This window comes from Streptococcus sp. 27098_8_75 (genome assembly GCF_041432475.1).
GTDB lineage: Bacteria > Bacillota > Bacilli > Lactobacillales > Streptococcaceae > Streptococcus > Streptococcus gordonii.
Genome location: NZ_JAPVZR010000001.1, coordinates 345,456 through 403,126, shown reverse-complemented (window position 1 = coordinate 403,126; position 57,671 = coordinate 345,456). Strand labels below are relative to the sequence as shown.

Here is a 57,671-nt window from a genome sequence, read left to right as displayed (position 1 = left end):
GGGTCAAGTGGAGATACACAACATGAGATACAGCTCATTTCACCATATCCGTCTTTAGCCATTGTTGTCACACCTTCGTATTGGATAGAAGAGTGTTTGTGGCTCATGTGCATACAGTAGCGACGGAAGTTGTAAGGTAATTTGTCAGTCCAAAGAACTGTCAAGTTTGGTTCAGGTGAGTTACCGATGTTGTCAAGTGTATTCAAGAAACGGTAGTCCATCTTAGTAACACGGTGACGACCATCGTTACCCATACCTGCCATAGAAGTAGTGATGAAGGTTGGGTCACCAGAATAGAGTTGGTCGTAAGCTTTTGTACGAGCAAATTTAACAGTACGAAGTTTTAAAACGAAGTCATCGATAAATTCTTGGATTTCGCTTTCAGTGTAAGTGCCACGAGCAAGGTCACGTTCTGCAAAGACGTCAAGAACGATTGGTACACGTCCAAGAGAAGTTGCGGCACCGTTGATAACACGGCAAACTGCCATGAAGGCGATGTTTGTCCATTGGATAGCTTCTTTAGTATCGAAAGCAGGACGGCGAACATCAACTCCGTAAAGATCACCTAATTTAACAACTTCACCAAGTGCTTGGTATTGCAAGTTGATTTCTTCGCGAAGACGAATTGTTTCTTCGTCGATTTCTGTCAAAGCATTCCAGTCGTTTACTTTTTCAGCCATCAAGTAGTCAGCTCCATAAAGAGCAAGACGAGCATAAACTCCGATGATACGTCCACGAGAGTATGCATCTGGAAGACCAGTAACTGTGTGAGCGTGGCGAGCACGACGAATGTTTGAAGTGTAAGCACGGAAGATACCATCGTTAACTGTTGTCACGTACTTAGTAAAGATTTCGTGAACAGCTGGATCTGGTTCATAACCATTTTCCTTCAAAGTTGTTTCAGCCATACGGATACCACCTTTTGGCATGAAGTTTAATTTGAAGAGTTCGTCGTTTTGGATACCATAGATTAGTTCGTTATCTTTGTCGATGTAGCCAGCTGGGATACCTGCAATAGAAGCTGGACGAGTGTCCATTGGGAAACGAGTTGCTTCATAGTGAGCCTTTGTCTCTTCAACAATCTTTTTAATATGAAGAGAACGTTCAGTTGGACCTGCTAAGAAGCTTTCATCACCATCGTAAGGAGTGTAGTTAGCCTGAACAAAGCGTGAAATACTTGCTTTTTCTTTCCAATCTTCACCTTTGAAGCCTTCCCAAGCCTTGTCAAAAATATCTTGTGCTTCGACAACAGTTTTAACAACCATGTTAAATTCCTCTTTTTCTTTCTAGTAACAAGCATCTGTTACATTTGTATAGTTAAAGTATAACACAGAGTAATCGTTTACACAAAGTGTTTTCGGGATATGTAAGCCTTTTCTTTTATAATACAGTTATCTAAAATTCTAAAAAGTGTACTATATAGATGGATGAGAGAAATTTCTCAGCAAATAGTTGGGCAAAAATGAGAAAAAGGTTATACTAGAATTGGAAAACAAGAATAAGAGGCGACTAGAATGTTGATTTTTCCATTAATTAATGACACATCAAGAAAAATCATTCATATTGACATGGATGCCTTTTTTGCTGCTGTCGAAGTCAGGGATAATCCTAAGCTAAAGGGACATCCGGTCATCATCGGTAGCGATCCTCGTTTGACAGGTGGTCGTGGCGTCGTCTCTACTTGTAACTATGAAGCACGAAAGTTTGGCGTCCATTCTGCTATGAGCTCCAAGGAAGCATACGAACGATGTCCACAAGGGATTTTTATTTCGGGAAATTACGAAAAATATCAGACGGTCGGTTTGCAGATCCGAGAGATTTTCAAACGTTATACGGACTTGATTGAGCCAATGAGCATCGACGAGGCTTATCTGGATGTAACGGAAAACAAGCTTGGGATTAAATCTGCAGTCAAAATAGCCAAGCTGATTCAGCACGATATCTGGAATGAGCTGCAACTGACGGCTTCGGCAGGTGTTTCTTATAATAAGTTTCTGGCCAAGATTGCCAGTGACTATGAGAAGCCTCATGGCCTGACTGTCATTCTACCCGAAGAGGCTGAGGCCTTTCTGGCGCCTATGGACATTGCCAAGTTTCATGGAGTTGGTAAGAAGAGCGTTGAAAAACTGCATGAAATGGGCGTTTATACTGGTGCAGATCTGCTTAAGATACCAGAAATGACCCTGATTGATAAGTTTGGTCGCTTTGGTTTTGACCTCTACCGGAAAGCGCGTGGCATCAGCAATAGCCCGGTCAAGTCCAATCGCATTCGTAAGTCAATCGGGAAGGAGCGGACCTATGCCAAACTACTCTATAGTGAGGAGGACATCAAGAAGGAGCTGACCTTGCTGGCTCAGAAGGTAGAAAATAGCCTGACTAAGCATGATAAGAAAGGACGAACCATCGTTCTGAAAATCCGCTATGCCGATTTCTCCACCTTGACTAAAAGGAAAAGTTTGAATCTAGCCACTCAAGACAAGGAGCAAATCGAGCGAACGGCTCATGAGATTTACGATAGCTTGGAAGAGCAACCACGAGGTATTCGTCTGCTAGGTTTGACAGTAACGGGGTTTGAATAAAGATAAAGGCTTGGTTCATTACCAGGCTTTTTTATATATTGTTTTTAGTATGAGAGAGTTGCTTGTGTCGAGTTTCTAAGTTGGCTGATGATTTTCATTGAGCAAAAATAATCTTTTTTGAAAAAATACTGGACAAAGTTTTCTGTATCTGTTATACTGAGTTTATAAAATAAAAACCGTCCGGTCGGTTTTTAAAAAGAAAGGAGCAGAAATGAAGAAATCTGTAGTAGAAAAAACAAGCGAGCACATTCTCAAGTTGAATCAGGAGCTGGATCGGCAGCGGGAAGGTCAGAAAGAGTTTTTGCAGCAGCAGGCAGAAAAACGTAAGGTGTGGCTAGAAAAGATAACACAGGATGAGAATCTCATACGCTATTCTAAGTGGGGAGTCAAAGCTGGATATGCTGTCCTTGCTGGTGGCTTGCTGACTTCTGTCTTTAGCCCTTGGCGAGGACTGGGTATTATGGCAGTAGGCAGTCTGAGCCTTGCCTCCAATCTCTGGCAAATTCGGCGATTGCAAAATAAAGAAAGGAGCAAGTAGCAGAGCAATGGTTTGTCTTAAGCATCAGAGTCAGGACAACTTAGAAACTAAAAGCAGCAGGCAGTAGCTAGACGGTGCTGACATAGCTTTTAGCATTATTTAGTCTATCTTTGCTTTTTATTTTAGGCAAGGACTAAAAGACTACGTTTTCTATTTGGCGCAGGTCTTTATTTTTTATAATAAAACAAACCGAATGGTCGGATTTTAAAAATCTGCGTTTCAAAACAGGCAATCATCTGAAAAACTGAAAGTAAAGGATGCCTTTGTCCAGTTTTCGGATGACTTTTCACTATTCTACATTTGATAAGGAGTTATCGTATGAACAAACAAACACATGTAGAGCCAGAACCCAAGCATATTTGGCCTTTCTTAGCTTGGACCTTTGGTATTAGCTGGGGATCCTGGCTGATTCTGTATATTTTAGCCGCCCTGAAGCTGACCAGCGGGGCTGAGCCTTTGGGCTTTGCTTTCCTTCTCATCGGTGGCTTCGGACCGTCCTTGGGAACTTTTATCAGCCTCAAAATTTCTCATCCTAAGAAGATGCTGGACTTTATCTTTTCTCATGCTAAGGGTTGGTGGATTTATATGCTGGCCTTCTGTCTGGTTCGGGTTTTGACCCTTTTTATCGCCAATCCAGCCCTGCCACCTCTGAATGCCGTTCTGATGTTTCCTCTGGGCTGGACCTTTGTCACCTTTGCTGGGGGAGGGAATGAAGAACTGGGCTGGCGGGGCCTCCTGCAGCCGGCTCTGGAGAAAAAATTCTCCTTCCCTCTGGCAACTGTCATCACGGCTCTGGTCTGGGTGGCCTGGCATCTGCCCCTCTGGCTGATTCCGGGAACGAGTCAAAGTCAGGTTTCTTTGCCCTTCTATCTCTCCTTTGGTATCTTGCTCAGTTTCTGTCTGGCGGTTCTCTACAAGCAGACGGCCTCTGTCTTTGCCTGCATGGTCTTTCACGGCTGCATTAACTTTGCTCAGGCGACGATTGTCGGCAGTGCTACAAATGGCGGAAGGTATCTCAGCTTCCAGGCTGCTAATCTGGTCATGACCGCACTGCTGGTCGGCTGGTGGTATTGGAAGGGCAACCGGAAAGGGGCTGAGAAAGATGCAAGCTAAAAATCTTGGCAATCGCTCTTCTGCCAAAGAAAAAGGAGTTATCGTATGAACACACAAACACATGTTGGGCCAGAACCCAAGCATATTTGGCCTTACTTAGCTTGGACCTTTTGTATTAGCTGGGGATCCTGGCTGGCTTCGGCTTTCCTGAGGATTCCTATTATTTCCCAGGTCCTAACCATCGCTGGTGTTTTTGGCCCGGCCATTGGAGCCAAACTGGTCTTAGGAAAATCGTTCAAGGAGCTCTTGGCTTCTATCGGATCGGCCCGAAAAAGGACTTGGGTCCTTCTCTTGATTTTGACAATTCTTTATACCCTTTCCATAGTCTTTTGGAGCCCGCTCCTGCCTGGTTTTAGCCCCCTCAGGATTGCTCTGCTTTTTCTCATGACGACTCTTCTGACAGGAGGCAATGAAGAGATTGGCTGGCAGGGCTTCCTGCAGCCAAGTCTGGAGAAGATCCTGCCCTTCCCTTTGGCAACTGTAACAACTGGGTTAATCTGGGCTGTCTGGCATCTGCCCCTCTTCTTTACCCCCGGTAGCAGTCAGGTAGGGACTTCTTTTCTAGTCTTTACTGCCGCCTGCCTGCTCGCCCGTTTCTGGCTGGCGGCTCTTTACAAGGTCAGTCAGTCCATCCTTTACTGTGTTCTTTTCCACGGGGCCATCAATACCATTGGTGAAGGCATCTTTGTAGGCAAGGGAACGGAAAATCCGCTCTTTTTCCTAGGTTATATCTTGATGGCGGCTTACAGTATCTATCTTTGGTATCAAAGGGATCAGCAAGACAAGGCTTAAAGATATTTTTATGATTTTGTATTTCCCTGGCTTTTTTGATAGAATAAAGCTATATTAGAAACAAAGGGGAACAGAATGGCGCAGCGAAAAGACAAATCCCAGGCCATGAGAGAAAAAATTTTAAATACAGCAACCCAGCTCTTTATCCAAAAGGGGTCCGAAAAGACCAGTATGCAGGATATTGCTCAGACGGCAGGCATCTCCAAGGGGGCTATCTATCATCATTTCAAGTCAAAAGATGAGATTGTCCTGGCGGTGATGAGGAGCCGGCAGGAGCTGATGGAAGAAGAGATGAAGCAGTGGCTCAAGGCTACGGAAAATCTGACCGGCAGGGAGCAGCTGCAAACCATCCTCAAGTCCAATCTGGAAAGTCAGACAGCCCGGGCCATAGACGGCATTGTGGATGAGTACGAGCAGGATGCAGGTTTTATTTTGACCATGATGCGGGACAATCTGCGGATAGGCGCCCCTCTGGTCAGCGATATTATCAAAAAAGGCATGGCAGATGGGTCTATCCAGACTCAGTATCCGGACCAGGCTGCGGAAGTCTTTCTGCTGTTGGTGAACTTCTGGATGAATGAGACCGTTTTGGAAAGCGATCCTGAAAAAATGCCAGAACGCTTCCACTTTCTGCAGTTTATGATGACCTCGGTCGGCATGGATATCTTTAATGATGAGCTCATGCAGCTCTTTAGCCAGAAAAATAAGCATTAAAAAAGGCGATAGGACAGAACTAAAAAATTTAATTCTGTCCTAGCCTTTTTATTTATGTGCTGAATATACTGTGGATATCTTCCTCGGTCAGGCCGATTAGGGGGTCGATTTTCAGAGAAAAGTTTTGAAAAGCAGGCTGAGCGTCTCCGCTTTATGCTGGAATCCATTGGCATTGATATTCTTAGTGATGAGCTGATGGAGCAGACTTTGACATACTTAAAACGAAGCTAAGCGATGATTGGTACACCGAATTTTCCAAATACAATTGTAGAAAGTTAATATAAAGATGACAGCAAACGGTCCTCTTTATAATTCAATATTTGGAAATTTTTCACTTATATAATGGTCCACCTGAGTTAAGGCTAGCTCTGTCTTAGAAGCGCTAGCTCGTTTCATAGGTAGTTTATCTTCCTTGCCATTGGTGTGTACAATACAAAGTTGATTTTTTCTAATGATTGGAATAAATAAAAAGCTGGTTGTGAACTTGGAATGATAGATTTTCTTTGCATCCTCTAAATTGCTGATTTTAAATGTCGAGTGATAGCTTACCAGATGATTCTTATACAAAAAGATTCGGATATCTGCTTCATTTTGGCCACCCAAGATTTGGATTTGTTCCAGTGAACCATGGAGTTCAGGGTAAAGATTGTAAAACTCTTTTAATTCTTTTTGACTGAATAGATAGCTCTTCACCCCTTTCAGAAAGAAGGGCATCCCAAGGAAGAAGAATAGAAAGAAGACAATTTGACCTCTATACCGTATGGAATCAGTATCTTCTAAGGTAATGTAGTAATCAAGTTGAGCAGATTTTTCATCATCAGAAAGTTTGGAAGCCATCATTTCCGAGTAATTCTTGATATTAGAAGAATTGTTGACGTTTGCTATCAGCCATTTGGGATTCTCTTTTAAGTCTTGAGTATTCCTGAGGTCATCGATTAAATCATAAAAATCTGAATCATCAGCGTGTAGTCCAATCTTGCTTTCCTTGCCACTTTCATCCTTATAGGTTACGGTATAAAAGAAGGTTGAGTAATCTTTTCCTTTTAATTCTGCTTCAGGTCCAGAAACATCCGTAATTTGTATGGCATAGTCTCCTGTATTAGTGACTTTTGAGGGTAGGGTTTCTCCTTTATCTCTTAAAGATTTTGTAGTGACATTCCTATAAGATAGAAGGGATATCAGTCCAAGGATAAGGAAGACAGAACCAAAGAATAGTCTGGTAAGCAGTCTGGGATATGGGTTGTATTTCATTATAACTCCTTTAAAAGTAAGATTTCCTAACTATAAATAGTAACTAGCGGTGCAAACTATTTTTTAAAAATATCTTTAATATCCTCTTCTCTAATTCCAATCATGGGATCAATACTGAGGTAGTTATCAAGAGTAAGGATAAAACCATCTTCAAGAATTGGATCGTCTGTGTCAGAATTAGTGGTGACAACTTCAGCAGGCTCTTCTCTTTCTAAAAGATCAGAAAAACGAGGAATAAGATAAGTTTTGCGGGCAGTACCGGTGTTTTTGACGGCATAGTCAAAGGCTACTTTTTCCCCAAGTAAGATCAACTTGCTCTTGGCCCGGGTAATGGCTGTGTAGACCAGATTGCGCTGGAGCATGCGGTGGCTGCTGCGGGTGATAGGCAGGATGACCACGGGAAACTCGCTGCCCTGAGACTTGTGAATACTCATGGCATAGGCCAGGCGGATCTTGTACCACTCGCTACGTTGATAGACGATTTCATTTCCATCGAAGTTGATGGTAAGTTCATCTTGCTTAGAGTCGGTGTATTTGCCAGGCAAGAGGTCGGTGATATAGCCCAGATCGCCGTTAAAGACATTGCTTTCAGCATCGTTGACCAGATGAATGACCTTGTCCCCTTGCCGGTATTGGCAGTCTGGCGCTTCAAAGACCAGTTGGTCTTTTTCTGATGGATTTATTAAATCTTGCATGAGTTGGTTGATCTGGTCGATTCCTGCGGGTCCTCGGTACATAGGAGCCAGGACTTGGACGTCCTGGGCAGGGATACCACTGCGAATGGCGGCGGCTACGATTTTCTTAATCATATCAGGGATATACTCGCCAGACGCTTCGAAATAGGATCGATCCGCCTTTTTTTCAGTAAAATCAGCCGGCAGAAGTCCTTGCTGGATTTGACTGGCCAGGGTAACGATTGTTGAATCTTCTCCTTGCCGGTAGATTTTTGTTAGTTTGGTTTGGGGTAGGAGAGGTATTTTTAAAAGATCGGCCAGAACCTGACCGGGACTGACAGACGGAAGCTGGTCAGCATCCCCCACAATGAGGATCTTACTGTTGGAAGAAATATTGCTGAGCAGTTGATTGGCCAGCCAAGTATCGACCATAGAGAACTCGTCTACAATGATGAAATCAGCATCCAAATAGTCATCTAAATGACTGGTATCATCATCTCCAGTCATCCCCAGATGCCGGTGAATAGTAGCACTGGGCAGTCCAGTCAATTCATTCATTCGTCTGGCAGCTCGTCCAGTCGGAGCAGCAAGCAGAATAGGTAATTCCTGTTTCTTAGCTAAATCTAGCTTGTGAAGAGTGGCATAAGTAGCAATAATGCCGTTGATAACAGTTGTTTTACCAGTTCCTGGCCCACCCGTCAAAATAAACACCTTATGATTAATGGCATCGCAGATGGCCTTCTTTTGAATATGGTCATAGCAGATTCCTAAATCTTGCTCGACTTGTTCGATGATACTTTCGAGTTTTGGAGTATCAAAAGTTTCTTGTTTGCCTTTTTCTAAAATCCGAATCAGATTGCTACGGATACCTTCCTCGGCGAAATAAAGACTGTTTTCAAATATTTTTGTCTCAACGTTTTGGATCTTATCTTCTTCGATAAGGTGGGCCAATTCATCCGCTACCAAGGAAGGATCAAGTTCAACCTGACGGGCATTCTCCAGCAAATCAATGGTGTGGGATAGCAAGTCACGTGCTTCTATATAAGTATCACCTGTCTCCATAGATTGGCTGAAAAGGGTATGAACAAGCCCAGCCCGGAAACGCTCTGGAGCATCGCTTTCAATACCAAGTTGCTGGGCCAACTGGTCAGCTATTTTGAAACCAATACCTTGAATGTCTTCAACCAGTTGATAAGGATATTTTTGGACAATTTCCAGCGTTTCTTCTTTATAGGTATCTTGAATCTGCAAGGCTAATTTATTAGGAATGCCATATTCAGCGAGTTTAGAGAGCAACATCTCTGTGCCGTAATTTTGTCTAAGTTTGCTGACGAAGGCTTCCCGATTGACTGCAGAAAGGCCGTTAATAGTTACGAGTCGGCTAGGATCAGCCAAGATCTGGTCAATCGTATTATCGCCATAGAGGTCTATTATCTTTTGGGCGGTCTTAACACCGATTCCTTTAAAATGATCGCTAGCAAAATACTTGACCAGGCCCTTACTAGTTGGCTTTGCTCTTTCGTAGCGAGTTACTTTTAGCTGTTCCCCGTATTTGGGATGTTGAACAAGAGTTCCCCAAAAAGTATAGTCTTGTCCTTCCATGATATCGGCCATGGTTCCGGTCACGATAATCTCAAAATCATCAAATTCTGCATCTGTGTCTTCGATATCCAGCAACAAAATTCGAAAGAAATTGTTGGGATTTTCAAAAATTATGCGTTCGACGGTTCCTGAAAAATAGAATTCCATATCTCTCATCCTAGAAAAAAAGGCAGACAAGCCAATGAAACCTGCTGTCCTGCCCTTTTTATTTCTTGATTCTTATTTGCTTAACAAATGGTACTTAGAAGATACCAATCTTATTGAGTGGCCAGAAGCGTAATTTCGCTTCTCCTTCAATTTGACTGGCCTTGAAGTTTCCAACTTCCCGGCTATCTCGTGATACGAGTCGGTCGTCTCCTAGAAGGAAATAGTGTCCCTTAGGAACTTCGACAGTGAATGTTGAGTTACCTAGAGAGTCCTGAGTGAAAGAGTTGGCTTGTTCAGCGATTTGCTGGAACATCTTCCGGTAAGAATAAGTCGACTGCAATTTGTCCTTTTTAAATTTAGAAATATATTCTTTTAAGTAAGGCTCATCAGTTTTCTTACCATTGATATAGAGTTGGTCGTTTTCATATTTGATGGTATCACCAGGCATACCAATCACTCGTTTGACAATTCGTTTCTCGTTCCCATTTTCATCTGTTTCCTTAGCAACAACGATATCAAAACGGTCGATGGGTAGATAGCGGACTTCGAGTAGATACTCTCCATCGGCAAGGGTCGGGTCCATTGAGTGGCCACTTACCAAAAATGGGGACCAGAGGAAGAGGCGGGTGAGGAGCAAAATAGCCATGAAGAGGATGAAAAATCCCCATTCTTTCATAAATTTTCTAAAACCAGACATAACTTACCTTTCTAGTAATTGTTTTGCTTTTTGAGTATTTTTAAAATGTAGCTTGGCGCTTGTTTCAAGACCGGCCATACCATAAGCCTTCAAAATCTGACTGGCCACTTGATCACTTTTAGCTCCTGCTCCGCTTGGTAATTGGTAGCCTAATTCCTGGCTCAGAATCTCTAGATTCTCCAAGAAAAGGTCGCGGGCTATAATGGAACTGACAGCCACAGCTAAGTATTTTCCTTCAGCTTTTTCTTCTAAATGAATCGCCTGACTAACCTGATTTCGCTCTTGCTTGACATGACGCTGGTAATTGGTGCTGCTAGTGAAGGCATCAATTACGATTTGATCAGGTTTTATTCCTTTTTCTAACAAGAGATAGATGGCTTGGTTGTGAAGGGCAACCTTGACTGAGACAGCATTGTAACCTGAAGCAATGACTTGGTTGTACTTCTTGGGTGACAAGAGCAGGGCTTGGTGGTTAATTTTTTCTTTTAGGATAGGGGCTAACTGGCGAATTTTTTGATCCGTCAGGGTTTTAGAATCTCCAACTCCTAATTTTCTGAGAAAATCTTCCTGTTCTTTAGTGACAAATGAAGCCACAACAGCTAAACCACCAAAATAGGAACCATTACCGACCTCATCCGTTCCTATCATAGCTTGGTAGGTGATTTTCTGAGGAGGTTGAGTGAGATTTGCTGTCTCTTTGAAAAAAAGAGCATATTTACCTGCCTCTTCTCCCTGAAGAAGTAATTTACCAGAAGTATAGACGCTGGCTGTTGCTTGCTCCAAACGGAAAAAATAACGGATATAAGGATTTTTACTAGAGCTGAGATATTTTTTATATTGCTTAAGAAATGCTTGAATCTCCTGCTCACTCGGTGTTAAGGTGAATTGTCCCATGCCTTCTATTTTAACATAAAAAAGAGTAAAGTTGAAAAAAAGATTGACGGACTTTTTATCTTCAAGTATATTTTAGAAAAGCAGGATAGAGGGGTGGCCCTGACCTGACAAAAGGCTTGATATTTGGTATAATATAACGAGGTGATTTTATGGCAAATTTGAATCGATATAAGTTTACATTTGGAAAGAAGACCATGACTTTGACAACAGGGTTTGATAATCTGTTTATGGAGGAAGTCGAAAAGGTCGCGACAGAAAAATACCAAGCAATCAAGGAAAGAATGCCCCAAGCGGATGATGAAACCTTGGCTATTTTGCTTGCCATTAACAGTCTGTCGACTCAGTTAAATCGTGAAATTGAATTTGATGACAAGGAAAGAGAATTAGAAAGTTTGCGTCGAAAAGCCCTAACTGAAATAAAAGAAAAATCTTTGCAAACAGAGGGGCCTTTATGATTATTTCACTACTAATTTTACTAATTCTAGCGTGGAGCTTCTATATTGGCTACTCTAGAGGGATTGTTCTTCAGGCTTATTATTTGCTATCAGCTATTGTAGCCTTTTTTATCGCTAGTCAATCTTACCAAGGTTTAGCACGCTTTTTAAGTTTGTGGGTCCCCTATTCGAGTGCGACAGAAGGAGCAACAACGTATTATTTTCCTAACAATCAGCTCTTTCATTTAGATAAAGTCTTCTACGCTGGCCTAGCTTTTTTCATCATTTACACCTTTGTTTATGCGATTGGTCGCTTCATCGGGATTTTTATCCATTTAGTACCTAAAGGGAATACGGATTCTCGTTGGTATAATGTTGCAAGCGGTGTAATTGCTGTTCTCATTTCCTTATTTGCCATTGAAATGTTCCTAACGATTTTCGCTACTGTACCACTAGCTTTTATTCAAGATCGCTTAAATCACAGTGGTTTAGCAAGCTTTATTATTAACCATACCCCAATCACATCTAGTCTCCTGAAGTATTTTTGGGTTACCAAGATGATTGGATAAAAGGACTCAGTTGGCCTACTAGCTGGGTTCTTTTTCACTAGAAAAAGATATTATCATGAATACAAAAATATTAGAAACCTTAGAATTTAATAAAATAAAAGACTTGTTCCAAGGCTTTTTGCAAACGGAGCAGGGAAAGTTGGAATTACAAGTTTTACAGCCGACCACAAAAAAAGAGGCAATTGAGAGAGCCTTTTTAGAAGTTGCAGATATGGAGCAGATTTTAGTAGAAGATCCGCATTTTCATTTGGCAGCAACCAAGGATATCACTGCTATTAGCAAGCGTTTGGAGCTTGATGGTGATCTGAATATCGAGGAATTGCTTGTTTTAAAAAAGGTTTTGCGCGTTTCGCATGACTTGGTTACTTTTTATAATGATTTAGAAAATGTTCGACTTCAAGAATTGAACCGTGTTTTTGAAAATCTAGTCGATTTCCCTGCTATTCAAGGGAGTCTGTTAGCTGTCAACGACGGGGGCTTTATTGAAAGTTTTGCCAGTGAGGATCTGGGGCGAATCCGTCGTAAGATCCAAGAGAATGAAAGCAAGGTACGAGATCTTTTGCAAGAAATTCTCAAAAACAAGGGAGACATGCTGGCAGATCAAGTGATAGCCAGCCGGAATGGCCGCAATGTGCTGCCGGTTAAAAACACCTATCGAAATCGGATTCCAGGAGTGGTGCATGACATTTCTGCCAGTGGAACGACCATTTATATCGAGCCTAGGGCAGTGGTTAACCTCAATGAGGAAATTTCCAACTACAAGGCGGACGAGCGCTACGAACTCTTGCGAATTTTGCAAGAACTATCTGCTATGATTCGCCCTCATGCAACTGAAATTGCCAACAATGCTTGGATTATCGGTCATCTTGACTTGGTGATGGCCAAATTGGCCTTTATGAGAGAACGAGGAGCAGTAGTGCCAGCCTTATCCGAGACACAAGCCATTCAGTTGCTACAGGTTCGTCATCCCCTGATTGAAAATGCAGTAGCTAATGACCTGCATTTCGGACAAGACTTGACAGAGATTGTCATTACTGGGCCAAATACCGGTGGTAAGACCATCATGTTGAAGACCTTGGGGCTAGCTCAGATCATGGCTCAGTCAGGTCTGCCGATTTTGGCGGACAAGGGGAGTCGCGTTGGGATTTTCAGTCAGATTTTTGCAGACATTGGGGATGAGCAGTCCATTGAGCAGAGCCTGTCGACTTTCTCCAGCCACATGACCAATATCGTCTCTATTTTAGAGCAGGTTGATAGCGAGAGTCTGGTTCTGCTGGATGAGCTGGGAGCTGGGACTGATCCTCAGGAGGGAGCGGCTCTGGCTATTGCTATCTTGGAAGATTTGCGGCTAAGACAGATTAAAACCATGGCGACGACCCACTATCCTGAGCTCAAAGCCTATGGGATTGAGACGGACTGGGTGGAAAATGCCAGCATGGAATTTGATACTGATAGTTTGCGACCGACCTATCGCTTTATGCAGGGAGTGCCTGGTCGTTCCAATGCCTTTGAAATCGCTCGCCGCTTAGGCTTGTCTGAACTTATCGTTAGCCATGCCCAAGAGCAGACCAACACAGACAGCGATGTCAATCGGATTATTGAGCGCCTGGAAGAGCAGACGCTGGAAAGTCGCAAGCGCTTGGATAATATCCGCGAGGTGGAGCAGGAAAATCTCAAATTTAACCGAGCCCTCAAAAAACTTTACAATGAGTTTAACCGAGAAAAAGAAACCGAACTCAATAAGGCACGCTTGGAAGCTCAGGAAATCGTTGATTTGGCTCTATCAGAGAGTGAGAGCATTCTCCAAAATCTCCATGCTAAGTCCAGTCTCAAACCTCATGAGATTATCGAAGCCAAGTCTCAACTCAAAAAGTTGGCACCAGAAACGGTTGATTTATCAAAGAATAAGGTGCTCAAGCAGGCTAAGAAACATCGGGCGCCCAAGGTGGGAGACGATATCCTAGTCACTAGCTATGGTCAGCGGGGAACCTTGGTCAAGCAGCTCAAGGACGGCCGCTGGGAAGCTCAGGTAGGTCTCATCAAGATGACTCTAGAGGAACAGGAATTTAATCTTCTCAAGGCTGAAAAAGAGCAACAACCTAAGCGCAAGCAGGTCAATGTGGTCAAGCGAGCTAATACTGCTGGACCAAGAGCTAGACTGGATTTACGAGGTAAGCGTTACGAAGAAGCTATGAAAGAGCTAGATGAATTTATCGATCAGGCCCTTCTTAATAATATGGCTCAGGTAGATATTATCCATGGTATCGGGACCGGGGTCATCCGTGAAGGAGTGACTAAATACCTCCGCCGCAACAAGCATGTCAAGTCCTTCGGCTATGCTCCGCAAAATGCTGGCGGTAGCGGTGCAACGATTGTGATCTTTAAGTAAGAGGCCAGAAATGAAAATACAAATCTATGACTCGATTTATGAGAAAAGTTGGGTTTATACAAAAGCTTTGAGTTATCTCTTTTCGCCTTTCTTTGATGATATGAGCCGCAGCAAGGACGAGTTTACTGAAGAACCTTACCAAGATTCGGTTGAGCTCATAGCAGTAGAAGATGATCAGGTTGTTGGGCTTCTGGATATTGGGATTTACACTGAGGAAGCAAGTCATTCTTATCCATATTATCCAGGGAAAAAGATAGCTTACTTTGCTAATCTGGCTGTCCATCCTGATTTTCAGAATCAAGGGATAGCTAGCCAACTCTTTCATAGTGCTTGGGAGCAGCTGCATGAAAAGAAAGTTGAGGCCTTGATCATCTTTACCAGAGACGGAGGACAAGCAAATCACCTCTATCAGAAGTGGGGCGGCAAGCTGATTTGTCAAGATTATTTAGTGGTAGGGCGCCCCAAAGATCAAATAGCATTTTCTTTTAGCGTTGATGCTAAGCAACAGACAATCTGCCTGACAGACAAGTCAGGAAATTCTTTAGGCTATTATCAAAGAGAAGGGCATTATATTGTCTCAAGGAAAGAAGATTTAGAGCATTTTGAGATTGATGAGCTTTACAAAGAGCATACCTATGTCTTGAAAATCGAATAGGGCATTGGAAGTTTCAGCGTAGAGATAACAGCAGGTTCTTTTATGAGGGCCTGCTTTTTGCTATAATGTAAGTAGCATAAAGAGTACCGGAGGGAAAATAATGAGAATAAAGCATGCATCAGATTCCTGCACGACTATTTTGGTGGGAAAGAAGGCCAGTTACGACGGTTCAACCATTGTGGCTCGTACAGAGGATTCACAAAATGGGGTCTTTACAGCTAAGAAATTTGTCGTAGTGGAGCCACAAGACCAGCCCCGCCATTATCAGTCAGTTTTGACATCCTTTGAGATGGATTTGCCGGACAATCCAGTCCGCTATACGGCAGTGCCAGATGCAGTTCCCAAAGATGGGATTTGGGGAGCAGCTGGAATTAACAGCTACAATGTTGCTGTCAGCGCGACGGAAACAATTACGACCAACAGCCGCGTGCTGGGGGCTGATCCTTTGGTAGAGTCAGGTATCAGCGAGGAAGATATCCTTACGCTGGTTCTTCCTTATATCAAAACGGCTCGTGAAGGGGTTCTACGCTTAGGGAAAATCCTAGAGGAATACGGCACTTATGAGTCCAATGGAATTGCAATCTCAGATGTCAACGAAATCTGGTGGCTGGAAACCATTGGCGGTCACCATTGGATGGCGCGGCGCGTGCCAGATGATGCCTATGTGACCAGTCCAAATCAGCTGGGCAGCGATTATTTTGAATTTGACAATCCAGAACACTTCCTCTGTCATCCAAATCTTAAAAACTTTATCGAGGAAAACCACCTCAATCTGAATTACTCAGATGAAGGCTTCAATCCGCGCTATGCTTTTGGCAGCCAGAAGGATAAGGACCGCCATTACAATACACCGCGAGCTTGGGATATCCAGCGTTTTCTCAATCCAGAGGTGGAGCAAGAACCAAGGAGTTTCTTCATTCCATGGTGCCGCAAGCCATACCGCAAGATCACGATCGAAGATGTCAAGTATGTCCTGAGCAGTCACTATCAGGATTCGCCTTATGATCCTTATGGAGCAGAAGGGGACCACCACAGCAGACGGGCCTTTCGGACTATCGGGATCAATCGGACCAGTCAGACAGCCATCTTGCAGCTACGCCCTAATCAACCGCAGGAAACGACAGGGATCCAGTGGCTGTCCTACGGCTCCATGCCTTACAATACAGCCGTTCCTTTCTTTACTCAGGTCTCAACTACACCAGACTACTTTGCCAATACGACAGACAAGGTTTCAACGGATTCTTTCTACTGGGCTAATCGCTTGATTGCAGGACTGGCTGATGCTCATTTTAGTAGTCATGTCGGAGACTTGGATGATTATCAGGAAACGACCATGGCTTGGGGACATGAAATGATTGGTCGGGTAGACCAAGCTCTGGCCAAGGGTGAGGTCGTTGACTTTGAATCTGAAAATCAAGCTATGAGCGACAAGGTGCAAGAAGCTACAGACCAGCTCTTGGAGAAAGTCCTCTTGGATGCCAGCAATCTCATGGTCAACCACTTCTCATTGAGTGACTGAGTTCTTATCCGTAGCAAATATTTTTCTTTCTCTTGTTTTTGGTGTAAAATGTTAACAAAAGTAAGCTATTAAAGGAGAAAATTTATGGTAGCAGCAGTTACAGATGCAACATTCGCAGAAGAAACAAAAGACGGATTGGTTCTGATTGACTTTTGGGCAACTTGGTGTGGTCCATGCCGTATGCAGGCGCCTATTCTAGAGCAGTTGGCAGGAGAAGTCCATGAGGACGAACTGAAAATCCTCAAAATGGATGTGGATGAAAATCCAAATACTGCCCGTGAATTTGGCATTATGTCCATTCCGACCCTTCTGTTTAAGAAAGATGGTCAAGTCGTTAAACAAGTCGCAGGTGTTCACACCAAAGACCAACTCAAGGCTATTATCGCGGAATTGAGTTAATATCATAGCTAAAAAAATCGTTACATAGCGTAACGATTTTTTCATTTAGCTGATGACAGTAAAGGTCATACAATTTTGGGAAGAGCAAGTATACTCTCATAGTTTGAAAAATAGCGAAGAAGTGTTTGCTCAGGCGTTTCCCTATTACTTATCATAGGTGCTTATTGTGAAATGTGTAAAATTTCAAATGTTGGTAGTTGTGTGTCGGGTTTATTGGTATAAAAAGTAAAGATACATTTTTTCCATTTATCAGGATTAAAAATAACAACTTTGCCGCTTTCGTTGGTTTGCATTTGCTCGTAAATGGTAAAGGATTTTAAACTTTCAGATACTTCTATATCAATGACTTCTAATGTAGCATATTTACTTGAGTCAAAATGATCAGATATTTCGACTGATGAAGTCACTCCGATTTCAATATTTTGCCAGCCAAACGAATTTAAAATATGATCAAAGTAACCATCAAATATGAATTTTGTCATTCCGTTGGTATTTTTCCAAATATATAGCGGACAGTAACTATTAAATAATTGGCCTTCAGACTTTTCAGAGATTAAATAAACTTTGAAAAACAAATCGTCGAATCCATCCATTAAATGACCTGTATTTCGGACACGTTGTCTAATGATATCCATATCATAATCTGATGGTAATTTTATAGTATATTGCATTGCTTGCATAGCAGTACCCCTTTTCTAATGAACTATTGACAGTATAAATGATTTATATCATGTTGAATAATACTTAAAAATGATATAATTATCATAAAAAGTGATAGGGTGTTTTAAATGAATTTTAATGATATGAGCATTTTTGTGACAATCTATGAGACAAGGTCAATAAACAAAAGTTCAAAGATCTTACAATATGCGCAATCTAATCTCAGCGCTAGATTGAAGGTGCTTGAAACTGAATTAGATACGAAATTATTTTACAGAAAATATAATGGTTTAATTCCGACAGAAAGTGGAGACTTATTTTATCAATTTTGTAAGGAAACTTCTAACAATTTAGAGAAATTAAAAAAGAAATGTGAAACCTCAAAAATATCCATCTTAATTTCAGAATTGTTATTCAATCACGATATTAATAATTCACAAACAATTGATTTGGATAAAAGTGAGATTAATATCCAAAAAACTTCGGATATACCAATCATTGCTCATCAGGAAGAATTTGATAAAATTTTTTGCTTTCAAAAAATTGAAAATTTAAAGCATTATGATGAGACTATCGGACATATTGAGTCAGTTTATGCTTGTTCGAGTAGCATAAAGGCTACTGAGGAAATGCCTATATTTGTTAATAAAGATGAAAATTGTCCTTTTAGAAAGCAAAGCTTAATGAAGTTTGCTCATTTAAAATCAGTTGTAGAAATTGATTCTTTTGAAAACATTATCAGCTTAGTTGAGGACGGGAAAGGAATCGCACTATTGCCTAAATGGTTAAATAAGAGAGCGAATATCAGGCCATACGACCAAGACATCATTCTTATCCCATTTTATCAGTATGAAAAGAAGAACCAAAGCAGGTAGCTCATTTAGAAGAAATGCTAATGCTAGAGTGGAAAACCATTTGACAATTTTTGTAAATACACTTATAATAAGTGTACATATTATAAAGGAGATTTTGTAATGGAATTTAGTTTTAGTTTAACCATAAAAGCAGCAAAAGAAGATGTATGGTTCTACTATGAAAATATTGAAAAGTGGTATGACTGGGAAGAAGATTTAAAAAATATTACATTAAATGGTGGATTTAAGACAGGTTCTTGTGGGATGATGGAACTCGAAGGTATGCCCCCAATGGAATATCAGCTGACACTTGTCAAACCCTTTGAGGAATTTTGGGATAAAACAGCGACTCCGTTTGGAGATATCCTTTTTGGACATCAGATCATCGAGAATAATGATGGCACTGTAAATGTTAAGCACACCGTAGCTTTAGATAGCAAAGATCAGCAACATTTAGGATTTTTAAGCCAAGTTTTCTCAGATGTTCCTCAATCGATTTTTATTTTAAAAAATTGTTTGGAAAAATAAAAGAATTCTCTGCTTAGCTAGGGAATTCTTTTATTTTTTCTAAATGTTGAGAAGGGATCAGCAAGAGGTACAGATGATTTATTGTTCTTTTTATGCTCTTCTTTAATGGAAAAAATGAAACAGAAACGAAATATGAAAGCGCTTTATTTTATTTTTTAAAGTGTTATAATAACAGTGAAATATATTAACAAGTTATCCAACTGCTGCCTCTATTTGAGAGACAAAAGAGCTTTTAACGATTGGAAGGAGGAAATCGTATGGAAGAAAAAGATTCTAAGCAGTTAAGTTGGCTCATGATAGCCTTGATAGCCTTTAATATTGTTTGGGGCTTAGGCAATGTCGTGAATAATTTTGCTCAGCAGGGAATTGTCGTGATCACTTCATGGATTCTGTTGCTGATTATCTATTTTATTCCTTACACATTAATGGTTGGGCAGTTAGGTTCAACATTTAAGGATAGTGAAGGTGGGGTTAGTGACTGGATTAAGTTTACCTCTACCAAACAGCTAGCTTTTTTTGCGGCCTGGACCTACTGGGTTGTGCAGATACCATATTTGGCTCAAAAACCTCAAACAATCTTAATTGCTTTAGGATGGGCCTTTCAAGGAAATGGAAGGATTTTGGATAGTCTGTCCATGCCCATGATTGTCTGCCTTTCTTTACTAACTTTCCTTCTCCTTTTGTATATTTCGACCAAGGGTTTGAAAGCCTTGAAATTTTTGGGAACATTAGCCGGTGGAGCCATGCTGGTCATGTCGGTTCTCTTTATTCTAATGGCTGTTGGTGTGCCATTGATTAAGCCAGATCTACAATTGGCCACTCAACATATGGACCAGTTATCGACTTATATTCCAAAATTTGACTTCTCCTATTTTACAACGATTGCACTCTTAGTCTTCTCAGTAGGAGGAGCGGAAGCTATCTCTCCTTATGTTAATAAAGTGAAAAATCCTGCAAAGGGCTTTCCAAAAGGCATGATAGCCATGGTTGTCATGATAGGAGCCTGTGCTATTTTAGGCTCTCTTGCCATGGCCATGATTTTTGATAGCAACCATATCCCAGACGATTTGATGAGGAATGGCGCCTACCAAGCTTTTGCAGTTTTAGGAAAGCATTGGGGAATAGGCAATTTCTTAGTTACTATCTATGCTCTTACCCAAGCAATAGGACAAGCGTCTACACTAGCCATTTGTATCGATGCGCCTCTACAAATCTTTTTGGGTAGCGCAGATAAAGATTTTATTCCAAGCTGGTTGCGTAAGCGTACCAAGTCAGGAATGCTGATTAATGGCTATCTTTTAACAGGGGTACTAGTAGCAATTATCATTATACTGCCACTTTTTGGTTTGAAGGAAATCGATGGTCTGGTCGTATGGATGACCAATCTCAATGCTATCGTTTCTCCCATGTGTTTCCTTTGGGTATTTGTAGCTTATATGTTCTTGTATCGTAAATGGGACAAATTTAAAAACGTTGAATACAAATTTATGAAAAATCGTAGACTAGGTTTTCTAATGGGGGCTTGGGGATTTGCCTTTACGGCCTTTGCTTGTATTCTGGGTATGGCTCCACAAGTCAAGATGGCAACAAATCCAACTGAGTGGTGGTTCACTCTCATCACGAATATTATCACTCCGATAGCCCTCTTGGGTCTAGGCTTGCTTCTGCCTATGGCTGCACGTCGAGAGAAGAAATAAAGAAAGTTGGGACAAGTCAAAGGACTGTCCCAGCTTTTTTTAAGATGTCTTAGGGATCTAGCCTTTTTCAAGTATGGGCTTTGTGTTATAATAGATTATATTTCTTCTGGTACTGGAATAAATGTGATTGTATGAGGTAAGCAATGTTTTTTTCAAGCAATATTTTTTCTCGTTATTTTAAGCAGTTTGATTGGACGGCTATTTTAGATGATGCTATTTCCAAGTTGATTTCTCTGCTCTTTTTATTTATTTTATTTTACATTGCCAAGAAGCTTCTTCATGTCTTCGTTAGAAGAATTATCTCCCCATCCTTAAAGTTTTCCAGTACTGATATCGCCAGACAGAAAACCATTAGTCGCTTGATAGAGAATGTTCTTAATTATGCCCTTTATTTTCTTTTGATCTATTGGATTTTATCCATTTTAGGTTTGCCAGTTTCTAGTCTTTTAGCTGGTGCAGGGATTGCCGGAGTAGCTATTGGGATGGGTGCGCAAGGCTTTTTATCGGATCTGGTCAATGGCTTCTTTATTCTTTTGGAACGCCAGCTAGATGTGGGCGATAGCGTTCGCTTGACCAATGGTCCTATCAATATAGCGGGAACAGTCGTTAGTGTTGGGATTCGAACAACTCAGATTCGGGATGCAGATGGCTCGCTTCACTATATTCCTAATCGCAATATTATGGTCGTCAGCAATCTTTCGCGCGGAGATATGCGGGTTTTGATTGATATTCCGATTAATGCACAAACAGATTTAGATAATATTGCTCGTGTGATTGAGAAAGTCAACCAAGCATCCCTTAAAGATTATCCTGAAATTTTACAAGAGCCAGATATTTTGGGACCTCAGTTAGAAGAAAATAGCCAGTTTGTTTTTCGTGTTAGCATGATGGTTCAAAGTGGGACTCAAACTAAAATTTACCATTCCTTTTACAGACTTTATCATGAAGCTTTACTAAAGGAAGGCATTGATTTGCCAAATTAATATTCTAAAGCTAGTCCTTTAGACAGAGGAGAAAATATGAAACATGATCCCCCACACGAAATGATTGATGCCGATGGGAATCTCTATCAAATTAAGAAGCCTTTACATAAACAGCCATTATTTTGGACCAGTGTCATCAGTTCTGGCTTGGTCATCATTCTATCTTTGGTAACAGTTGTTTTATTGCTCATTAATTTCAGCCTTTCAGAGGATAGTTTGAAGATAAATGGTAAGATGGATAGTTCAAATCGAGCTTACGATTATAAAAATGAGCATCCTAATCATTATTTTGGCGATGCTGTCTTTTTTCAAAATGGAACTAAAATCACTGTTCAGTCAGCAAAGATGGATACTAGTAAAAAGATGAGTGACGATGCTACTGGGGTTGCTGTTGTTGTGTCTGTAAGGGTTAAGAATACTTCCAATCGGAGGATATTATTAAATCCCTATAATTTCGACTTATATGATGAAAAAGGAAATCTTTATATTTTAGATGGTTCTACCTTTGACCATGCTCAGGTAGGGATGGATTTAATTCCTGGGAAGACGATTAGCTTCGACTTAGTGTTTGATGGTGAGCAGGGGGATGAGCATTCCTATACCGTAACTTATGGTGAAGATAAGTGGATGAAGCCCAAATCAAAAAAATAGCGATCATTTCAATGAATCAACTAAAAATAAATAAAAACCCCAAACTTTCCTGTCGATAGGATGAGCTTGGGGATTTTTTATTAGCGATTTTCTTTAGGCCAGTTTCTCATTTCTGCAACAGCAGTAAAGAGGACATCTGTAGAGGAGTTCAAGGCAGTTTCGCAAGAATCTTGAATGACCCCAATCACGAAGCCAACACTAACGACTTGCATAGCTAAATCATTAGAAATACCAAAGAGGCTACAAGCAACAGGAATCAGTAGAAGAGAGCCACCTGCAACTCCAGATGCACCGCAGGCAGAGACAGCCGCAACGATGCTCAAGACGAAGGCAGTAGCAAAGTCTACTTGGATTCCCAAAGTATGAACAGCAGCAAGGGTCAAAGTATTAATAGTGATCGCAGCACCAGCCATATTGATGGTGGCTCCCAGAGGAATCGAGACAGAATAAGTTTCAGGGTTTAGATTTAAGTCTCGACAAAGTTTCATGTTAACAGGAATATTAGCTGCAGAACTACGTGTAAAGAATGCTGTAACACCGCTGACTCTGAGGCAACGCCAAACAAGAGGATAGGGGTTTTTTCGAAGCATGGCAAAGACAATCAGGGGATTGATGATCAGGGCGACAATCAGCATAGTGGCAATTAGGACTAAGAGCAATAAACCATAACTTTGTAGAGCCTGAAATCCCTTGCCAGAAATGGTAGTGTAAACCAGACCTAAAATCCCGAAGGGAGCGAGGTTGATGATCCATTCGACGATTTTAGAAGTAACTTCAGCTGAGGTTCGAAGCAGATCCTTGCTGTGATGACTCGCTTCGCGCATGGCAATCCCAAAAACTACAGCCCAAGAGAGAACGCCAATATAATTAGCTGAAATAAGAGCATTGAGGGGATTGTCAACCAGCTTTAGCAAGAGGTTACTTAGAACTTGTCCGATGCCGTCAGGAGGTGAGAGGGACTGTTTAGCGTCTGCCAAATCAATTTCAAGCGGAAAGACGAAGCTCACAAGGACTGAAACAAGGGCAGCAGCAAATGTCCCCAACAGATAGAGCAAAATCACTTTTTTCATATTGCTCTTTTCCCCCTTCTTCTGCTGTGATAGGGCATTGGCAACAAGGGCAAAAACCAAAAGAGGGGCAATTGCTTTTAGACCGCCAACGAAAATTTCCCCCAATAGGCCAATTGCTGAGGCTTGGGGAAAGAGGACGGCTAATAGAGCACCACAGAGGATGCCTAGCGAAATACGTTTAATAAGATTTGTTTTTTTCCAAGTAAGAATTATTCGATGAAGCATGGCTATTCCTTTCGTTACGATAGAAAGTCTGCTCCAACAGTTAAAGAAATTGCTGAAGCTTGGCTGTAAGAAAGCAGAGCTCTCTCATTGATAGATAAATTAGTTCAATGGCTTTTTAATTGCCCAGAAAGCAGTAAAAATCATACTCATTAGATTCGTATTATCTGAACGCGCCACAGAGTATTTCTCCATTATACAATAGAAAGCTAGTGAAAGCAATGCTGGTCCTAGCTGGTCATTCCCTATATTCCCTAAAATCTACAATTGGAAGTAGCTGATTTCATAAACGATAAGACAATTTTAGAAAAGTTTTAAATCTTTTTCTTGACTCTGACCTTAGAGGAGGGTGTATAGTAATACAAGATAAGAAAGGAGATTATTATGCAAATCAATATGATTCGTTCAGATAAAGTTTATCAAGAGATGCTCGAGCTTCCTTTAGAAAAGAGAGAAGGTTGCTTTCGAGCGAAAATATTAGCACCTTTTGCAACCAAATACCAAACTCAACATATTCCTCTGAAAGCAAAGTATCCTGGAGGATTTGATGCTCTTTTCCTACTTGGCTTTATGAACCAGCTACCCAGCTCTCTGTCAGAAAAGGATAGACCGGCTATTGATGCTCTGAGCTCTGATCAACTCTGGCAAAATTGTCAAGATACCATCAAGAGGAGTATCGGTCTTTTTGAGCAAGCTGGCTATGATTTAGAGGTTGAGGATTACTATTTTACTATTTTGTTAGGCAATCCAGAAAAGCCCATGCTACAGCTCAATAAGGGTTATAGCGGAGATGGAGGAATTCCGGGCTACCTCATGCTTAGTCTGCTACCGAATGACTATACTTTGCCACGTGTGCAGGCAGCTCTGGCCCACGAGTGCAACCATAATGTCCGCTTCCAATTTATCAAATGGAACCAGCAGACGACACTAGCAGACTGGGTAGTCAGTGAAGGATTGGCAGAGTCTTTTGCTGCTGAGCTCTATGGCAAAGATCTCATTGGGCCTTGGGTTACTTCAACCAGTTCCGAGCAGTTAGAAGAGATTAAGCCCATCATCTCAAGTCAGCTTCAGCTAACGGGAATGGCGGAAATGGCTCCTTATCTCTACGGTGATGAAATTGCAGAGATACAGGGTCAAATACCAGTTGGAATGCCTTATGCTGCAGGCTATGCTTATGGCTATCATCTGATACAAGCTTATCTGAAAAAGACTGGAAAGAGCATTATTGAGGCCACAGTAACACCGACGGCAGAGATTTTAGAGGCGACTAAAGAATTTTGGAAATGACGCTTTTGCTTGAAAATCTGCCAGAACCTGATATAATGTAGGTGATTTCTGGAGGTATCAGTATGCATTATAAAAGAGTAGAATTGAAAGTCACAAATCAAGGTATCCATGAGCGCAAAATTTTTCAAGGGGTTAAGATTTTCAGCCGCAGCAAGCTGTCCAAAGATCAGAAAAGCATTCTGACGCAGAAGGTTTATCTGACACCCAAGCAAAACATTGTTTACTATCAACGGGCAGATATCAACTATGACCAGAACTGGCATCATAATAAGGACTACTACGAACTAACTTATGGCCAGTTGGACAGAGAGACTGTTTTTAAGGTTTGTCAAGATTTTGACGACCTGAGTCCTTTTCTGGAGAATGAGCTGCTGGAGAAGCTAAAAGAAAAGCAGTCAGCAGGCACATTTTTTGAAAAATTAGATATATAAAAATCCGACTGCTTTTATAAGCAGTCGGATTTCTTTGAGTTATAGTTTAATAATCTTTCGTGAGGAAATATAGAGCTATTGAACCGGCAGTTTTTTTTTACTTACCAAGATACTGAAATTGGATCCATTTTTATCATGAACAGCTAACTTAGTTAGAAGTTGTGGGAACACTATAGTTGACATCTTTGAAGAATAAGCGTACAATCAAGAAAATGATTGAGTGCTCACTCAATTTATGGATAAGTAAAGGAGTTCATAAAATGGTTGTTCAAGCAATACAATATAGTCGTTTCGGTGATGAAGAAGTGCTAGATTTGGTGAACATTAAATCTGATGTTTTGGAAGTGAATCAAGTTAGGGTAGAAGTTCATGCTGTTGGTTTAAATCCTATTGATTATAAGACTTTTGAGGGGGCAAAGCCACTTAGATTTTTATCTTTTATGACGAAACTAAGGCATCCAAGTCGTTGGTTTGAGTCAAAATCATCTCTTTTTCCAAGAGGTGTTGGTCGGGATTTTGCTGGAGTTATCACAGAAATCGGTGAAGGAGTAAGTCGGTTTGCAGTAGGGGACAAGGTTTTTGGAACAATGATCAGTGACCCTGGATTGGGAACCAAGAGGGGAGCTTTGGCAACAGAAGTTTGTGTCAATGAATCGGAAATTGTATTGAAACCAGATATGATTGATATGAATCATGCTGCTACTATGGGGGTAGCCTCTTTAACAGTGGGAGGTGCTTTTAGAAAGATTGAGCTAAACTCTAAAGATGTTGTAGTTATTTCAGCAGCATCAGGTGGTATTGGAAGTATCGCAGTACAGTATGCGGTTGCTAAAGGTGCGACAGTTATTGGAATTGCAAGTAAGAAAAATTCAGAATATCTGAAGTCTTTAGGTGCTATACCAGTAGCTTACGAAGAGAACATCCAGGATGCTCTTCTATCAGCAAGTCCAAAGCCGATTACAAAATTCTTGGATTGCTATGGAAGTGATTATGTTAAATTGGCTTTCAGTTTGGGATTGAAGGCCACGGCTATTGGAACGCTAGTACCTTCACCATATGTTATGGTAAAAGGTGCCCAGTTCACGGGTCCGAGACATTCCACTTATGATGATTTGAATATTCTAGCGGAAATGATCTCAGATGGGAAGGTTCGGCTGAATATTGATCAGGTTTATGATTTTTCTCTAAAGTCTGTTAGAGAGGCATATCGTAGTCTGAAGTCGGGACACACTCGAGGTAAGAAAGTTGTAAAAGTAAGAGAGTAGCAGAGAGGTACCAGCAATGGAAAGTTTAGAACAAAAGTATGCTCAGACGTTAGAAAATAGCAACTTGAGTTTAAAACAACGTCAAGTATTATTATCAAGTCTAAAGCTATTTTCAGAAATTGGCTTTGAAAACACAACAGCAAGCCTTATTGCCAAGGAGGCTGGGGTTTCAGAGGGGACAGTTTTTAGTTACTTTAAAACCAAGGAAGGAATATTAGAAGCTATTCTGTCAACTTTTCTCGAACAAGTTATTCCAGATGTGATTGCTGATTTTTCTGAGAAGAAATTTACAGCAAACCAAGAGAGTTTTCCAGTGTTTTTGAGAAGCATTGTTCGAGATAGACTAGTTTTCATTCAGGAGAATCAAATGCAAGTTAAAATTCTCTTGAGTCGTTCTTTTATTGATAAAAATATTTCTGACCAGTTAGGGAATGTTATTATTCACTCTATCATTAAGCCAATTAGTCCAGTTCTGAATCAGTTTAAAGAAAATGGTGTTATCCGAGATTGGTCAAATGAAAGAATTGTTCGTTATATTCTAGCCTTGAGTCTTTCTTATGTTATTCCAATGATGTTAAATGATAAGGAAGATGTGAACATAGATGAAGCAGTAAACGAAATTGTTGAATGCCTATCTTCTGTCTTAGTAGAAGTAAAATAAATCTTGATTTTTAAGCTTACTATTAAAAATAGTGAGCTTTTTTGAAACCAATATAAAAATCCCCAATCAGAGCGATTGAGGATTGAACAAATGAATTTTAAACAATACCTTTACTATCATAGCATTGGCTACATTAGTATACTGCCATCTATTCATCTGATGAGAGGGATTTTATCATCCAGATATTCATAGCTGGGTGGCCGGCGGCGTTAGAAAGTGCTTGTTTCAATGCTGTAAAACCATAGTGCTGATAGATTGCCACAGCCGTAGCCAGTTCAGTAGAGGTTTCTAGATAAAGCTGTTCATAACCTGCTAGGCGGGCTTCCTGGAATATCCGCTTTATCAACTGGCTGGAATAACCTTTGCCACGACTATTTTTAGTGACATACAGTTTTTGTAACTCAGCAATCTTATCAGACACAGGTGCAAAGCCACCACATCCAACGAGCTGCCCTTCATCTTCCAAAACAAAGTAAGCTGACCTCTCTTGATGATGATAATAGTCGGCCAAATGATCTAGATGAGAATCAAAGTAGACAGTTCCAGGTTTGTCAAGCCCGAATTCTTCTAGGCTAGCTCGAATGAGTTGTGCTACAGCTGGATTGTCTCTCACTTCCATTGGCCGTAAGTTCATGATTGACCTCCGATAGGATCTATCGATTAATTAAACTAATCCTTGTGCAATCATAGCATTTGCTACGTTTTCGAAGGCAGCGATATTTGCTCCTGCAAGGTAGTCAGTACCAAGACCGTATGTTTCAGCAGTTGTTTTAGCAGTGTTGAAGATGTTTGTCATGATGTCTTTGAGACGGCCATCAACTTCTTCACGAGTCCATGAGAGGCGAAGGCTATTTTGGCTCATTTCAAGCGCAGATACAGCTACACCACCAGCATTGGCAGCTTTGGCAGGTCCGTAAAGGATTCCGTTTTCTTTGTAGACTTTAATCGCATCAAGGTCACTAGGCATGTTGGCACCTTCAGATACACAGATAATACCTTGAGCAACTAAGCGTTTAGCTGCTTCACCGTTGATTTCGTTTTGAGTCGCACATGGAAGAGCGATGTCGTAGTTACCAGCGTAAGTCCATACAGAACCTTCATGGTATGTAGCAGTTGCTTTTTCAGCTGCATACTCAGTCAAACGAGCACGGCGTTTTTCTTTAACATCTGTAAGAAGGTCGAAGTCGATACCATTTTCATCGATGACATAGCCATTTGAGTCAGATACAGAGATGACAGTAGCACCGAGTTCAGTTGCTTTTTGAAGAGCGTATTGAGCTACGTTACCAGAACCTGAAATAACCACTTTCTTACCAGCAAAGCTGTTACCGTTAGCTTTGAGCATTTCTTCAGTATAGTAAACCAAACCATAACCAGTTGCTTCTGGACGAATCAAGCTACCACCAAATCCAAGAGGTTTACCAGTCAAGACACCAGCATCAAATTGGTTAAGACGTTTGTATTGTCCGTAAAGGTAACCAATTTCACGTCCTCCAACACCGATATCACCAGCAGGTACGTCAAGAGATGGTCCGATGTATTTTTGCAATTCAGTCATGAAGCTTTGGCAGAAGCGCATCACTTCAGCATCAGTCTTCCCTTTAGGATCGAAGTCTGATCCACCTTTACCTCCACCGATTGGAAGTCCAGTCAAGACATTTTTAAAGATTTGTTCGAAACCGAGGAATTTCAAGATCCCTTGGTTTACAGTTGGGTGGAAACGAAGTCCGCCTTTATATGGTCCAACAGCTGAGTTGAATTGAACACGGTAACCACGGTTGACTTGTACTTTGCCTTCGCGGTCTACCCAAGGAACACGGAAGCTGATAACGCGCTCAGGCTCAGTGATACGTGCCAAGATATTTTCTTCGATGTATTCTGGGTGTTTTTCGAAAACGGGCTCCAGAGTGCTGAAGAATTCCTCAACCGCCTGGAGAAATTCAGCCTCATGCCCGTTACGAGCTTTCACAGTTGCAAACACGCTTTGGATATATTCTTTAGCAGATGTCATATCGTTCTCCTTTTTGTTGTTATATTTTATTACATGAGCCATTATAGCAGAATTTTTTTGGGGTGTAAAGAAAAAAGTTGAATTTTCTGAAAATTTGCAAAACTATCTTTCGGATAGATTCCCGAACGTTTGTTAGAAAATTCCAGTTTAAAAAGCGAAAAAGCGGAGTTTGGTGATATAATGAGGAAAAAGAGAAAGAAGCATTAGTCTTCAGAAGAAAAAGGAGCGTTTTACTATGGTTTCGACATCGACAAAGATTGCTAGTTTTGCATTTGACAACTGCCTGATGAATGCAGCTGGTGTTGCCTGCATGACAAAAGAGGAACTGGCGGAAGTCAAAGATTCTGCTGCGGGGACCTTTGTGACCAAGACAGCGACGCTGGAATTTCGTCAGGGAAATCCAGAACCGCGCTATCAGGATGTTCCGCTGGGGTCTATCAACTCCATGGGTCTGCCTAATAATGGTTTAGACTACTATCTGGACTACCTGCTGGAACTCCAGGAAAGTGAACCGAATCGTACCTTCTTCCTCTCTTTGGTCGGTATGTCGCCAGAAGAAACCCACACCATTCTTAAGAAAGTGCAGGCAAGTGACTTTAAAGGCATTACTGAGCTCAATCTCTCCTGCCCCAATGTCCCTGGCAAGCCACAGATTGCTTATGACTTTGAAACGACGGAAAAAATTTTGTCAGAGGTTTTTGTTTATTTCAAAAAGCCCCTAGGCATTAAGCTGCCTCCTTATTTTGATATTGTGCATTTTGACCAAGCCGCTGCGATTTTTAACAACTATCCGCTCAAGTTTGTCAATTGTGTAAACTCGATCGGAAACGGTCTTTATATAGAAGATGAGTCAGTGGTCATTCGTCCGAAAAATGGTTTTGGAGGTATCGGAGGTCAGTACATCAAGCCGACCGCTCTAGCCAATGTCCACGCTTTTTATCAACGCCTTAAACCAGAAATCCAAATCATAGGTACTGGTGGTGTCCTGACGGGACGAGATGCCTTTGAGCATATCCTCTGTGGAGCCAGTATGGTGCAGGTAGGAACAACCCTTCATAAAGAAGGTGTAGCAGCCTTTGAGCGCATCACCTCAGAACTCAAGACTATTATGGAAGAAAAAGGCTATGAAAACCTAGAAGATTTCCGTGGGAAATTGAAGTATATAGAGGAATAATCTTCTATACAAGCGTTATTGTGATTTGAAATGAAGAACATGGCTGGGTTGATTGTCAATAAGACCCAGCTTATTCATATTATTTTGAAGAAAGTTCTAATCAAATTGCTATAATTTCGACTCCTTTTATGAGAAAATAGACGCAAAGAAATGAGGTGCTTTTATGGCAGAAATTTATTTAGCAGGCGGATGCTTCTGGGGATTGGAAGAGTACTTTTCCCGCATTGAGGGTGTGGAGGAAACGACAGTGGGCTACGCCAATGGGCAGGTGGAATCAACCAACTATCAGCTGATTCATCAGACAGACCATGCAGAGACAGTTCATCTAATCTATGATGAAAAGAGGATTAGTCTGCGGGAAATCCTGCTCTATTATTTCCGAGTTATTGATCCTCTGTCGGTCAATAAGCAGGGAAATGATGTAGGACGCCAGTATCGGACAGGTGTTTACTATACCAATCAAGCCGATAAGGCGGTCATTGAACAGGTCTTTGTTGAGCAGGAAAAGCAGTTGGGACAAAAGATTGCTGTTGAGTTGGAACCTTTGCGCCACTATGTCCTAGCCGAGGACTACCATCAGGATTATCTCAAGAAAAATCCCGGTGGCTACTGTCATATCAATGTCAATGACGCCTATCAGCCCTTGGTCGATCCTAGTCAGTATGAAAAACCTACAGATGCGGAACTGAAAGAACAGTTGACGCAAGAGCAATACCAGGTGACCCAGCTCAGTGCGACAGAGCGTCCTTTCCACAATGCCTACAATGCCACTTTTGAAGAAGGAATTTATGTTGATGTGACGACTGGGGAGCCCCTCTTTTTTGCCGGTGACAAGTTTGAGTCTGGCTGCGGCTGGCCTAGCTTTAGTCGGCCTATTGCCAGAGAAGTTCTGAGATACTATGAAGACAAGAGCCACGGCATGGAGCGGATCGAAGTGCGCAGCCGTTCTGGCAATGCCCATCTGGGGCATGTCTTTACTGACGGTCCAGAAACAGCAGGTGGCTTGCGCTACTGTATCAACTCAGCAGCTCTGCGATTTATTCCAAAAGAAAAAATGGAAGCAGAAGGATATGCTGATCTGCTTCAACACATGAAATAAAAGGCCGTTAGGCCTTTTTTTCTGAGCGTTGACAAAAGTTTTTAGATAAGGGATAATGATCATAATAAAAATGAGGAGTGAAAGATGAAATTAAAAAGATTTTTGACGATTTTACTTACTATTTTAACGATTATCACTCTAACTGCTTGTAAATCTAATGGTAAAGGGCAGGCTAATTCGAATAAACCAACTGAAGAAAGTTCAAGCTCAAAATCAGAAGAAAAGACTAAGTCAACTAGTAAAGAAGAGAAAACTAGTAAAGAGACTCAGTCGTCAAGTAAGGAAAGTGGAGAGAAGGATAATTCTGGATTCTCAGAAAAAAGGGAAGCTTCGGACGAAGGAGACCAGTTAGCTCCAAAAGATAAAATCTATGCAAAAGGACATGGAAGTGTATCTTACAACTCTTCTGACGGGCAAATTAAAGCTCAAGTGCCTAGTTATGAAGGCTATACTGAGGAAAAAGTCAAAGAAGCACTAGGTGAACCTGAGGCAGTGATAAGGGATCCAAAATACCTCACTGGAAACTTTAGAAACCAAGAAATTAAAAACTTAAAATCATTATATTTAGACCAGCATCTTACAAAAGAGCAACTGAGCGCCTTTGGTGCTGCAGTAGCGGATGTTGCAGTCGGAGTTGGACTGGCTGGGGGAGATGAATCTGCTAACAGCTACGTCTTATATAGTTACAAGAAGAATGAGGTCTTCCTCGTATTTTATAAAGGCCAATTATTATATATTACACCGGACCCTGCTTATCTTAGTTTTGACTAAACTACAAGAATCCCTTGAACTATTTTATAAGGCTTGTTATAATAGCTAAAATCTCCTGAGTGCAAGTATTTAGAAAGTGAGGATATATCAGATGAAAGCCTATATAAATGTCAATCTGGTGACCTGTGATAGCGAATTTCATGTTTATCAGGAAGGCCTGCTTGTGGTGGAGGACGACCGCATTGCCTACTGCGGCCCCTATGACCAAGCATGGTTAGAGAAATGTAGTGAAACAGTGGACTATGAAGGAGCTTGGATTATGCCAGGTTTGGTCAACTGCCATACTCATTCGGCCATGACTTTGCTACGTGGGATTCGTGATGATAGCAATCTGCATGAATGGTTGGAGGATTATATCTGGCCAGCAGAGAGCCAGTTTACAGCAGAAGTAACCACTAAAGCAGTTCAATTTGCTCTGGCTGAGATGTTGCTATCAGGAACAACGACATTTAATGATATGTATAATCCTCATGGGGTAGATATTAAGCAAGTTTATCAAGCCGTCCGTCAGTCGGGGATGCGCTGTTACTTCTCTCCAACCCTCTTTACTTCGCCAGCGGAAACAGCAGAAGAGACCCTGATTCGTACGCGGGCTATTATCGAGGAGATTCTCTCCTATGATGACAAAAATTTTCAGGTCATGGTGGCCCCTCATTCCCCCTATGCCTGTGATGAAGATTTGCTAAAGGGCAGTGTAGATTTAGCGCGTGAGTTGGATTTGAGGCTTCATATCCATGTAGCAGAGACCCAAAATGAAAATAAAATTATCCTAGAACGCTACGGTAAACGTCCTCTGGCTTTCTTGAAAGATCTGGGTTACTTGGAGCAACCAGCCATTTTTGCTCACGGGGTTGAGCTGAATCCGTCAGAGATTGCGGATTTAGCGACTTCACCAGTCAGCATCGCCCACAATCCTATCAGCAACCTCAAGCTGGCTTCTGGTGTGGCTCCGGTGACCAACTTACTAGCTGCTGGTGTGACTGTTGGCCTCGCAACAGATTCTGTCGCTTCTAACAATAATCTGGATATGTTTGAAGAAGGTCGGACTGCTGCTCTACTTCAAAAGATGCGGGTAGGTGATGCAAGTCAGTTTACGATTGATCAAGCCTTGAAAGCACTGACGATTGAGGGTGCTAAAGCGCTGGGCTTGGAGGACAAAATTGGTAGTCTGGAAGTGGGCAAGCAAGCTGATTTCATTGCTATTCAACCAAAGGGGCGGATTCACCTTTATCCTTTGGAAAATATGCTGTCACATCTTGTGTATGCTGTTAAGGGGAGCGACGTTCAGGATGCCTACATTGCTGGCCGGCAGGTTGTCCGAGATGGACAGGTTTTGACAGTGAATGTCAATATAGAAGATTGATTTTGAGAAGAAAATAGAGGCTGCATTTGCTTTCAGTCTCTTTTCTTTTAAGATACTTTCTAAAAACATTAAAAATTTTTTAGAAAACGCTTGCAATTTTAAAATCATATGCTATACTAGATACAAGGATTGTTACTGATCACGCAGGCAAAACCTAGATGAATACAAATAATGAGTTAGAACTCTGTTCTATCTTCTCATTTGGTATTCGTCTAGGTTTCTTCTTTTTTTCAGGAGCTTGAACAGGTCTAGCGTAATCAAAATAGAACAGGAGGATCCCAAATGGCTAAAGATTATACCGAATTAGCTAAGGACATTGTTGCCCATGTAGGTGGCAAGGACAATATTACCAAACTAGTACACTGCGTGACACGCTTACGTTTTTCCTTAAAGGATGAATCAAAGGCGGACACGGACTATCTGATGAAGCGAGATGGGGTTGTAACGGTTGTCAAGGCCGGAGGTCAATATCAAGTCGTTATTGGAAATCATGTGCCTGATGTCTACGAAACGGTGCTCAGAGTTGCTGGTATTTCTGGAGAGGGCAGTGTCGATGCAGATGACGATGCTGTAGAAGGAAATCTGTTTGACCGCTTCATTGCGCTTGTATCAGGCCTCTTCCAGCCGATGCTCGGTACCTTGTCAGCAGCAGGTATGATCAAAGGTGTGGTAGCCATTATGGCAGCTATTGGAGTGCCTGATACAGATGGTGCTTATGTTGTGCTCAATGCAGCCGGTGATGGTCTCTTCCAGTTTCTTCCTTTGATTTTGGCTATTACAGCTGCTAAACGGTTCAAGATGAATCAGTTCACCGCTTTGGCTATCGGTTTTGCTTTGGTTTATCCAAATATCGCAGCTAGTTTTACAGCGGAAAAACCGCTTTATACACTTTTTGCTGGTACACCGATTGAGTCTCCAATTTTCTCGACTTTCTTCGGTCTTCCTATTATCTTCCCTACATCTAGCTACCTGTCAACGGTCCTTCCAGTGATTGCAGCTGTTTGGGCTGGAGCCAAGATTGAAAAAGGCTTTAAAAAAATCATTCCAGATGTTGTCAAAGTCTTTATCGTACCATTCTTTACCCTTTTGATTACAGTGCCATTGGCCTTTCTGGTCATCGGTCCGGTAATGAGCTGGGCGTCTGATTTGGTCGGTGCTCTCTTTACAGGTATCTATGACCTTAGTCCAGTGCTGTACGGTATCGTTCTAGGGGCTGCTTGGCAGGTTCTAGTTATGTTCGGTCTTCACTGGGGCTTGGTACCGTTGGCAATTTTGGAGGTTCAAAAGGGTCCAGGTGTCATCCTTGTTGCCACTATTGCTATCTGTTTTGCTCAGGCAGGTGCCCTACTCAATATCATGATGCGTACCAAAGAAGATAAGGTTCGTCAGCTTTCGATTCCAGCCTTCATCTCATCTCTCTTTGGTGTGACGGAACCAGCTATTTACGGGATCACGCTTCCAATGCGCTTGCCATTCATCATGACCTGTATTTCCGGAGCGTTGACTGGAGCTTATCTGGCTTTCTTTGATGTCAAAATGCAGGTTATGGGAGGTATGGGACTTTTTGCAATTCCATCCTTTATTGAAGCTGGCAACAGCATGACATTGATTCACTTCCTCATCGCTATTGTGGCAAACTTTGTATTAGGTTTTGGTCTGACTCAGCTGGTCAAGATTCCAAATCTTTTCGGTGGTCAGTCAGAAAAAAATGCTAACGAGTCTTTAGATTCTGAAAAAGAAAGAGTCTCTGAAGGAGCTGTTGAGCAAGTTGTAACAAGTCCATTAGCTGGTGAGGTAATCGCTCTTGAGGACACTCCAGACGCAGTTTTTGCCAGCGGAGCTATGGGCAAAGGAGTTGCCATTGAGCCAAGTGTTGGCGAAGTAGTAGCACCTGCTGATGGTGTCATTCGCCTGCTCTTCCCTACCAACCATGCTATTGGTTTAGCTACAGATGATGGAGCTGAACTTCTTATCCATGTGGGGATGGATACGGTCGCTCTTGACGGAAAAGGCTTTACGGCCCATGTTGTGCAAGGCTCTAAGGTCAAAAAAGGCCAACTTTTACTCAGCTTTGACATCGATGCGATTAAAGAAGCTGGTTATCCAGTGACAACTCCGATTATTGTCACTAATATGAGTCGCTTCAGAGATCTGAAGGTTTTGGCAGAAGGGGAAGTTGACCTAGGGGATACTCTATTTGAATTAAACTAAAAACCGTATGAAAAGAGCAGGATGTAGATCCCACCTGCTCTTTTTAAGTTTCAAAAGGCCTTAATGTTCAGAGGTTTTAATGATGACAATGTTTTTCTAGAGGGTGACTGGAACATCTATTTTATGGTAAAATAGATATGGTAGGAGGCGAAAAGGATGAAACGTTCGGATAGAAGAAAAGCTGAAGCCCAAAAGAAATGGTTTGTTTTTGCTTTGTTTAGTCTGATTATTCTTTCGGCTAGTCTCATTTTATTTTTCCAAAAGGAAATAGATGCAAGAAAGCAGACGAGGCAGGCAAGTATAGAAAATAAAAATTCAGCTAGACCGAAGACTGTAGCAAACAAGCAGGTTCAAACAGCTCGTATCATGGCAAATGGTGATTTGCTTTACCATGATGCCCTCTATATGAGCGCTCTACGAGAAGATGGTAGTTATGATTTCTCAGAGAATTTTCAGTATGCTAAAGAATGGCTCCATCAAGCGGATCTTACGATTGGAGATTTTGAAGGGACCATTAGTCCAGACCTACCTTTAGCAGGCTATCCGCTGTTTAATGCACCTGAGTCAGTAGTAGGAGCTATTAAAGATGCGGGTTATCATGTGCTTGACTTGGCTCATAATCATATTTTAGATTCCCAATTATCTGGTCTATTTTCAACTGCTAAGGCTTTTGAAGACCAAGGAATTACACCGGTTGGTGTTTATACCCATGAACCACGTGCTCAAGCGCCTCTGACTATTAAAGAAGTAAATGGGATTAAAATAGCTATCTTAGCCTATTCCTACGGATTTAATGGAATGGAAGGAAATCTCAGTCAAGATGAATATGACCAGCATTTGTCTAATCTTGATGAGGAGAAAATGAAATCGGAAATCGAACGTGCTGAGAAAGAAGCCGACATTACGGTTGTCATGCCTCAAATGGGAGTAGAGTATCAGCTACAACCGACAGAAGAGCAGGTAACCCTCTACCACAAAATGGTGGATTGGGGTGCCGACATCATCTTTGGTGGACACCCACATGTGACACAACCATCTGAAACTCTGGAAAAGGACGGCCAGAAAAAACTAATCATCTACTCTATGGGAAATTTCATTTCTAATCAACGGATTGAGACCATGGAAGGAGTTGAAAATGCTCAGTGGACCGAGCGGGGGGTTCTCATGGATCTGACTCTTGAAAAGACGCTCAAAGGTACCCGAATCAAGAGTGCTCAGGCTCATCCTACCTGGGTCAGCCGTGTAGAAAAAGGTGGATTTTCTGCTGAAGGCTATCCGCTTTATAGCTACCAAACTCTGATTCTGGAAGACTTTATAGAAGGTGGAAAATATCGGGATAGGCTGGATGAAGCTACCAAGGAGCGGATTGATAAAGCCTACCAAGAAATGAAAGACCATGTTGGCTTGAATTGGGACTAAATATTTTCTTGTCAATCAACATTACCAGAGGAGCTAGGCTTTTCTGGTTTTTACTTGGAGTGAAAAAGGACATTTGCTATAATGAACAAGAAAGGAGCTTAGAGATGGAAGGTATAGGGAGTGGTTTGTTGATGGTGGGTTTCTTTGTTCCGATATTCTCTATACTATCAATCCTTAGTCTGCCGGCTCTTTTGGTAATTTTCTTTGGTCAAGCGGGTAAGTCTCTCTATTTGAAGTTGTTGGGACGTCTATGGCTCTTGTTTGGCATGGGGCTTGCTTTATACTTTGTTTTTGGAATTATCTATGCTCTCATTACTGGTCATGCTTACTAGAGAATTAGGAGGAGTCATGTTCTTATATCAATTCATTTTCTTTTGGTTGCTTTTGGTGATTTGGTTGATTCTGGCTTTAGCAACCATGGTTTTGCTGATTTTTGGCCCGTTTCTTCGACGCAATTTTTTTAAAGAGAAGTTAGGACATTTGCTCTTGCGGAGTTTGCTAGTGTTGGGACTTGTGAATATCATTCTGGCCATGCTGGTTTAAATGACTTGGATAAAAAGACAAGTAAGATAAAAAAATAATTTTCAATATTTTTGACAAATAAAACAGCCTCGGATATCGTTGAAGCTGTTTTTTATGTGTTTCAATAAATGTCATTTCTTCCGATACTGTCTGGGAGTCATTTGATAGTATTTTTTGAACTGACGATTGAAGTTAGACAAGTTGTTGAAGCCAGATTGACTCGCAATTTCAAGGACTGAAAGATTTGAATGTTGCAGAAGCTCGGTCGCCTTTCTCAATCGAAACTGAATGAGGAACTCCATGCAGGAGATGCCAATATGTTTTTTGAAAAAGTTCATAAAGTGAGTAGCGCTGTAGCTACAAATATTAGCCAGATGATCAATCGTTAACTCCTCCTGATAATGAAGGTTGATGTAATCAATGATGGTCCTAATTTTCTCTTCTTTGCGGTAGCCTTCCAAGGATTGCGTTTTGGAGACAACATAACCATTTTCAAAAAGCAGATAAAAGAGCTGGTTAAGCTGGGCCTTTATCTGAAATTCAAAGTAGCCCTTGCGATGATAGCCAGTCTCCATGGTTTCAATCAGACAGGAACGGATGGCTTCATATCCCTTGTGATGGGGTTCGATCACGTGAACAAAGTCCAGCTCCCCCTTGTAGAGGGGTTGCAGGTAATCGATACTAGCCTGGTCCATGGCAGAGTAGCCCATTAAGTCTAGCTGGAAATTCAAGGCATCCATGTAATGTTTTTGATTTTCGATGGGATGAATGGAGTGAAGAGCATTGGGGCGGATCAGGATGATGTCCCCCGCCTTGCTGTTGAAATATTCCTGGTCAATATGAAACTTGGCAGTTCCCTCATGAACATAGATCATTTCAACGTCAGTATGCCAATGAAAGAGGATGTCCGGTTGCCCATTTTCAGTAATAGTGCGGGTCAGTGAATAGGGGGTCCCTTGATTTTTATATACGGTATTTTTATGAAGCTGTCCAAGATCTAGCATTCCCTGCTCCTTGTAGTAGAATAGTATCAATATATAAGAGAATTGTGTAAGAAAACATTTTCATCTAAGATTATAATATAATCAAAGAAAAAACGAAAGCGAGAAATGCAATGGCTAAATTTCCTAAAAATTTCCTCTGGGGCGGTGCAACGGCGGCAAATCAATATGAGGGTGCCTATAATCTAGATGGGAAAGGCCTGTCTGTTCAAGACGTGACTCCAAAAGGCGGAGTGCCAGCCAAGCCAGGTGATCGCAATCCTTTGATTACCGAGGGGCCGACAGCAGATAATCTTAAGCTGGAAGGAATTGATTTCTATCATCGCTATAAGGAGGACATTGCTCTCTTTGCAGAGATGGGCTTCAAGGTCTACCGGACTTCCATTGCCTGGTCTCGGATTTTTCCAAACGGAGACGAGCTGGAGCCCAATGAAGCTGGTCTGCAATTCTATGACAATCTTTTTGACGAACTGGCCAAATATGGCATTGAGCCGCTGATTACCTTGTCTCACTATGAAACGCCCCTGCATTTGGCTCGTCAGTACAATGGTTGGGCCAACCGCGATTTGATTGGCTTCTACGAGCGCTATGTCCGCACGGTTTTTACTCGCTACAAGGATAAGGTCAAGTATTGGCTGACCTTTAATGAAATCAACTCTGTTCTCCATGCGCCTTTTATGAGCGGAGGCATTGCCACGCCAGCTGAAGATCTGTCCAAACAGGACCTCTATCAAGCAGTCCATCATGAGCTAGTGGCGTCTGCCTTGGCAACGAAGATCGGTCATGAGATCAATCCTGATTTTAAGATTGGCTGTATGGTTCTGGCTATGCCGGCCTATCCTATGACACCTAAGCCTGAAGATGTGCTAGCGGCTCGGGAATTTGAAAATCAAAACTACCTCTTCTCTGATATCCATGCGCGTGGAAAATATCCAGCCTATATCAATCGTTTCTTCAAGGAGAACGGGATTGAGATTCAGTTTGCGCCAGGTGAGAAAGAGCTTTTGGCTGAAAATACTGTAGACTTTATTTCCTTCTCTTACTATATGAGTGTGGTTGCGGCTCATGATCCGGAAAATTATTCTTCCGGCCGAGGCAACCTTTTAGGTGGTATTATGAATCCTCATCTGGCTAGCTCAGAATGGGGCTGGCAGATTGACCCAGTCGGCCTGCGCTTGGTGCTAAATAGCTTTTATGATCGCTATCAGTTGCCTCTCTTTATCGTGGAAAATGGTCTCGGTGCCAAGGATGTCTTGGTGGATGGTCCAAATGGCCCAACGGTTGAAGATGACTACCGTATTGATTATCTCAAACAGCATTTGCAGCAGGTAGGAGAAGCGCTTGAAGATGGCGTAGAATTGCTAGGTTACACAACTTGGGGCTGTATTGACCTGGTCTCAGCCAGCACGGCAGAACTCAGTAAGCGCTACGGCTTTATCTATGTTGACAGCAACGATGACGGTAGCGGAACTCTAGCCCGTTACAAGAAAAAATCTTTTGATTGGTACAAAGAAGTCATTGCGACGAATGGAGACAGTCTCTATCATTAAAGAGTAAAAAGTGGGTTTTCGAACTCGCTTTTTAATTGTTGGCGGTTGAATGCCTCTTTGATTTTTACTATATCAAGTAGTATAATGAGGGGGATTATTTCAATTGCTATTAAGGAGTTTTTATGTTTGATTCTTCTTTTAAAATCCTGTTCTTCATTCTAGGGATTTGCGTCGTGATTTATATTATTGGAATAGTGAGTCGCCACCGTTTTAAACAAAAATTGGCAGGCTACTGGGGAAGTTCTAATCGTTTGGCTAAAGCCGATAGCGAAGCGAGCCTATGCGAGTCTCTTCTGCTGGAAATGGAACTTCAGTCATACGATAGCTTAGTAGACGATCAAACCTGGTCGGATTTGGATTTGTATGATATTTTCTCTAAGATAGATGCTGGGGCCCAGTCTAGTCTTGGTTCTGAGTACTTGTATAGTAAACTGAGGTTGCAACGCTTTGAAGCAGATCCAATTTTTGAACAATTGCAGAGCTACTTGAAAAACCATCCTAAGGAGCGCTTGGATTTGCAAGTTCTATTTGCTCAGTTAGGTAAGAAGAATTACAATCATGCTAAAAAACTAGTTTTACAGCCAATCAAGCCCAATTACTGGTGGCCTCTTTATATCCTCTTAGGTTCACTGCCAATTATCTCCTTGTGTCTGATATTTGTAGCTGATTCACTAGGCCTAGTTCTATTTTTGACTAGTCTAGTGGTCAATATAATCTTTTCAGCCATGACACGCTGGTCTTTGTCCATGAAGCTGGAAAATATGAGTTACTTAGTCAGGATTTTCTATATAGCTGATAAAATGAAGGGATTGAATTTCCCGGGCCACGAACATTTAAATCCATCTATCAAACCTTTCCGTGCTGCTAGGGTATTTGGTTCGGTTTTTCAAAATCAAACAGGTGGGTCAGAGTTGGAAATCATCTTGCTCTACCTTAATATGATTTTCCTAATCCCTCAGATGGCTCAATCCTATATTTCCAGACAAATTTTTTACCATCAGCAAGAGGCAAAGTCTGTTTTAGATATTCTCGGTCGCTTGGAAGCAGCTATAAGCCTTTTGAACTACAAAGAATCTCTTCCCTTTTACTGCCAGCCAAGTTTTTGTGAAGAGGCGGGAATAGAGGGCAAAAAACTCTATCATCCTCTACTTAGTCAGCCAGTCAGCAATGATGTCAGCTTTACCAAAAACATCATGATCAGCGGAGACAATGCTTCTGGGAAGTCCACCTATCTACGGACAGTTGCTATCAATGCTATCCTAGCTCAAAGTCTGAACTTTGCCTGTGCAGAAAGTCTCAACCTAGCCTATGGTTCAGTCTTGACAGCCATGGATGTGAGCGACAGTATTGAGACAGGCGACAGCTATTTTATTGCTGAGAGTCGCACCATTAAGCGGATGCTAGAGAGTTTGGAACAAGAAGGGATCCATTATTTCTTCATCGATGAGCTTTTTAAGGGGACCAACACTCTTGAGCGGATTGGTGCAGGTCTAGGTATTATAAAATGGCTGGCTGAGCGTCACTGTCTATACATGATTTCCAGTCATGATGTGGAGTTGGTGGCTACTTCTGGAGATTTAAATGACCAATTTCACTTCGACAGCCAATACCGTGATGGAGAGATTGTGTTTGATTATCAGATTAAAGAGGGGAGTGCCCTGACCAAAAATGCAGTGAATACACTTGAAAGTCTCCATTATCCCAAGGAAATAACGGATGGGGCTAGAAGAATTATAGAAGACTATGAAACGAGCGGTCAGTGGCATTTGCCAGAAGAGGGGGAAATCGTATGAGCATCAGAATGATTGCGACAGATATGGATGGAACCTTGCTGGACGGACAGGGACAGCTAGATTTGCCTCGTCTGACTACTATTTTCGATGAGCTAGAGAAGAGAGATATTCGCTTTGTAGTAGCTACTGGTAATGAAATTGGTCGGATGCGAAAACTTTTTGGTCCAGAACTGACGAATCGTATTACCTTTGTCGTAGCTAATGGCGCTCGTATTTTCGAAGGGGAAGACAAGATTGTGGAGAAGCATTGGGATAGTCATCTGGTCCAGGGAGTTTTAGAATATTTTGCTGGCAGAGAGCGGGATTACCATTTGGTTGCTAATCTCCAAAATGGTCCTCACACCTTAGAAGGCACGGATTTTCCTATTATAGATAGAATTATGACGGAAGAAAGAGCCAGGGAATTCTACCAGCAGATTCATTTTCTCAGTGACTTTCAGGAGCTGGATAAAGAAGCTGTTATAAAAATGAGTATCGTAGTAGATGAAGAGCAGACTAGTTCTGTGACACAGAGAATCAATCAAGATTTTGCGGGGCGACTCAATGCAGTTACAAGTGGTTACGGGGCTATTGACTTATTGCCGGTCGGAATTCATAAGGGTTGGGGATTACGTAGCTTGATGGAGCGTTGGAAGATTGACACTGATCAAATTATGGCCTTTGGCGACAGCGAAAATGATCTAGAAATGCTTGAATTGGTGGGTTATTCTTTTGCAATGGAAAACGGAGAAGAAAAAGTCAAAAGAATGGCTAAATATATTGCACCAAGTAATAGTGAGGCAGGGGTTCTCCAAGTTTTAGAGCAGTATTTAAAAGAAAGATAGGGATATGGCAGTACAATTATTAGAAGAATGGCTCTTGAAAGAGCAGGCAAAAATGCAGGATAAATACCGAGAATTGAATCAAGTATCCGTTAAGGAACCAGATATTATTTTTATTGGAGATTCCATCGTAGAATACTATCCTTTGCAGGAACTATTGCAGACGAATAAAGTCCTGATTAACCGTGGGATCCGGGGTTATAAGACTGATTTGCTATTAGAAAACCTAGATGCCCATCTCTTTGGGCAGGCTTTGGATAAGGTCTTTATCCTGATAGGTACCAATGATATTGGCAAAGAAATGCCTCGGTCTGAGACACTGGGCAACCTAGAAGGAGTGATTCAGAAGATTTCCAGAGAGTACCCGTTGGCCCAGATCCAACTTCTGTCGGTCCTGCCGGTCAATGAAGCTCCCGCCTACAAGAGCACGGTCTATGTCCGCAGCAATGAAAAGATTCAGGCCCTCAATCAGGCCTATCGCCAGCTGGCTAGCGCCTACATGAATGTCCAATTTATCGATCTCTACGATGCTTTTCTGGACGAGGGAGGCCAGCTGCGCCCAGACTACACAACAGATGGTCTCCATCTGACCATTGCTGGCTATGCAGCCCTGTCCAAGGCTTTGAAAGAGACGTTATAGAGATAAAAATAGGGAGCGAAAAAAGCCCAACCAGACAAATCTTCAAAGGAAGATTTGTTTTTTTCAAAACTTTTGGTTGACAAATGTAAATTTTAGAGGTAAAATAGCATCATAGGATTTACAAATGTAGATTTTGAAAGGAGAAGCCATGCAAATTTCCAATGCGGAATGGCGCATCATGAAGATTATCTGGATGGAAGGCAAGCAGACCAGCATGGATTTGATCGCCGTCTTGTCCGAGCGCTTTGACTGGTCGAAGTCGACGGTCAAGACTCTCTTGACCCGCTTGGTGGAGAAAGGATGTTTGACTAGAGAAAAATCAGGCAAAGCCTTTGTTTACTCGGCTTTGTTGACGCAGGACCAGAGTTTAGACTTGGTGGTTGAGGAGGTGAAAGACAAGGTTTGCTCAAAAAGAATTGTCCAGGTGCTTGAAAACTTGATTCAGGCGAGTGACTTTACGCTTGCAGATCTTAATCAGCTGCAGCAGGTCCTGGAAGAAAAGAAAGCAGAGGCTGTCGAAACAGTCCCTTGCAATTGTATGTAATAGAAAGAAGGAAATTCCATGTTTGGATTGTTGATTAGTATTGTTTGTTTACTTGTGGTTGCTTTTATTGCTTGGTGGTTCTTTGCAGAGCATGAAAAGGTAAGCGGCCACGCTCGTCAGAAATCAGGTTATCAAGAAATTGAAGTCGAAGTCATGGGGGGCTATTCGCCTGAAACCATTGTCCTGAAAAAGAATGTTCCAGCCCGGATCATCTTTAATCGCAAGGATCCATCTTCATGTCTGGCTCAAGTGATCTTTCCAGATTTTGGCGTTCATGAAGATTTGCCTTTAGGTGAAAAACATGTCATTGAAATTACGCCAGAAAAAGCGGGCGAATATGGGTATTCATGTGGAATGAACATGATGCATGGTCACATGATTGTGGAATAAAGGAGTAGGTATGGTAGAAAAACAAAAAGCAGTTGTGGAAAACGGAGTGCAAAAGATCCGTATTACAGCAGAAAAGGGCTATAGTCCCAAAGAATTTCAACTTCAAAAAGGGATCCCTGCTGAAATCACCTTCCATCGGGTCAATCCTTCCGGCTGTTACAAGGAAATTTTGTTTGAAGATCAGGGGATTTTAGAGCCTTTGGAAGTCGGTGTGGATAAGGTGATATCCTTTACCCCGACAGAAACAGGGGACTTCGAGTTTTCATGTGGAATGAAGATGCAAAAGGGTTCCTACACGGTTGTGGAAAAACGCCGTCGTGTCTTAGGTTTACTGGGTCGCTTTTGGATTACTAGTATCTTTACCCTTCCCTTATTGATCTTGATGATCGGGATGATGGCAGGATTTGTATCCCATACAGTCAGTCGCTGGGGGACTTTTCTAGCGACAACGCCGATCATGTTGGTAGCAGGAGTTCCTTTTATCAAGAGTGCCTGGGCCTCATTTAAGAAGCACCATTCCAATATGGATACCTTGGTAGCTCTTGGAACCCTGGTAGCCTATGTCTATAGTGTATTTGCACTCTTTACTGGTCAACCGGTATACTTTGAAAGTGCGGGCTTTATTCTCTTCTTTGTCCTCTTAGGACAAGTCTTTGAGGAACGGATGCGTAAAGATGCCTCCAAGGCTGTGGAAAAGTTGTTGGATTTGCAGGCAAAAACGGCTCAAGTTCTCCGTGATGGGAACTATGTCGAGGTGGCGGCGGAAGATATCCAAATTGATGACTTGATTCGGGTCCGTCCTGGGGAAAAGATCGCGGTTGATGGGACGATTGTAGAAGGAAGTACGACCATTGATGAGTCGATGGTGACAGGTGAAAGCTTGCCTGTGGAAAAATCAGTTGGTGATGCAGTTATCGGCTCCACTATCAACAGCAATGGGACCATTCTCTTTAAGGCTGAAAAAGTCGGTAGTGAGACCCTCTTATCTCAAATTGTGGCCTTTGTCAAAATGGCCCAATCCAGTCGTGCTCCCATTCAAGATTTGACGGATAAGATTTCAGGTATCTTTGTTCCAGTGGTGACGATTTTGGCCATTGCGACTTTCTGGGTTTGGTCCGTGCTTCTGGGCGCGTCGCTTCAAGAGGCCATGCTCTATGCAGTCTCTGTCCTCATTATTGCCTGTCCTTGTGCCCTTGGTTTAGCAACCCCAACAGCCCTGATGGTCGGAACCGGCCGTAGTGCCAAGATGGGGGTTCTGATTAAAAATGGAACAGTTCTTCAAGAAGTGCAAAAGATTCAAACCGTTGTGTTTGATAAGACAGGGACTATTACTATTGGTCAACCACTTGTAACCGATGTTGTAGGAGATGAAGCGCGTGTCTTGACACTGGCTGCTAGTCTTGAAACTTTTTCAGAACATCCACTAGCCCAAGCGGTGTTATCCCAAGCAGAAGAAAAAGGTTTGGTGTTATCCCCTGTGGAAAATTTCCAAGCGATTGAAGGAAAAGGGGTCCAAGGTCAGATCGACCAGCAGTTGGTGACCTTGGGAAATGGCAAACTTCATGACGGGACAGCGATGGATCCAGAGCTTGAAAAACGGATGGTAGAGTTGCAAGAGCAGGCCAAAACAGTGATCAATTTGGCTGTGGATGGGCAAGTGATTGGGTTGATTGCCATTCAAGATGCTCCGAAGGCCAGCTCAAAAGAAGCGATCAAAAAGCTCAAAGAACGGGGCTTGAAAACGGTCATGTTAACGGGGGATAATGAACGGGTGGCCCAAGCTATTGCTACGCAAGTGGGAATTGATACCGTCATTGCTGATGTCCTTCCTCAAGAAAAAGCTAGCGCCATCCAAAAACTGCAAGAAGCTAGCAAGGTCGCCTTTGTTGGAGATGGCATCAATGATGCTCCAGCTCTCTCGATCGCAGATGTGGGGATCGCTATGGGATCTGGAACGGATATTGCGATCGAGTCCGGTGGCATCGTGCTCACGCAAAATGATTTGCTTGGCGTTGTGCGTGCCTTTGACATGAGTCAAAAGACCTTCCGCAGGATCTTACTCAATCTCTTCTGGGCCTCTATCTACAATATCATTGGGATTCCAATTGCTGCTGGAGTCTTTGCAGGACTGGGATTGACCCTCAATCCAGAACTAGCAGGTCTTGCCATGGCCCTTAGTTCTGTGTCTGTTTTGACTAGCTCGCTACTTCTCAATTTTACGAAAATTGATTAAATGAAACAAAAAGAGAGTGGGACAGAAATCGGTAATTCGTTAGAATTCGATTTCGTCGTCTCACCTCCGCACAGTTGAGTAGGGCTGTAAAAGCTAATGAAATCAATGTAGTAGAGCCCACTCAACCACTGCGTCTTGCTCGACAATCCAAAAACAATTAAGAGGCTAGGACTTTTGTCCCAGCCTCTTTTTGTTCGATTTCCTACAGCTACAAGTCTTAGAGGTGCATGCAAATTATAATAAAATATCCTATTCTACTATAGTTTGTAAAATTTTATCAAAAAAGAGCATCTGTTATGTAATAGGGATTGAGCATCTATGAGCATATTCTTATACAAGTGAGAAAAAACATGGTAAATTGATATAGTAAAGTTTCTTGAAGCGTTTTCATTCACAAGTGAAAATGTTTTCAATAACTGAAAATTTAATTTATTGAAGGAGAGTTATTCTTATGACTCAAGGGAAAATTACTGCATCTGCAGCAATGCTCAACGTATTGAAAACATGGGGCGTAGACACCATCTACGGTATCCCATCAGGAACACTCAGCTCACTCATGGACGCTTTGGCTGAAGACAAAGATATCCGATTCTTGCAAGTTCGCCACGAAGAAACAGGTGCTCTTGCAGCAGTCATGCAAGCTAAATTTGGCGGCTCAATCGGGGTTGCAGTTGGTTCAGGTGGTCCAGGTGCGACTCACTTGATTAACGGTGTTTACGATGCAGCTATGGATAACACTCCATTTCTTGCTATCCTTGGATCACGTCCAGTTAACGAACTCAACATGGATGCCTTCCAAGAATTGAACCAAAACCCAATGTACAACGGTATCGCTGTTTACAACAAACGTGTCGCTTACGCTGAGCAATTGCCAAAAGTAATTGACGAAGCTTGCCGTGCTGCAGTTTCTAAAAAAGGTCCAGCTGTTGTTGAAATTCCAGTAAACTTCGGTTTCCAAGAAATCGATGAAAACTCATACTATGGTTCAGGTTCATACGAACGTTCATTCATCGCTCCTGCTTTGAACGAAGTTGAAATTGACAAAGCAGTTGAAATCTTGAACAATGCTGAACGCCCAGTTATCTACGCTGGTTACGGTGGTGTTAAAGCTGGTGAAGTCATTACTGAATTGTCACGTAAAATCAAAGCACCAATCATCACAACTGGTAAAAACTTTGAAGCTTTTGAATGGAACTACGAAGGTTTGACAGGTTCTGCTTACCGTGTTGGTTGGAAACCAGCCAACGAAGTGGTCTTTGAAGCAGACACAGTTCTTTTCCTTGGTTCAAACTTCCCATTTGCTGAAGTTTACGAAGCCTTCAAGAACACTGAAAAATTCATCCAAGTCGATATCGACCCTTACAAACTTGGTAAACGTCATGCCCTTGACGCTTCTATCCTTGGTGATGCAGGTCAAGCAGCGAAAGCAATCCTTGACAAAGTAAACCCAGTAGAATCTACTCCATGGTGGCGTGCAAACGTTAAGAACAACCAAAACTGGCGTGATTACATGAACAAACTCGAAGGTAAAACTGAGGGTGAATTGCAATTGTATCAAGTTTACAATGCAATCAACAAACATGCTGACCAAGACGCTATCTACTCAATCGACGTAGGTGACACTACTCAAACATCTACTCGTCACCTTCACATGACACCTAAGAACATGTGGCGTACATCTCCACTCTTTGCGACAATGGGTATTGCCCTTCCTGGTGGTATCGCTGCTAAGAAAGACAATCCTGATCGCCAAGTATGGAACATCATGGGTGACGGTGCATTCAACATGTGCTACCCAGACGTTATCACAAACGTTCAATACGACCTTCCAGTTATCAACGTTGTCTTCTCAAATGGTAAATATGCCTTCATCAAGGACAAATACGAAGACACAAACAAACACTTGTTTGGTTGTGACTTCCCTAATGCTGACTATGCGAAAATCGCTGAAGCGCAAGGTGCTGTAGGATTTACAGTTGACCGTATCGAAGATATCGATGCAGTTGTTGCAGAAGCTGTGAAACTCAATAAAGAAGGTAAAACTGTTGTGATCGATGCTCGCATCTCTCAACATCGTCCACTTCCAGTAGAAGTACTTGAATTGGATCCAAAACAACACTCAGAAGAAGCAATCAAAGCCTTCAAGGAAAAATACGAAGCAGAAGAACTCGTACCATTCCGCCTCTTCTTGGAAGAAGAAGGATTGCAATCACGCGCAATCAAATAATTCCTCTCGTCGAAAATCAAATGTAAACTTTGTAGATTTTATTCTTTGATTTTCAAGAGTCTAACTTGAAAAGATCGGAGCAATCCGGTCTTTTTCTGGAGGATAGTAAATGAATTTAAATCAATTAGATATCATCGTTTCAGATGTTCCTCAAGTCTGTGCTGACTTGGAGCGTATTTTGGATAAAAAAGCCGATTATGTTGACGATAGTTTTGCACAGTTCACGATTGGCAGTCACTGCCTCATGTTATCACAAAATCATTTGGTTCCTTTGGAAAACTTTCAGTCAGGAATCATTCTTCACATTGAGGTTGAGGATGTAGAGCAGAACTACCAACGGTTAAAAGAGCTTGGTGTCGAGATTTTACACGGTCCGGCTGTAACTGATTGGGGAACAGAATCGCTACTAGTTAAAGGCCCTGCTGGTTTAGTGATTGATTTTTATCGAATGAAATAGGACGCGTAGTCATTTGAAGTTAACCTTAGAGGAAGGAATAGCGAGATTGTGTCTCGACGAACAGAAATGTGATAGTACGGCATGTATAGTAGTAGATAAGGGAATTTGAAATTAGTTTGTACTCGATTGAATATTATTAAAATGTAGAACTTTTCTAATATTCTGATTTTTCTTGAATTGTTATTTTAATAGTTGTATAATGTATTTGAAATAAAGCAAAGATAAAGAGGTGGTAATATGAAAGTTATCACGATATGTATTGAGGTACGATACAGAAGATGGTAGCGTGTATTTCAACACTAAAAATAATCATTCATTTTTAATCACGGATGAATTAAAGCAGACTATACAGAAAAATAAAACAACTGAAAGTGAATATATTGCCTATTTAGAAGAGAATAAATATTTTCCTGAAGTAAATGAGGTAAACAAATATTTAAAACAGATAGAAGATAGGAATAATGAGATTGTAATATTTGTTAAATTTATATAATAAAAATGGAGAGGAGTGCTAGCCTCTCTCTTTTTCTAGGAGGGCATTATGAATAAAATATTTCACTATCTGGATAAGAAAACGAAGTTTTATACTATCATTGGTGCACTAGCAAATGGAGGTTTGGCTCTTGCTCAACCCTTAGTCGTATCACAAGCCTTGTCCTTAAATCAAGGAGAACTGACTTATTCTAAAATCATACAGTTTGCTGTTTTCGGCTTTACAGTATACTTTGTCCTGTATAGCTTAATGCTCTTTTGTAATCATACACATAATGTTTTTCGTCGTGAAATTCAAATGAATATGAGGGCAGATTTATTTAGCAAGCTGATGACAAATAAAGATTTTAGCGAAGATGAAAAAATCACCATGCTCACACAAGATATGGAGTATTTGGGGGATAATTACTTAGAAAAATACGTCAATATCATTTGCTGGAGCTTTGTTGCATTACTAACAGCGATTTATATTATTTCGCAAAATTTGTTGCTAGGTAGCATTTTTGTCTTTTTCACAATTTTACGTCCTATTCCTCAGTTCTTGATGAATAAAAGACTCAAACATACTGGTGATGACATGGCGCAAGGCAGAGTAGAAGTTCATAATCAAGTATCTGATAGTATCCGAGGATCACATACTCTACTCATGAACCAAGCAATTTCTGAAAATCAGAACAGATTTTGGAAGATTAATCTAAAATATCAACGAGCAATTCAAAAGTTTTGCTTTACCCATAATATTATTTTCTTTTGCAACGGATTCATGGTCTTTTTGAGCCAAGTTTTACCACTTGTTTTAGGTTTTTACTTTGCTATGGCTGGGCAGAAAGTGTCAGTGGCAAGTCTTGTTGCCATGTACATCGCAGCAGGTCAGTTAGTGAGCCCCATTCAGACTATTATGTATGATGCTGTAGATATACAAGGGGCAAAAACGACAGCAGATAAGATTTTTGGAATATTAGAAATTGGAGATGTAAAACAGATAGATAAAAAAGATGCGCAAGAATTGCATGCCCTGCACATTAAAAATTTAAGTAAATCCTATGGTGACAGACAGCTTTTTACTCATCTAAACTTGGATGTTCAAGCAGGTCAGAAAGTTTTAATCAAAGGACCGAGTGGTTGTGGTAAGTCAACCTTGTTCCGACTCATTACTGGAGAAGAAATAGCAGATGAGGGAGAAATTATCGGCGTGACAACTGTTAATGAATCTACATCAAGTTTTGTATCCAGTATAGGAATTATTAACCAACACCCATTTCTCTTTAACGATACAGTGCGTTACAATTTGACCTTAGGACAAGAATTTTCTGAGGAAGAGTTGTTTGCTGTTTTGAAACAAGTCAAACTAGATTTTGAATTGACGGGTGGGCTGGATTTTATTATCAAGAATAACGGGGAGAATATTTCTGGGGGACAAAGGGTGCGGATTGAATTGGCACGCTTTCTTCTTCGTAGAAAAAATTTATTATTGGCTGATGAAGTGACAGCAACCCTAGATAAAGAAAATGCCCTCATGGTACATGAACTACTATTTTCTCTTCCTGTTATGATGTTAGAAATTGCCCATCATATTGATGATGAAAGTAGATATCAACAAGTTGTAGATTTAGGAAAATATTGATTCTGGCCCAAAAGTCAGTTTTATCATAAAATGAAGTAAATATTTCAGCAATAAAAGACCCAGTATCAAGATTTTTCAGCACATAAAAATATGCTTTTTCCTGCTTATAAATACTTTTCCTAACTTCACTCTTATTTCTTATCACAAGATTGTGATAGTTTACATCTTTATAACAAAAGTTTTAAAGACTTGATTGTTTTGAAATAAGATTATAAAATAAGATTCAGCAAAAATGAAAGAGGCTTTGAAAATGTCTGAAAAACAAATGAAAATTTTAGGTTGGGTAGCGACCTTTATGTCTGTTATGATGTATGTGTCTTACTTCCCACAAATCATGAACAACTTGGCTGGTCAAAAAGGAAACTTCATCCAGCCCTTGGTTGCAGCGATTAACTGCAGTCTCTGGGTCTACTATGGACTTTTCAAAAAGGAAAGAGATATCCCTCTTGCTGCAGCCAATGCACCTGGGATTGTTTTTGGCCTCGTAACGGCTATCACGGCTTTGATTTAAAAGGAACAGAGAAGACTGGTTTTCAGTCTTCTTTTTTTGTTCCAGGGGAGGCTATTTGCTTTTTCGAGAGGATAATTTTTTAAAAAACGATCTGATCAACTTAAATAGTAGAATAGTATCAGTATGTCACAGTATTTTATAAGAAAAGGTTTACAGAATGAGCTATAATATAAGTAAATAAACAAGCAATTAGAAAGCGAGTAGAAATATGACTGAAAAACTGACTTTTCCTGATGGTTTTTTGTGGGGTGGAGCGACAGCTGCCAACCAATGCGAGGGCGCTTATGATGCGGATGGTCGCGGGCTGGCTAATGTAGATGTGGTGCCGATTGGTAAGGACCGTCTGGCCATCATCACGGGTAAGAAAAAGATGTTTGACTTTGAGGATGGCTATTTCTACCCAGCCAAGGAAGCTATTGACATGTACCATCGCTTCAAGGAGGACATTGCTCTCTTTGGCGAGATGGGGTTTAAGACCTATCGTCTGTCCATTGCTTGGAGCCGGATTTTCCCTAAGGGGGATGAGCTGGAGCCCAATGAAGCGGGTCTGAAATTTTACGAAGACCTCTTTAAGGAATGTCGTAAGTACGGCATTGAGCCCTTGGTGACCATTACTCACTTTGACTGTCCCATGCACTTGATTGAGCAATATGGTGGTTGGCGGAATCGTCTCATGCTGGAATTTTACGAGCGTCTCTGCCGCACTCTCTTTACCCGCTACAAGGGCTTGGTCAAGTACTGGTTGACCTTCAATGAAATTAACATGATCCTCCATGCACCATTTATGGGGGCAGGGCTCTGCTTTGAAGAAGGCGAAAACGAAGAACAGGTCAAGTATCAAGCGGCCCATCATGAGCTAGTCGCGTCAGCCATTGCCACCAAGCTGGCTCATGAGATTGATCCAGAAAATAAGGTCGGCTGTATGCTGGCGGCGGGACAAAATTATCCTAACACCTGCCATCCACGCGATGTATGGGCTGGTATGGAGGAAGACAGGAAAAACTATTTCTTCATTGATGTGCAGGCGCGTGGTGAATATCCTAATTACGCCAAGAAAGCTTGGGAGCGCGAGGGAATCACTGTCGAAATGACAGAAGAAGACCTGCAGCTACTCAAGGAGCATACGGTGGACTTCATTTCCTTCTCTTACTATGCGAGTCGGGTAGCTTCGGGAGATCCTAAGGTTAATGAGCTGACGGAGGGCAATATCTTTGCTTCTCTCAAGAACCCTTATTTGGAAAGCTCTGAGTGGGGCTGGCAGATCGATCCGTTGGGCTTGCGCATTACGCTGAATACCATCTGGGATCGTTATCAAAAGCCTATGTTTATCGTGGAAAATGGTCTGGGCGCAGTGGATATTCCAGATGAAAATGGCTATGTGGCTGATGATTATCGGATTGACTATCTGGCAGCTCATGTCAAGGCCATGCGAGAAGCCATCAATGAAGATGGGGTAGTTCTGTGGGGCTACACGACCTGGGGCTGTATCGACCTGGTATCAGCCGGAACTGGCGAGATGAAGAAGCGCTATGGCTTTATCTACGTGGACCGGGACAATGAAGGCAAGGGAACGCTCAAACGTTCTAAGAAGAAATCCTTTGACTGGTACAAGGAAGTCATCGCGACTAACGGAGCATCTGTAAAATAGGAAAAAGGCTGAGATATGAATGTCTCAGCCTTATTTATGTTTTGTCCCTATCCCGTTCTTAGACTGATTTGGATGAGGAATGGGAAAGTTGTAGCGTTACGATCCCAACAAGAAATAGTGTAAATAATTTTTCTTTTATAAATCCTCGATAGCGAATATTATACTTCTAAAGATAACTCTACAAAATACTATAATCATTCTTTTCTTCCTTTCTACATGTGATCCAGAAATATTGCTTTCTTTCATTGTAAGGAACAGGTTTCAAATATTCTTCAAGAAATTCTAAAATATTTCTAAAGTTTTGTTAGAAGATGACATTTCATTGACTTACGTCTTTTTCCTTGCTACACTAATAGTAAAAATGGAGCGAAGGAGAAGGACTGTGGCTAGAATTCTGGTGATTGAAGACAATAATGATATTCATGCGATTCTGACAAGTCTGTTTGAGAAAGAACATGAAGTCTACTCGGCTTATTCGGGAACAGAAGGGCTGGCTGTTTTTGAGCGTGAAAAGCCTGATCTGGTCTTGCTGGATATCATGTTGCCTGGTAAGAACGGTGACCAAGTATTGAAGGAAATTCGTAGGACTAACAGCCAAGTACCTATTCTGATGCTGACGGCTTTGGGAGAGAAGTCTCTGGTCAGCGAGTATCTTTTAAATGGAGCCAATGACTATATTGTCAAACCCTTTAATCTGGATGAGGTCTTTGCCCGTGTGACAGTCCAATTGCGTAGTCTGTATGCCGCATCAGCCGAGGAAGAAAGCCTTTGTTTTAAGAATATTCAATTATTGCCAGCAACTTTTCAGGCTGTTTGTGGAGAGCGAGAAGTTCGTTTGAGTAAGAAAGAATTTCAAATTTTTCAACTCTTGCTCCGCTATCCTAAAAAAATATTTACTAAAGAAGCTTTGTTTGAATCTGTATGGGAAGAAGCCTATCTTCCTGGAGACAATACCCTCAATACTCATCTTAGCAACTTACGTAAAAAGCTGGCTCAGCTAGATCCATCCGAAGAATACATTGAAACAGTTTGGGGCTTGGGTGTAAGGCTCAAGGAGGACTGAAATGGGAGTTCTTGCATTTTTATTGGTCATTATCTGTCTGCTTCTAGTCCTCGTTTTGGTTCGTTATCATATGGCAGTTAAGGATGTAGCCCAGCAAATCCGGCAAAAGCGTCAACAGGCTAGTTCTAGTAGGCTAGCTCCATCGGTCCATGTAGCAAGTATTTTAGAGCTAACTGAAGAGGTTGAGGAGATCTTTCAGGAGCTGGATAAGACGACCTTTGTGGTACAGCAAGAAAAGAAGACTCTGGACATGGCTATCAGTAATATTGCTCACGATATCCGGACGCCTTTGACCATTGCTAGTGGCTATACCCAGCAACTATTAAAAGAAGATAACCAAGAGAGTCAGCAACTAGTCAAGATTGCGGATAGTCTGGGAATGGTGTCCAAACGGCTAGAAGCCCTGATGGAGTATCGCCGACTGATGGAGGGAGCTATTCGCCCGACCTTTGTTAAGACGGATCTTTCTCAGCTGGTGACTCAGCAACTTTTTGATTATTACGATGCCTTTCAAAAAGCTCAGATTGACTTGGATCTTGATTTGACTGAAGGTTTGACCTTGACAACGGATCCTGATATTTTGGAGCGTATTGTTCAAAATATGATAAGTAATGTCCTTAAGCATGGTCAAAAGGCTGCCAGTATTTCTCTGAAACAAGACGGAGAGCACTGTATCTTTATCGTCAAAAATATCGTTCAACAACCAATCTTGCACCTGGATAAATTAACCAACCGTTTCTATTCAGAAAATCTCTCCAGCAGTGAGGAGTCCTCTGGTCTAGGTCTTTATATCACCCAGCAGTTAGTCGAAATCCTAGGTGGGGACTTGACCATGAGAGCCGAAGACGACTGGTTTGAACTGGTTGTGACCTTGTAAAAAAGACTTGAAAAAGCAAAATAAGGAAGGCTCAGCTCTATCAGCTAGCCTTAAAATCCGCTCATAAACCTCAGCTAATTTTTGAATTGGCTGAGGTTTATTTTTAGATTAAATCAAAGAAAGGCATGATAAAAATGTCTTTTTGTTTTGTGGTTTGAGAAGTCAATTATCTTAGAGAGGCCATTTTGCCTGTCAAAGTGAAAAATCAGCCACATGCTCTAAACCCTTGATATAACTGACTTGCAACTAACAGTTGACAATGATTCCAAGTTCAATTACCCAAAAAGCAACTAGTTTTTTTCTTTATTCCAAGTCCAGTCGCTAGAAAGGCAACTGGCTTTTTTGTTAATCTGAAAGCAGAAGCCAAGTTTTTGATTTCAGATTAACAAATCGCTGTCTTTGAGGATTTTGATTAAAAACTTGAGTTTAATTTAAAGGAGGAAAAAGCATGAAGAAAATTCCTTTATTCATTATGCTAATCTTATTTTTGTTTTTAACTGCTTCTTTATCAGCTGCTGCTGATGAGGCTCAACTTCCCTCTGGGACATCCTATAGTCAAATCGGACAGAAAATCCAAGACTATGTCAAGGAATATGAAAAGACATCGGCCGGCATAGCGACAGCAGTCTTCGACAAGGACGGTACCATTTACCAAGATTACTTTGGCTATATGAACAAAGAAAAAGAATAAACCTAGCATTGTATGATGAGGTGACAGGCAGACTTTGCGGTGTCTTCGCCTTGTGCTATAATAAGTGTCAATGAAAGAAAGTATAAAAAATAAGAAAGAGTAGGTAAAACAATCCATGAATCTATCAGACAGAATCCAGTACCTGCGAAAAGCGCGGGGCATTTCGCAGGAGGGTCTAGCCGACCAAATCGGTGTGTCCAGACAGGCCGTTTCCAAGTGGGAGAGTGAGCAGAGTATGCCTGATTTGGATAAGATCATTTCCATGAGTGACTATTTTGAGGTGACCACAGACTATCTGCTCAAGGGAATTGAGCCTGTAGTCCAGAAAGAGGAAGAGCAGTCAATTGAGCACAGGAGAATAGCCAGCAATATTTGCTATCAACTCTCTCTTGGCTTGGTAGGTCTGGGCATCATCCTCTCCATTATCCTAGCTGATTTTATCAAGGTTAGTGTCTTGCTAACACCGGTGCTAATCGTTCAGGGAGTAGGTTTGCTGGTGTGGGGAATGGGCCGCAATCTATCCGAGGTAAGACCTTCTTTTCAGGTTAAGCTAGCCTTGATTTTATTCTTACTCTTTGTTCCCCTAGGATTTCTATCTAATGTTCTTTTTCCTATGGGCAAGATCTTTCCATATCCGACTAGTTTGGCAGCCAGCCTTGCCTTTGTCACTTTCTACCTTATCCTAGGAGTCTGCATCAGTCTGTTCTTGAATAAGCAAGTTTGGAAGCAGTGAAAGAAAGCCGATAAAGGCGGCTAGACCAGAAGGGGTGAAATCCGTTCAAAAAAACTCAGCTAATTTAGTGATTAGCTGAGTTTTTATTTTATAAATCTCTCTTCTTCAGAGTAGCCAGTCCTGCTATGGTAAAGACCGTGATCAGACTGAAAGCAAAGATAGCTGTTTTGGTGATGACACCTGGTATTGAAGCGTCCTCGTAGAAGAACTCCATCTTGATAGCCTTGAACCATTCATTATTGGCATCGAACATTTGACTAGGGAGACCGAGTAAGATGTAGGTCATGATATAGGTGATAAAGACGACACTATAGTTTCGAGTCAAGTAGAGGACAAAGCTGGTAATGCAGTACCAAGCGTAGGTACAGATGATCTGCATGACAAAGAGTATTGCGAATTGTCCCCAGAAATTAGCTGGTAGGGTTCCCATATTACCGCCGGTTCGGACAAATTCGATGACAATACCAAAAGTGTAGAGCAGTATGAACTGTAGAGGAAGTAAGCTGCCGATAACCAGTGCTTTAGAGAAGT

54 protein-coding genes and 1 pseudogene (2 of these 55 cut by a window edge) are annotated in these 57,671 nt (G+C 41.6%); 44 read left to right on the top strand and 11 right to left on the bottom strand.

Annotated elements, in window-relative coordinates:
* On the bottom strand, nucleotides 1-1,265 hold the 5' portion of the coding sequence (gene pflB, locus O3640_RS01865; RefSeq protein ID WP_195321584.1) for a formate C-acetyltransferase. Its footprint begins 1,051 nt before the window's first position; only the first 1,265 of its 2,316 coding nucleotides appear in the window; its start codon is at nucleotides 1,263-1,265; its stop codon lies beyond the left edge, outside the window.
* A gap of 249 nt (nucleotides 1,266-1,514) precedes the next feature.
* Here pflB and dinB point away from each other — a divergent pair, with 249 nt between their 5' ends.
* From dinB to O3640_RS01840, 5 genes are all read left to right on the top strand, one after another.
* Nucleotides 1,515-2,579, top strand: a complete 1,065-nt coding sequence (gene dinB / locus O3640_RS01860) for a DNA polymerase IV (protein WP_195321582.1) — start codon at nucleotides 1,515-1,517, stop codon at nucleotides 2,577-2,579.
* Between the two features lie 211 nt (nucleotides 2,580-2,790).
* Complete coding sequence (locus O3640_RS01855; protein WP_195321572.1) at nucleotides 2,791-3,117, top strand: hypothetical protein; 327 nt, start codon at nucleotides 2,791-2,793, stop codon at nucleotides 3,115-3,117.
* A gap of 318 nt (nucleotides 3,118-3,435) precedes the next feature.
* Nucleotides 3,436-4,230 carry a CPBP family intramembrane glutamic endopeptidase gene (locus O3640_RS01850; protein ID WP_195321570.1) on the top strand — a complete coding sequence of 265 codons (795 nt, stop codon included), beginning with the start codon at nucleotides 3,436-3,438 and terminating at the stop codon, nucleotides 4,228-4,230.
* A 45-nt stretch (nucleotides 4,231-4,275) separates the two neighbouring features.
* Nucleotides 4,276-5,022 (top strand): CPBP family intramembrane glutamic endopeptidase, encoded by a 747-nt coding sequence (locus O3640_RS01845; protein ID WP_195321568.1) that lies wholly within the window; start codon nucleotides 4,276-4,278, stop codon nucleotides 5,020-5,022.
* Nucleotides 5,023-5,097: 75 nt separating this feature from the next.
* On the top strand, nucleotides 5,098-5,736 hold the full coding sequence (locus tag O3640_RS01840; protein WP_195321566.1) for a TetR/AcrR family transcriptional regulator: 639 nt from the start codon (nucleotides 5,098-5,100) through the stop codon (nucleotides 5,734-5,736).
* A gap of 306 nt (nucleotides 5,737-6,042) precedes the next feature.
* Here the strand turns inward: O3640_RS01840 and O3640_RS01835 are convergent, their stop codons facing one another.
* The 4 genes from O3640_RS01835 to rnhC all read right to left on the bottom strand — a co-directional run bounded on the left by O3640_RS01835 (nucleotide 6,043) and on the right by rnhC (nucleotide 11,001).
* On the bottom strand, nucleotides 6,043-6,987 hold the full coding sequence (locus O3640_RS01835) for a hypothetical protein (RefSeq protein WP_195321565.1): 945 nt from the start codon (nucleotides 6,985-6,987) through the stop codon (nucleotides 6,043-6,045).
* 56 nt (nucleotides 6,988-7,043) lie between these two features.
* Complete coding sequence (locus O3640_RS01830; RefSeq protein ID WP_195321564.1) at nucleotides 7,044-9,410, bottom strand: ATP-dependent RecD-like DNA helicase; 2,367 nt, start codon at nucleotides 9,408-9,410, stop codon at nucleotides 7,044-7,046.
* A gap of 94 nt (nucleotides 9,411-9,504) precedes the next feature.
* Nucleotides 9,505-10,107 carry a signal peptidase I gene (gene lepB / locus O3640_RS01825; RefSeq protein ID WP_195321563.1) on the bottom strand — a complete coding sequence of 201 codons (603 nt, stop codon included), beginning with the start codon at nucleotides 10,105-10,107 and terminating at the stop codon, nucleotides 9,505-9,507.
* Nucleotides 10,108-10,110: 3 nt separating this feature from the next.
* Nucleotides 10,111-11,001 (bottom strand): ribonuclease HIII, encoded by an 891-nt coding sequence (rnhC, locus tag O3640_RS01820; RefSeq protein WP_195321562.1) that lies wholly within the window; start codon nucleotides 10,999-11,001, stop codon nucleotides 10,111-10,113.
* Between the two features lie 149 nt (nucleotides 11,002-11,150).
* Here rnhC and O3640_RS01815 point away from each other — a divergent pair, with 149 nt between their 5' ends.
* The 6 genes from O3640_RS01815 to trxA all read left to right on the top strand — a co-directional run bounded on the left by O3640_RS01815 (nucleotide 11,151) and on the right by trxA (nucleotide 16,966).
* A complete protein-coding gene (locus O3640_RS01815) occupies nucleotides 11,151-11,456 on the top strand; it encodes a hypothetical protein (RefSeq protein WP_008808274.1) in 306 nt (101 codons plus the stop codon).
* The gene (locus O3640_RS01810; protein WP_048776392.1) at nucleotides 11,456-12,004 is read left to right on the top strand and encodes a CvpA family protein; all 549 of its coding nucleotides are present in this window, start codon (nucleotides 11,456-11,458) and stop codon (nucleotides 12,002-12,004) included. Before O3640_RS01815 ends, O3640_RS01810 begins: the two co-directional genes overlap by 1 nt.
* Before the next feature lie 55 nt (nucleotides 12,005-12,059).
* Nucleotides 12,060-14,393: an endonuclease MutS2 gene (locus O3640_RS01805; RefSeq protein WP_061583225.1), complete on the top strand. Its 2,334-nt coding sequence runs from the start codon at nucleotides 12,060-12,062 to the stop codon at nucleotides 14,391-14,393.
* A gap of 10 nt (nucleotides 14,394-14,403) precedes the next feature.
* Nucleotides 14,404-15,048, top strand: a complete 645-nt coding sequence (locus O3640_RS01800; RefSeq protein ID WP_227221257.1) for a GNAT family N-acetyltransferase — start codon at nucleotides 14,404-14,406, stop codon at nucleotides 15,046-15,048.
* Nucleotides 15,049-15,148: 100 nt separating this feature from the next.
* Nucleotides 15,149-16,567 carry a C69 family dipeptidase gene (locus O3640_RS01795; RefSeq protein ID WP_195321560.1) on the top strand — a complete coding sequence of 473 codons (1,419 nt, stop codon included), beginning with the start codon at nucleotides 15,149-15,151 and terminating at the stop codon, nucleotides 16,565-16,567.
* Nucleotides 16,568-16,651: 84 nt separating this feature from the next.
* On the top strand, nucleotides 16,652-16,966 hold the full coding sequence (gene trxA / locus O3640_RS01790) for a thioredoxin (RefSeq protein WP_002898369.1): 315 nt from the start codon (nucleotides 16,652-16,654) through the stop codon (nucleotides 16,964-16,966).
* A gap of 161 nt (nucleotides 16,967-17,127) precedes the next feature.
* Here the strand turns inward: trxA and O3640_RS01785 are convergent, their stop codons facing one another.
* Nucleotides 17,128-17,646: a DUF4865 family protein gene (locus tag O3640_RS01785; protein WP_045772750.1), complete on the bottom strand. Its 519-nt coding sequence runs from the start codon at nucleotides 17,644-17,646 to the stop codon at nucleotides 17,128-17,130.
* A gap of 108 nt (nucleotides 17,647-17,754) precedes the next feature.
* Between O3640_RS01785 and O3640_RS01780 the strand changes: the two genes are divergently transcribed.
* The 5 genes from O3640_RS01780 (at nucleotide 17,755) to O3640_RS01760 (ending at nucleotide 22,339) form a co-directional block, all read left to right on the top strand.
* Nucleotides 17,755-18,501: a LysR family transcriptional regulator gene (locus O3640_RS01780; protein WP_371586535.1), complete on the top strand. Its 747-nt coding sequence runs from the start codon at nucleotides 17,755-17,757 to the stop codon at nucleotides 18,499-18,501.
* A gap of 99 nt (nucleotides 18,502-18,600) precedes the next feature.
* Nucleotides 18,601-19,008, top strand: coding sequence for a polyketide cyclase (locus tag O3640_RS01775; RefSeq protein ID WP_371586534.1), 408 nt, complete (start codon nucleotides 18,601-18,603; stop codon nucleotides 19,006-19,008).
* 257 nt (nucleotides 19,009-19,265) lie between these two features.
* Entirely contained in the window at nucleotides 19,266-20,705 is a 1,440-nt protein-coding gene (locus O3640_RS01770) for an APC family permease (protein WP_195321556.1), read from the top strand.
* A 143-nt stretch (nucleotides 20,706-20,848) separates the two neighbouring features.
* The gene (locus tag O3640_RS01765; protein WP_195321554.1) at nucleotides 20,849-21,688 is read left to right on the top strand and encodes a mechanosensitive ion channel family protein; all 840 of its coding nucleotides are present in this window, start codon (nucleotides 20,849-20,851) and stop codon (nucleotides 21,686-21,688) included.
* A 36-nt stretch (nucleotides 21,689-21,724) separates the two neighbouring features.
* Nucleotides 21,725-22,339, top strand: coding sequence for a DUF4352 domain-containing protein (locus O3640_RS01760; RefSeq protein ID WP_195321552.1), 615 nt, complete (start codon nucleotides 21,725-21,727; stop codon nucleotides 22,337-22,339).
* An 80-nt stretch (nucleotides 22,340-22,419) separates the two neighbouring features.
* Here O3640_RS01760 and sstT read toward each other — a convergent pair whose 3' ends face one another.
* A complete protein-coding gene (sstT, locus tag O3640_RS01755) occupies nucleotides 22,420-23,634 on the bottom strand; it encodes a serine/threonine transporter SstT (protein ID WP_195321550.1) in 1,215 nt (404 codons plus the stop codon).
* Nucleotides 23,635-24,015: 381 nt separating this feature from the next.
* On the opposite strand from sstT, the gene O3640_RS01750 reads away from it, so the two are divergent.
* From O3640_RS01750 to O3640_RS01735, 4 genes are all read left to right on the top strand, one after another.
* Complete coding sequence (locus tag O3640_RS01750) at nucleotides 24,016-24,918, top strand: DUF2268 domain-containing protein (RefSeq protein WP_195321548.1); 903 nt, start codon at nucleotides 24,016-24,018, stop codon at nucleotides 24,916-24,918.
* 62 nt (nucleotides 24,919-24,980) lie between these two features.
* Complete coding sequence (locus O3640_RS01745) at nucleotides 24,981-25,349, top strand: EXLDI protein (RefSeq protein ID WP_227955231.1); 369 nt, start codon at nucleotides 24,981-24,983, stop codon at nucleotides 25,347-25,349.
* 260 nt (nucleotides 25,350-25,609) lie between these two features.
* The gene (locus O3640_RS01740) at nucleotides 25,610-26,614 is read left to right on the top strand and encodes an NADP-dependent oxidoreductase (protein ID WP_371586531.1); all 1,005 of its coding nucleotides are present in this window, start codon (nucleotides 25,610-25,612) and stop codon (nucleotides 26,612-26,614) included.
* A gap of 16 nt (nucleotides 26,615-26,630) precedes the next feature.
* On the top strand, nucleotides 26,631-27,275 hold the full coding sequence (locus O3640_RS01735) for a TetR/AcrR family transcriptional regulator (RefSeq protein ID WP_195321482.1): 645 nt from the start codon (nucleotides 26,631-26,633) through the stop codon (nucleotides 27,273-27,275).
* 148 nt (nucleotides 27,276-27,423) lie between these two features.
* Here the strand turns inward: O3640_RS01735 and O3640_RS01730 are convergent, their stop codons facing one another.
* Nucleotides 27,424-27,909, bottom strand: a complete 486-nt coding sequence (locus O3640_RS01730; protein ID WP_195321484.1) for a GNAT family N-acetyltransferase — start codon at nucleotides 27,907-27,909, stop codon at nucleotides 27,424-27,426.
* 30 nt (nucleotides 27,910-27,939) lie between these two features.
* Entirely contained in the window at nucleotides 27,940-29,286 is a 1,347-nt protein-coding gene (gdhA, locus tag O3640_RS01725; protein ID WP_060970713.1) for an NADP-specific glutamate dehydrogenase, read from the bottom strand.
* Between the two features lie 235 nt (nucleotides 29,287-29,521).
* On the opposite strand from gdhA, the gene O3640_RS01720 reads away from it, so the two are divergent.
* From O3640_RS01720 to O3640_RS01685, 8 genes are all read left to right on the top strand, one after another.
* Complete coding sequence (locus tag O3640_RS01720) at nucleotides 29,522-30,460, top strand: dihydroorotate oxidase (RefSeq protein WP_060970712.1); 939 nt, start codon at nucleotides 29,522-29,524, stop codon at nucleotides 30,458-30,460.
* A 163-nt stretch (nucleotides 30,461-30,623) separates the two neighbouring features.
* Nucleotides 30,624-31,559: a peptide-methionine (R)-S-oxide reductase MsrB gene (gene msrB / locus O3640_RS01715; RefSeq protein WP_082307235.1), complete on the top strand. Its 936-nt coding sequence runs from the start codon at nucleotides 30,624-30,626 to the stop codon at nucleotides 31,557-31,559.
* Between the two features lie 84 nt (nucleotides 31,560-31,643).
* Nucleotides 31,644-32,330 (top strand): DUF4947 domain-containing protein, encoded by a 687-nt coding sequence (locus tag O3640_RS01710; RefSeq protein WP_268723044.1) that lies wholly within the window; start codon nucleotides 31,644-31,646, stop codon nucleotides 32,328-32,330.
* A 91-nt stretch (nucleotides 32,331-32,421) separates the two neighbouring features.
* A complete protein-coding gene (locus O3640_RS01705) occupies nucleotides 32,422-33,693 on the top strand; it encodes a TRZ/ATZ family protein (RefSeq protein WP_082307234.1) in 1,272 nt (423 codons plus the stop codon).
* A 282-nt stretch (nucleotides 33,694-33,975) separates the two neighbouring features.
* Nucleotides 33,976-35,904, top strand: a complete 1,929-nt coding sequence (locus O3640_RS01700) for a beta-glucoside-specific PTS transporter subunit IIABC (RefSeq protein ID WP_371586527.1) — start codon at nucleotides 33,976-33,978, stop codon at nucleotides 35,902-35,904.
* A 156-nt stretch (nucleotides 35,905-36,060) separates the two neighbouring features.
* Entirely contained in the window at nucleotides 36,061-37,323 is a 1,263-nt protein-coding gene (locus tag O3640_RS01695) for a CapA family protein (RefSeq protein ID WP_268723042.1), read from the top strand.
* 104 nt (nucleotides 37,324-37,427) lie between these two features.
* Entirely contained in the window at nucleotides 37,428-37,655 is a 228-nt protein-coding gene (locus O3640_RS01690) for a hypothetical protein (RefSeq protein WP_195321488.1), read from the top strand.
* A gap of 16 nt (nucleotides 37,656-37,671) precedes the next feature.
* Complete coding sequence (locus tag O3640_RS01685) at nucleotides 37,672-37,866, top strand: hypothetical protein (protein ID WP_195321489.1); 195 nt, start codon at nucleotides 37,672-37,674, stop codon at nucleotides 37,864-37,866.
* Between the two features lie 110 nt (nucleotides 37,867-37,976).
* On the opposite strand, the gene O3640_RS01680 is transcribed toward O3640_RS01685, so the two are convergent.
* Nucleotides 37,977-38,849: an AraC family transcriptional regulator gene (locus O3640_RS01680; RefSeq protein WP_060970704.1), complete on the bottom strand. Its 873-nt coding sequence runs from the start codon at nucleotides 38,847-38,849 to the stop codon at nucleotides 37,977-37,979.
* A 110-nt stretch (nucleotides 38,850-38,959) separates the two neighbouring features.
* Here O3640_RS01680 and O3640_RS01675 point away from each other — a divergent pair, with 110 nt between their 5' ends.
* From O3640_RS01675 to O3640_RS01600, 16 genes and pseudogenes are all read left to right on the top strand, one after another.
* Entirely contained in the window at nucleotides 38,960-40,396 is a 1,437-nt protein-coding gene (locus O3640_RS01675) for a glycoside hydrolase family 1 protein (RefSeq protein WP_011999815.1), read from the top strand.
* Nucleotides 40,397-40,518: 122 nt separating this feature from the next.
* Nucleotides 40,519-42,189 (top strand): hypothetical protein, encoded by a 1,671-nt coding sequence (locus tag O3640_RS01670; RefSeq protein ID WP_195321490.1) that lies wholly within the window; start codon nucleotides 40,519-40,521, stop codon nucleotides 42,187-42,189.
* On the top strand, nucleotides 42,186-43,013 hold the full coding sequence (locus O3640_RS01665; RefSeq protein ID WP_227955233.1) for a Cof-type HAD-IIB family hydrolase: 828 nt from the start codon (nucleotides 42,186-42,188) through the stop codon (nucleotides 43,011-43,013). The genes O3640_RS01670 and O3640_RS01665 overlap by 4 nt, the downstream gene beginning before the upstream one ends.
* A gap of 4 nt (nucleotides 43,014-43,017) precedes the next feature.
* Entirely contained in the window at nucleotides 43,018-43,650 is a 633-nt protein-coding gene (locus tag O3640_RS01660; protein WP_045634382.1) for an SGNH/GDSL hydrolase family protein, read from the top strand.
* Nucleotides 43,651-43,798: 148 nt separating this feature from the next.
* Entirely contained in the window at nucleotides 43,799-44,194 is a 396-nt protein-coding gene (locus tag O3640_RS01655; RefSeq protein WP_045634381.1) for a CopY/TcrY family copper transport repressor, read from the top strand.
* An 18-nt stretch (nucleotides 44,195-44,212) separates the two neighbouring features.
* On the top strand, nucleotides 44,213-44,584 hold the full coding sequence (locus O3640_RS01650) for a cupredoxin domain-containing protein (RefSeq protein WP_002901455.1): 372 nt from the start codon (nucleotides 44,213-44,215) through the stop codon (nucleotides 44,582-44,584).
* Between the two features lie 10 nt (nucleotides 44,585-44,594).
* Nucleotides 44,595-46,817, top strand: coding sequence for a heavy metal translocating P-type ATPase (locus O3640_RS01645; RefSeq protein ID WP_060970699.1), 2,223 nt, complete (start codon nucleotides 44,595-44,597; stop codon nucleotides 46,815-46,817).
* A 451-nt stretch (nucleotides 46,818-47,268) separates the two neighbouring features.
* Nucleotides 47,269-49,044: a pyruvate oxidase gene (gene spxB / locus O3640_RS01640; protein ID WP_007520383.1), complete on the top strand. Its 1,776-nt coding sequence runs from the start codon at nucleotides 47,269-47,271 to the stop codon at nucleotides 49,042-49,044.
* Nucleotides 49,045-49,153: 109 nt separating this feature from the next.
* Nucleotides 49,154-49,501: a VOC family protein gene (locus tag O3640_RS01635; protein WP_268723041.1), complete on the top strand. Its 348-nt coding sequence runs from the start codon at nucleotides 49,154-49,156 to the stop codon at nucleotides 49,499-49,501.
* 541 nt (nucleotides 49,502-50,042) lie between these two features.
* Nucleotides 50,043-51,617, top strand: a complete 1,575-nt coding sequence (locus O3640_RS01630; RefSeq protein ID WP_268723040.1) for an ABC transporter ATP-binding protein — start codon at nucleotides 50,043-50,045, stop codon at nucleotides 51,615-51,617.
* 250 nt (nucleotides 51,618-51,867) lie between these two features.
* Nucleotides 51,868-52,128 (top strand): SemiSWEET family transporter, encoded by a 261-nt coding sequence (locus O3640_RS01625; RefSeq protein ID WP_001291473.1) that lies wholly within the window; start codon nucleotides 51,868-51,870, stop codon nucleotides 52,126-52,128.
* 208 nt (nucleotides 52,129-52,336) lie between these two features.
* Nucleotides 52,337-53,776, top strand: coding sequence for a 6-phospho-beta-glucosidase (locus O3640_RS01620; protein ID WP_195321495.1), 1,440 nt, complete (start codon nucleotides 52,337-52,339; stop codon nucleotides 53,774-53,776).
* Nucleotides 53,777-54,158: 382 nt separating this feature from the next.
* The gene (locus O3640_RS01615; RefSeq protein ID WP_125396826.1) at nucleotides 54,159-54,839 is read left to right on the top strand and encodes a response regulator transcription factor; all 681 of its coding nucleotides are present in this window, start codon (nucleotides 54,159-54,161) and stop codon (nucleotides 54,837-54,839) included.
* A gap of 1 nt (nucleotide 54,840) precedes the next feature.
* Nucleotides 54,841-55,716 carry a sensor histidine kinase KdpD gene (locus O3640_RS01610; RefSeq protein ID WP_125396827.1) on the top strand — a complete coding sequence of 292 codons (876 nt, stop codon included), beginning with the start codon at nucleotides 54,841-54,843 and terminating at the stop codon, nucleotides 55,714-55,716.
* 448 nt (nucleotides 55,717-56,164) lie between these two features.
* Nucleotides 56,165-56,401 (top strand): annotated as a pseudogene (locus O3640_RS01605) (methicillin resistance protein FmtA); the annotation flags it as partial.
* Nucleotides 56,402-56,522: 121 nt separating this feature from the next.
* Nucleotides 56,523-57,140: a helix-turn-helix domain-containing protein gene (locus O3640_RS01600; RefSeq protein ID WP_125396829.1), complete on the top strand. Its 618-nt coding sequence runs from the start codon at nucleotides 56,523-56,525 to the stop codon at nucleotides 57,138-57,140.
* A gap of 88 nt (nucleotides 57,141-57,228) precedes the next feature.
* Here O3640_RS01600 and O3640_RS01595 read toward each other — a convergent pair whose 3' ends face one another.
* Nucleotides 57,229-57,671: the 3' portion of a lantibiotic ABC transporter permease gene (locus O3640_RS01595; protein WP_125396830.1), read on the bottom strand. The gene runs 280 nt beyond the window's last position; the window shows 443 of its 723 coding nt (coding positions 281-723); its start codon lies off the right edge, out of view; its stop codon occupies nucleotides 57,229-57,231.

Excerpts from the sequence above, each read along its gene's own strand:
- dinB (WP_195321582.1), top strand. The coding sequence starts at position 1,515 with ATGTTGATTTTTCCATTAATTAATGACACATCAAGAAAAATCATTCAT.
- O3640_RS01855 (WP_195321572.1), top strand. The coding sequence starts at position 2,791 with ATGAAGAAATCTGTAGTAGAAAAAACAAGCGAGCACATTCTCAAGTTG.
- O3640_RS01850 (WP_195321570.1), top strand. The coding sequence starts at position 3,436 with ATGAACAAACAAACACATGTAGAGCCAGAACCCAAGCATATTTGGCCT.
- O3640_RS01845 (WP_195321568.1), top strand. The coding sequence starts at position 4,276 with ATGAACACACAAACACATGTTGGGCCAGAACCCAAGCATATTTGGCCT.
- O3640_RS01840 (WP_195321566.1), top strand. The coding sequence starts at position 5,098 with ATGGCGCAGCGAAAAGACAAATCCCAGGCCATGAGAGAAAAAATTTTA.
- O3640_RS01835 (WP_195321565.1), bottom strand. The coding sequence starts at position 6,987 with ATGAAATACAACCCATATCCCAGACTGCTTACCAGACTATTCTTTGGT.
- O3640_RS01830 (WP_195321564.1), bottom strand. The coding sequence starts at position 9,410 with ATGGAATTCTATTTTTCAGGAACCGTCGAACGCATAATTTTTGAAAAT.
- lepB (WP_195321563.1), bottom strand. The coding sequence starts at position 10,107 with ATGTCTGGTTTTAGAAAATTTATGAAAGAATGGGGATTTTTCATCCTC.
- rnhC (WP_195321562.1), bottom strand. The coding sequence starts at position 11,001 with ATGGGACAATTCACCTTAACACCGAGTGAGCAGGAGATTCAAGCATTT.
- O3640_RS01815 (WP_008808274.1), top strand. The coding sequence starts at position 11,151 with ATGGCAAATTTGAATCGATATAAGTTTACATTTGGAAAGAAGACCATG.
- O3640_RS01805 (WP_061583225.1), top strand. The coding sequence starts at position 12,060 with ATGAATACAAAAATATTAGAAACCTTAGAATTTAATAAAATAAAAGAC.
- O3640_RS01800 (WP_227221257.1), top strand. The coding sequence starts at position 14,404 with ATGAAAATACAAATCTATGACTCGATTTATGAGAAAAGTTGGGTTTAT.
- O3640_RS01795 (WP_195321560.1), top strand. The coding sequence starts at position 15,149 with ATGAGAATAAAGCATGCATCAGATTCCTGCACGACTATTTTGGTGGGA.
- trxA (WP_002898369.1), top strand. The coding sequence starts at position 16,652 with ATGGTAGCAGCAGTTACAGATGCAACATTCGCAGAAGAAACAAAAGAC.
- O3640_RS01785 (WP_045772750.1), bottom strand. The coding sequence starts at position 17,646 with ATGCAAGCAATGCAATATACTATAAAATTACCATCAGATTATGATATG.
- O3640_RS01780 (WP_371586535.1), top strand. The coding sequence starts at position 17,755 with ATGAATTTTAATGATATGAGCATTTTTGTGACAATCTATGAGACAAGG.
- O3640_RS01775 (WP_371586534.1), top strand. The coding sequence starts at position 18,601 with ATGGAATTTAGTTTTAGTTTAACCATAAAAGCAGCAAAAGAAGATGTA.
- O3640_RS01770 (WP_195321556.1), top strand. The coding sequence starts at position 19,266 with ATGGAAGAAAAAGATTCTAAGCAGTTAAGTTGGCTCATGATAGCCTTG.
- O3640_RS01765 (WP_195321554.1), top strand. The coding sequence starts at position 20,849 with ATGTTTTTTTCAAGCAATATTTTTTCTCGTTATTTTAAGCAGTTTGAT.
- O3640_RS01760 (WP_195321552.1), top strand. The coding sequence starts at position 21,725 with ATGAAACATGATCCCCCACACGAAATGATTGATGCCGATGGGAATCTC.
- sstT (WP_195321550.1), bottom strand. The coding sequence starts at position 23,634 with ATGCTTCATCGAATAATTCTTACTTGGAAAAAAACAAATCTTATTAAA.
- O3640_RS01750 (WP_195321548.1), top strand. The coding sequence starts at position 24,016 with ATGCAAATCAATATGATTCGTTCAGATAAAGTTTATCAAGAGATGCTC.
- O3640_RS01745 (WP_227955231.1), top strand. The coding sequence starts at position 24,981 with ATGCATTATAAAAGAGTAGAATTGAAAGTCACAAATCAAGGTATCCAT.
- O3640_RS01740 (WP_371586531.1), top strand. The coding sequence starts at position 25,610 with ATGGTTGTTCAAGCAATACAATATAGTCGTTTCGGTGATGAAGAAGTG.
- O3640_RS01735 (WP_195321482.1), top strand. The coding sequence starts at position 26,631 with ATGGAAAGTTTAGAACAAAAGTATGCTCAGACGTTAGAAAATAGCAAC.
- O3640_RS01730 (WP_195321484.1), bottom strand. The coding sequence starts at position 27,909 with ATGAACTTACGGCCAATGGAAGTGAGAGACAATCCAGCTGTAGCACAA.
- gdhA (WP_060970713.1), bottom strand. The coding sequence starts at position 29,286 with ATGACATCTGCTAAAGAATATATCCAAAGCGTGTTTGCAACTGTGAAA.
- O3640_RS01720 (WP_060970712.1), top strand. The coding sequence starts at position 29,522 with ATGGTTTCGACATCGACAAAGATTGCTAGTTTTGCATTTGACAACTGC.
- msrB (WP_082307235.1), top strand. The coding sequence starts at position 30,624 with ATGGCAGAAATTTATTTAGCAGGCGGATGCTTCTGGGGATTGGAAGAG.
- O3640_RS01710 (WP_268723044.1), top strand. The coding sequence starts at position 31,644 with ATGAAATTAAAAAGATTTTTGACGATTTTACTTACTATTTTAACGATT.
- O3640_RS01705 (WP_082307234.1), top strand. The coding sequence starts at position 32,422 with ATGAAAGCCTATATAAATGTCAATCTGGTGACCTGTGATAGCGAATTT.
- O3640_RS01700 (WP_371586527.1), top strand. The coding sequence starts at position 33,976 with ATGGCTAAAGATTATACCGAATTAGCTAAGGACATTGTTGCCCATGTA.
- O3640_RS01695 (WP_268723042.1), top strand. The coding sequence starts at position 36,061 with ATGAAACGTTCGGATAGAAGAAAAGCTGAAGCCCAAAAGAAATGGTTT.
- O3640_RS01690 (WP_195321488.1), top strand. The coding sequence starts at position 37,428 with ATGGAAGGTATAGGGAGTGGTTTGTTGATGGTGGGTTTCTTTGTTCCG.
- O3640_RS01685 (WP_195321489.1), top strand. The coding sequence starts at position 37,672 with ATGTTCTTATATCAATTCATTTTCTTTTGGTTGCTTTTGGTGATTTGG.
- O3640_RS01680 (WP_060970704.1), bottom strand. The coding sequence starts at position 38,849 with ATGCTAGATCTTGGACAGCTTCATAAAAATACCGTATATAAAAATCAA.
- O3640_RS01675 (WP_011999815.1), top strand. The coding sequence starts at position 38,960 with ATGGCTAAATTTCCTAAAAATTTCCTCTGGGGCGGTGCAACGGCGGCA.
- O3640_RS01670 (WP_195321490.1), top strand. The coding sequence starts at position 40,519 with ATGTTTGATTCTTCTTTTAAAATCCTGTTCTTCATTCTAGGGATTTGC.
- O3640_RS01665 (WP_227955233.1), top strand. The coding sequence starts at position 42,186 with ATGAGCATCAGAATGATTGCGACAGATATGGATGGAACCTTGCTGGAC.
- O3640_RS01660 (WP_045634382.1), top strand. The coding sequence starts at position 43,018 with ATGGCAGTACAATTATTAGAAGAATGGCTCTTGAAAGAGCAGGCAAAA.
- O3640_RS01655 (WP_045634381.1), top strand. The coding sequence starts at position 43,799 with ATGCAAATTTCCAATGCGGAATGGCGCATCATGAAGATTATCTGGATG.
- O3640_RS01650 (WP_002901455.1), top strand. The coding sequence starts at position 44,213 with ATGTTTGGATTGTTGATTAGTATTGTTTGTTTACTTGTGGTTGCTTTT.
- O3640_RS01645 (WP_060970699.1), top strand. The coding sequence starts at position 44,595 with ATGGTAGAAAAACAAAAAGCAGTTGTGGAAAACGGAGTGCAAAAGATC.
- spxB (WP_007520383.1), top strand. The coding sequence starts at position 47,269 with ATGACTCAAGGGAAAATTACTGCATCTGCAGCAATGCTCAACGTATTG.
- O3640_RS01635 (WP_268723041.1), top strand. The coding sequence starts at position 49,154 with ATGAATTTAAATCAATTAGATATCATCGTTTCAGATGTTCCTCAAGTC.
- O3640_RS01630 (WP_268723040.1), top strand. The coding sequence starts at position 50,043 with ATGAATAAAATATTTCACTATCTGGATAAGAAAACGAAGTTTTATACT.
- O3640_RS01625 (WP_001291473.1), top strand. The coding sequence starts at position 51,868 with ATGTCTGAAAAACAAATGAAAATTTTAGGTTGGGTAGCGACCTTTATG.
- O3640_RS01620 (WP_195321495.1), top strand. The coding sequence starts at position 52,337 with ATGACTGAAAAACTGACTTTTCCTGATGGTTTTTTGTGGGGTGGAGCG.
- O3640_RS01610 (WP_125396827.1), top strand. The coding sequence starts at position 54,841 with ATGGGAGTTCTTGCATTTTTATTGGTCATTATCTGTCTGCTTCTAGTC.
- O3640_RS01600 (WP_125396829.1), top strand. The coding sequence starts at position 56,523 with ATGAATCTATCAGACAGAATCCAGTACCTGCGAAAAGCGCGGGGCATT.